We start from the raw sequence: 41415 nt of genomic DNA, 5'->3' as shown, positions 1-41415 counted from the left end.
TGCGCTCGGTGGCGTTCCAATCAATCAGCGTGCGCTGATGCTCCGCAGCGCTCAGCAGAGGCAATTCGGCGATTGGCCGTTGTGGTGTTGCGATCATCCCCTCAAGTAACTGCTCCAGACGCGCCAACATTTGGCGGGCGCTGTCGGCAGAGAACAAATCCAGCGCGAACAACAGATTCAGCTGGATCGGCGCATTGGCCGGGCACAGCACGTGCAGGTCCAGGTCGCATTCGGAGTGCCGCAGCGGGGTGTCCAGCGCTTCGAATGCCAACCCGGGGAAGCGCAACCGCGACTCCATGGCCAGTTGCTGGGCGACCATCACCTGGTACAGCGGCGCATGGCTGAGGCTGCGCGGCAGTTGCAGGCTGTCCACCAGTTGCTCGAACGGCAAGTCCTGATGCAGCAGGCCATCGCGCAGGCGCTCGGCCACTTGCTTGACCAGGGCGCTGAAGCCGGCTTGCGGTTCGAAGTCTGCGCGGATCGCCAGGTTGTTCAACAGAATGCCCAGCAGGCCTTCGGTGCCTGGCTGTTCACGGTGGGTGACCGGGGTGCCGACCAGCACCGTGGAGTCGCCGCTCAAGCGGTGCATCAGCACGGCGAAGCCGGCGAACAGGACGGTGAACGGTGTGGTGCCGAGACGACTGGCAAAGGCTTGTACCCGGGCGCTGAGGTCGGCGCTGAGTTCACGCTGCACGATCCCGGCGCGGTAGCTTTGCACCGAGGGCCGTGGATGGTCGGTGGGCAAGGCCAGCAGCGGACTGGCATCGCTGTCGCGACGGTCCAGGGTGGTGGTCCAGTAGTCGAGTTGGCGCTTGAGTTCGGCGCCTTGCAGGTGTTCGCGCTGCCAGAGGGCGAAGTCGGCGTACTGCAGCGGCAGGGCCGGCAGTTCGGCGGGAACGCCGTTGCAACGGGCTTCATAACCCAGGGCCAGCTCGCGCAGGGCGATGGTGGCCGACCAGGCGTCCGAGACCAGGTGATGCAGAGCGATGCCAAGTACGTGCTCGCCCGGCGCCAGGCGCAGTAAACGCGCGCGCAGCAGCGGTGGACAGGTCAGGTCGAAAGGCTGCTCGAAGGTGTCTTGCAGGGCCGTGAACTGCGCGCCGGCGCGCGCGGTGGTGGTCAACCCCGACAAGTCTTCGAAGGGTAGCGCGATGTCCAGCGCTGGGCTGATGCGCTGGCACGGCGCGCCGTCGGTGCTGTGGATGCCGGTGCGCAGGATTTCGTGGCGTACCAGCAGGTCATTCAGGCTGGCGTGCAGCGCCTCGACATTGAGTTCACCCTTGAGATGCAGGGCGAAGGGGATGTTGAACAGGGTGGTGCCCGGCGTCAGTTGCTCGATGAACCACAGGCGTTGTTGCGAGAACGACAGCGGCAGCAGCGGCGGGCGTGGCTGGGCCTTGGGCACGCTGATCGCGCTGGCTTGCGGTGCCGCGGCCTGGGCCTGGCGGGCGGCGATGGCCACGGCCAGCAAGGCCACGGTCGGCTGTTCGAACAGCACCCGCAACGGCAGGTCGAGCTTGAACTGAGTGCGCAGGCGGGCCACGATCTGGGTCGCCAGCAGCGAGTGTCCGCCGAGGGTGAAAAAGTTGTCTTCCACGCCCACCGTATCGCGTCCCAGGACCTCGGCCCAGATCGACGCCACGGTGGTTTCCAGCGCGTTGCGCGGGGCGATGCTTTGCTGGGTGTCGGCCTGCCAGTCCAGCTCCCGGGCGGCCAGGGCCTTGCGATCGACCTTGCCGTTATTGTTCAGGGGCAGTTTGTCCAGGCAGACGAAGGCCGCCGGCACCATGTACGGCGGCAGTTGCGTGCGCAGGTGTTCGCTCAGGCCGTCGCTGCCCAGGGTTTCGTCATGGGCCGACCAGTACGCCACCAGCCAGGCTTCGCCGACGGTGTTTTCCCGCAGCAGGATGGCGGCTTCGCGTACGTTTGGGTGCTGGGTGAGACGGTGTTCGATTTCCGTCAGTTCGATCCGGTGCCCGCGCAGCTTTACCTGCTGGTCGCGGCGGCCGAGGTATTCGATCACCCCGTCTGCACGCCAGCGTCCCAGGTCACCGGTGCGGTACAGGCGACCTTCAAATTGAGGGTGGTCGATAAACGCGTCTGCGGTGCGCTGCGGGTCGTGCAGGTAGCCGCGACCGACGCCGACGCCACCGACACAGATTTCCCCGGCCACGCCAATGGGCACCGGGCGCAGGGCTTCGTCCAGCACATACAGGCGGTTGTTGGCGGTCGGTTGGCCGATGGGCATGTGGCTGACCTCGGCCCCCGGCGCTGCGAAGATCGGCTGGAAGGCCACGTCGTCGGCGCATTCGGCCGGCCCGTAGGCGTTCATCAGGGCGATGTCGGGGAAGCGTGCGAACCAGTCGCGGGCCACGGTCGGCGGCAGGGCTTCGCCGGTAGGCAACACCCAGCGCAGGTCCGGCAGTTGCAAATCGCACGGGCACAACGCGAGCACGGTGCGCATCAGGCTCGGGACGATTTCCAACACGTTCAGGCGCTCGCTGGCGAGCACCTGCAGCAGACGTTGCGGGTCGTGGGCGACGTCATCGGGAAGAATGTGCACGGTGGCACCGAGCACCGGCGAGGCGAGGAACTGCCACACCGAAATGTCGAACGCCACCGAGGCGGTCTGGGGAATCCGGTCGGTGGCGCCGAGCCCCAGGGCCGGTACTTTGCCGAAGATGTTGTTGAGCATGCCGCGCTGTTCGATCATCACGCCCTTCGGCGTGCCGGTCGAACCCGAGGTGAACAGCACGTAGGCCAGGCTGTCGGGGCGGGCGAGCACCGGCAGTGGCGCGTCGTTGCCGGACGTCCAGCAGGCTTCGGCGAACAGCGCCTCGGGTGCCTGGTCGAGGCCGCTGAGCAGTTGATCGAGCAGGCCGCTGCAGGCTTCGCTGGCGACCAGGAGCGGGGCGCGGGACAGCCCGAGGATTTCCCGCAGGCGCTCGGGCGGGTGATTGACTTCAAGGGGCAGCATCGCCGCGCCGGCCTTGAACACAGCCAGCATCATGCTCAACAGCTCCAGGCCACGGGGGGCCACCAGCGCGACCAGTTGGTCTTCAGCGGCGCCGGCCTCGCGCAGGGCGTGGGCCAGGCGCGTAGAGCGCAGGTCCAGCTCGGCGTAGGTCAGCGACTCACCGGCGCAGGTCGCGGCGATCTGATCACCGCGCAGGGCGACCTGGGCGGCAAACAGCTCGGCGTAGCTTTGATCCAGCGCAAAGTCGTGGGGGTTCAGCGCCCACTCGCCCAGCAACTGCTGGCGTTCCTCGGCGGCCAGCAGTTCAAAGCTTGCCAGCGGCGCCTCGGGTGCGGCGAGCATGCTGCGCACCAGGCTGGCGATGTGGCCCAGCAGGCGTTGCACGGTGGCGGCTTCGAAACGTTCGCGGTCATAGGAGACGCGGATGCCCAGCTGTTCGCCCGGCAGGATCACCACGGTCAAGCCATAGTGGGTGTGTACACTGTGGTCCATGCCTTCGAGGCTGAACTGAAAGCCACCTTCGAGAATCTGTTCGTCGATGGGCGCGTTTTCGAACACCAGGATGCTGTCGAACAGGGTTTCGCCCCGGGGGAAATCGCTCCAGCCCTGGATGTCGGTCAAGGGCGTGTGCTCGAAGTCGCGCATGTCGACGTTGAGCTTTTGCAGGTCGCCCAGCCAACTGCCAAGCGAGGCGTTCGGGTCCACCGAAACCCGTAGCGGCAAGGTGTTGATGAACAGGCCGATCATTTCCGCGACGCCAGTCAGGTCGGCCGGGCGCCCGGCCACGGTGACGCCGAAGACCACGTCCTGTTGCCCGCTGTAGCGTGACAGCAGCAGCGACCAGACACCCTGGAAGAACGTGTTCGGGGTGATCCTGCGACTGCGGCAGAACGCCGCCAGTGCCTGGGTTTCCTGTTCGTCGAGGTGAATCAGTTGGTCGTCCACCAGCACCGCATCGGTGTAGCGGTCGCGGGTCACGCCGTTGTCCACGGTCAGTGGCGTGGGGGCATTGAGACCCTGCAACTGGCCGCGCCAGAACTGCTCGGCCTTGCTCGCATCCTGGCGTTGCAGCCACTGGATGTAATCGCGAAACGGCCGCGGGCTTTTCAGCTCCGGCGTGCGGTCGTTGCACAGTGCTTCGTAGACTTTGAGGAAGTCCACGGTCACCAGGGAAATGCACCAGGCGTCCATCAGGATGTGGTGGAAGCTGCGAATGAACTCGTAGGACTCATCGCCCAGGCGCACCAGCCGGAAGCGAATCAGCGGTGGCTTCGACAGGTTGAAGCCGACTTTCTGTTCGTCTTCCAGCAGCGTACGGATCCGCGTTTCCTGCTCATGGGGGGCGAGCCCGCGCAGGTCGAGGGTGTCCAGCGGTACCTTGACCTGGCGATGGATCACCTGCACCGGTTGCTTCTGGCTTTTCCACTGGAAACTGGCGCGCAGGGAAGGGTGCAGCGCCACCACTTGGCGCCACGATTCGAGGAACGCCCTTTCATCGATGGCCCCGCCGATGCGGTAGCGATCCTGCATCAGGTACACGCCGGAGTCTTCGTGCAGCAGGGAGTGAAACAGCATCCCTTGTTGCAGCGGTGACAGCGGGTAAATGTCTTCGATCGGGTTGCCGGTGGTTTTTTCGGTGTTCATTGAAAGCGTCCTGCGTAAAAAGGGGCAACGGTGATGGCGGGGCGACGGGACGAACCGCTCACAGGTCGGCCTCGTCCAGTTCGGCCATCAGCGCTTGCATTTCGTCATTGGACAGGCCCGAGGCGCTGAACTCGGCACTCTCGGCTTGCGGCTCGGCGGCGCTCGGCGCCAGCGGTTGAGCGACCTCGGCCATGGCCGCGATGGTCTGGCGTTCGAAAACTTGCTTGGCCGACAGCGCGATGCCTTGCTCATGGGCCTGGGCCACCACTTGCAGGCTCAGGATCGAGTCGCCGCCGATGGCGAAAAAGTTGTCGGTGACGCTCACCGTCGAGAGCTTCAAGACCTTGGCGACGATCGCTTGGAGGGCGGTTTCCATGGCGTTGCGTGGCGCCACGTGGGCGTTTTCGTCGAACTGGTCCGGGTCGGGCAACTGGCGGGTGTCGAGCTTGCCGTTGGGCGTGCGCGGAAAGCTCGCCAGGGTCAGCACCAGGGCCGGCACCATGTACGACGGCAGGCGCTCGCCGAGGTAACGCTTGATCGCCTCGGAATCCGGTGCGTAGCCGTGGGCGGCCAGGATGTAGGCGAGCAGGCGCTTGCCGGCGGCGTGTTCCTGGACGATCACCGCGGCTTCGCGCACGTCGCTGTGGCTGCACAACTGGCGTTCGATTTCACCCAGCTCGATGCGGTAGCCGCGCACCTTGACCTGATGGTCCTTGCGCCCCAGGAACGCCAGGCGCCCGTCGGCCAACCAGCACGCCAGGTCGCCGGTGCGGTAGGCGCGGGTGCCGTCGGCCAGGGTGACGAAGGCCTTGGCGGTTTCTTCGGGTTTGTGGCGATAGCCGCGGGCCAGGGTCGGGCCGGCGAGGACGATTTCCCCTGGCTCGCCGATGCCGCAGGCGGTGTCGAACTCATTCAGCAGGCGCAGGTCCATGCCGGCGATGGGGCGGCCAATGCTGACGTTGCGGCTGGGCTCCAGCACCTCATAGGTGGCCCAGACGGTGGCTTCGGTGGGACCGTATTCGTTCACCAGCCGGGCGTGGGGCAAGGTCTTGCTGTGTTGCGCGATCAGCGATGGTGGGCAGGCTTCACCGGCGACGATCCAGCAGGCGAGGCTGTCGGTGCCTGCGCTGCGCTGCAATTGATCGAGCAGGGCCTGGTACAGCGACGGCAGTGACAGGCCGTGACTGACCTGATGCTGGGCAATCAGTTGCCCCAGGCGGGACATTTCCAGCTCTTCCCCCGGGGCGGGCAAGACTAGCCGTCCGCCTTGGGCCAGGGTCCAGAAAATCCCGGCGACCGAGCTGTCGAAGGCGAACGACGACAGCAGCAGATAGGCGCGCACTGGGCTGTCATAGGTGCTCATGCGCACCTGGGTCGAGAAGCTCAGTGCGCCGTGACTGATTTCCACGGCTTTCGGCGCGCCAGTGGAGCCCGAGGTGTAGATCAAGTAGGCGAGGTCGTTCGCGTCCGGCAACGGCAGCGCCGGCCAATCGCCGAGGTCCGGCGCTGCCAGGTCATCCAGCACGAAACGTTGCAGGTTGGCCGGCACGCTGTCGGCCAGTTCGGTGCTGACCACGATGTGGGCAATGGCGCTGTCGGCGAGCATGTAGGCGCGGCGGTCGGCTGGGTAGGTCGGGTCGATCGGCACGTAGGCGCCACCGGCTTTCAACACGGCGAGCATGGCGACAATGGCCGCGTTGCTGCGGGCGAACAGGATGCCGACGGGCACGCCAGGACCGATCCCGGCCGCGACCAGTCGATGGGCCAGTTGCGTGGCGCAGGCGTCGAGGCGGCTGTAGCTCAGGTCGCCATCCTGGTCGCTGAGGGCAATGGCGTCTGGCTGTTGGCGAACCTGACGGGCAATCAATTCCACCAGCGTCACCGGTTCGATGGACGGCACGCTCGTGCTGGTGCCGATCAACTGCGATTGCAGCGTTCCACCCAGGGGCAGTCGGGCCCAGGCCCGTTGCGGTTCAGCCAGGGCGCCTTGCAGCAGTTGCAGCCATTGCTCGGCGAGGCAGCCCGCGGCTTCGGCGCTGAGGGCATGGCGGTCGTAGACCAGTTGCGCATGCAGGCTGTCAGGCAACTGGCGTACGTTCAGGCACGCCTTCAGCGGGTTCATCACCGCGCTGGCATGGCGCTCCCGGGCATCGCCCGAGCGCCAGGCAAAGGCATAGCCGGCGTTGAGGTGGCCGGTGTAATAGTCTTGCCAGCCGACTGCCCGTTCCAGGGTGGCGGCCACTTGCGTGCTTTGTTCCAGCAGGGTCGCCTGGGCATCCAGTTCGATGCTCACGGGCAGGCACTGCTCGAACAGGCCCAGGGTGCTTTCCAGTTCCGCGCCACGACTTTCATGGATCAGGGTGAGCGGCACCTGTTGCTGGCCGGCCAATCGTCCCAGCACCGCTGCCCATGCCGCCAGCAGCAGGTCAGGGGTCAGGGCCGAGTGACCGGCGAGGTCGCTCGGCAGCGTCAGGTCCAGCCGGGTCGGCGCGAACCCGCCATCGAGGGCCACTTCCAGCGGCAGTTGCAAGGTGGCCTGTTCGGTTTCGCCCGAGGGTTTCCAGAAGCTCACGCCCGGATGGTCCGGCGCGTCTTCGACCAGGCTCCAGCGCCATTCGGCGTAGTCGGCGTACTGCAAGGTGTCGGACAGGTCCGTTGCGGTGTCGTGCAGCAGTGCGTCGGCCAGCCATTGCAGGCTGGCGAGGTCGAAGTGGCTGCTGGCCGCCGCCAGGTCCAGGATCGTCTGTTCGTCGGACAGGCGCACCAGGGTCACGTACAGGGGAGACGTCCAGTCACGGGGCTGGCCGGCGAGCCGGGCCAGCGCGGCGTCCTGGTCGGCACGGCTGTGCTGGCGCAGGTCCTGGAGATTCACCGCCAGCGGAGCAGTTTCGTCGATCACCTGCACCGGGTGGCGCAGGCCGGGCACGGGCATCAGGCGCGTGCGCAGGATTTCACTGCCGGCCACCAAGGCTTGCAAGCGGTTGTTCAGTGCATCGACGTCCAGTGGCTGTGACAGCGACCATTGCAAATGGCAGCTGAACGGGTGTTCCGCCGCGCCGTTGATGTGGGGGTAAACCGATGCCTGTTGCGGCGAAATACGAAAACCTTGAAGTCCGCTCATGTTCATCTCGACTGGAAAAGGGCTTGAGCCTGGATCACCGCACAGACGTCGGGGCTTGCTGGACACGTGTCAGGCAAGCCTCCTGCGAACGGCGGGTGGACCCGTTGAATGTCAGACGGCAACGTCGCTCGACAGCAGGGCTTCAGCCATGCCGGTCATGATGGCGCGCTTGCCGGTAAAGGGTTCGCGACCGTGCACAGCGAGCATGTTGTCGATGAACAACACGTCCCCCTGTTGCCAACTGAACCGCACCAGCGAGTCGAGGTAGGCCGCGCGTAGCGACTCCAGGACCTGGGGCTCGATGGGTTCGCCATCGCCATAAAAGGTGTTGGTGGGCAGGTCGAGGTCGTTGAAGTTGCTTTGCAGCGAATCGCGGATTCGCCCAGGCAGGGTGCTGATGTGGAAGAACGTGGCGTGGTTGAACCAGACCTCTTCGCCGGTGCGCGGATGGCGCACCACGGCCGGCCCGCGTTGGCGGGTGCGCAGGCGATTGTGGTCTTTCCATTCCACTTCGATGCCGACGCTGGCGCAGTAGGCTTCCACTTCGCCACGGTCTTCGGACTGGAACACGGTCTGCCACGGCAGGCCGAAACCATCGCCGTAGTTGCGAACGTACAGCACGCCTTTTTCCCGGAATCGCGCTTCGATCTGCGGGCTGATCCTGGCCTTCACGGCGCGGGTCGAGCCGATCGGTGTCTCACCACCGGTTTCTGACGGCAGTTGGCAATAGAAGAACAGTCGCAATGGAAAACGCGGCGAATAGGAGTGCTCGTTGTGGGGGAAAATCATCTGGTCGGCCGGGTAGTCGGTCGAGGTGTAGATGTTGCCGCCCACCCGTGTCCGGGGCGAGGCGCGGAACATATATTCCAGAGCGCCGGGGGAGAGGGCGGCGATCACTTGGTCGAACTGCTCGACGGACGCGACGTTGAAGCCGCGAAACAGCAAGGCACCGTACTCCAGCAGCTTCCTTTCCAGCGACTCGCGTTCCCGGGTGGCCCAGGCGATCAGGTCGACGCCGCTGACCGCCGGCTCGATCACCAGGGGTAGGGCGTGGTCCGGGCTGAGCAGGCGCTCGGTGACCAACTGTTGTTCCGAGACGTTCATGGCTTTGCGACGCACGGCGCCAAGGGCGCGTGGCGATGGGGGCACGATAGACATAACGGCATCCGACTCGGTTAAAGGGACAAGGAGCGACGTTTGGCTTGCATCATCTGGCTGCGACCGGCCAGCGCCTGTGACTGTTGTCGCTCACGGGCAAAGGCCTGGTCCCAGTTGTCGATGCGCTCGGCCAATGCCGGCAGCGGCTCGTCCAACAGGGTGTGTAGTTGTTCCAGCAGGCCCGTCCACAGGTGTTGCAGGCGCAGGGCACGCTGCTGGTCGAAGTATTCGCCGCGATACTTGAGGGTCGCGGCGAGGCCTTCGCTGCCGTGCACGAGGTCGAGCACCAGGTGGAAATCTCCCGGTGCCTGGGCCACGTCCAGCGCGGACAGTTGCGCGCCGGCGATGTCGGTCGGGGTCACCCGTGACGGTTGATAGTTCAGCTTGACCTGGAACAGCGGCGAGTGACCGGGGCGGCGTTGCGGCGCGAGGGCCGAGACCACCAGGTCGAAAGGCAGGGCTTGACGGGCATAAGCCAGGCGCGCTTCATCGCGAACCCGCTCAAGGAAACCGGCCAGGGTCGGTTCGCCACGCAAGTCGCAACGCAGGGGCAACTGGTTGACGAAGAAACCGATGACGTCGCTGTGCTCGGCCAGTGGCCGGCCACTGACGTCGGTGCCCAGCAGGAATTGCTGCTGGCCGCCCAATTGCTTGAGTACCAGTTGGTAGCTGGCCAGCAGCAGCATGAACAAGGTCATGCCCTGCTCGCGGGCCAGTGCTGCCAACCGTTCGCAGCGGGCCTGGGGCACGCTGAAGTCCAGGCTGTGTTCGCCCGGGGCCTGACCGCTGCCACCCAGTTCCAATGTTTGCGGCATGCCGGCCAGGTGTCCGCGCCAGAAGTCCTGCTCGGTGGTGATCCGCTGTTCGCTCCAGTACCGGGCTTCCCATTGGGCGAAATCGAGGTATTGCCCCGGCAGCCCTATGTCCGTCGAACCAGCCAGCTCCGCCAGCAACACTTGCGCCGACCGCCCGTCAAAGGCGATGTGGTGCAGGGTCAGCAGCAGGTCATGCTGTTGGTCATGTCGGCTAAGCAACTGCGCTCGCAGCAGTGGGCCGGCTTGCAAATCGACAGGGGTGGCGTGTTCGTGGGCCAGGTGTTCGTTCAGCGCCTGCTGTTGCTGCGCTTCATTCTGTTCACGCAAATCATGATGGATCAGCGCTACCGCCGTGGCCGGCAACACCTGTTGTTGCGGGCCATCGACACCGTCGCGGTACACCGTGCGCAACACACCATGCCGTTCGACCAGCGTGTTCAAGCGCAGGGCCAACGTCTCGATGTCCAACGGCCCTTGCAGGCGCAGATGCAGCACCAGGTTGTGGCGGGTGTCGTCCGGGTTCAGTTGGCGCAGGAACCACAGGCGACGCTGGGCGAACGATTGCTGGCCCTGGCTGAGATTGGCCTGCTCGGTCGAAGCTTCGGCCATTGGTGCCGGTTCATTCAGGAAATCTTGCAGCGCCAGGGCCCATTGCCCGAGGGTGGTTTCCCCGAACAGACGTTGGGTATCGAGGCTCCAGCCCAGATCCTTGTGCAGGCGCGCGGCGAAGTCGGCTACGCCGATGGAGTCCAGGCCCTGGCCGATCAGGCTGCGTTCGAAGTCGGCGGACAAATACGGGTTGACCGCGTGCAGCGTCTGTTCCAGCCACTGGCGGCAGGCGACTTGGGCCTGTTGCGGCGTTTCGGTCGCCAGGCGCTTGAGCTGGGCAAGGTCAAGGACAGCGCCGCTCGAGGCCTGCACTGCACCGCTCTGGGCGATGATGCTCAACGTGCCCGCAGCGAGCTGTTTGCGTGCGCCTTGACGGGCGATCTTGCCGCTGGTGGTCATCGGGATGGTGCCGGCTTGCACCAGCACAATCTGGTCGATGCCGCAGTCGGCGGCTTCGCGCACGGCGTTTTGCATCGACGCAAACAGCGCCGGATGATGCGCCGGGTCGACGAATTTGCGCTGCGGCTCGGCGACGATCACCAGTTTCTCGCGGCCCAGGGCCGGGTCCATTTCCGAGAAGGCGGCGATGCGTCCAGTACGGATGCCCGGCTCGGCGTCGGTAATGGCGAATTCGATGTCATGGGGATAGAGGTTGCGCCCGTTGAGAATCAGCAGGTCCTTGAGCCGTCCGCAGATCACCACCTGGCCTTCATGCATGAAGCCCAGGTCGCCGGAGCGCAGGTAATGCTCCGATGAGCCGACAATCCGCGCTTCAAAGGCTTCGCGAGTGGCCTCGGGGTTCTTCCAATAGGATTCGGCGTTGCTCGGGCCCTTGAGCCAGACCTCGCCGATGCGGTCGGCGGCGCAACGTTCGAAGGTGTGCGGGTCGACGATGGCGATGCTGTGCAAGGCTTGCGGGTAACCGCAGGCGACGAACTCCACGGCAGCGGCATCGGCCGTCGCCAGGGCCGCGCGACCGCTCTCCAGTACGGTCTTGTCCAGGCGCAGCACCACTGGCAGCGCATCGGCCGGCGTGGCGCTGACGCACAGGGTCGCTTCGGCCTGGCCATACCCGGGGCTGATGGCCAACGGGTTCAAGCCACACGCGGCAAAGCGCTGGGCGAAGGCTTCCAGGGTGCCAGGGTGGATCGGTTCGGCGCCGTTGATCGCATGTTTCCAGGCGCTCAGGTCGAGCTGCGCGATCAGGTTGTCGCTGACCACGCGGTTGCACAGGGCATAGGCGAAGTTGGGGGCGAAACTGGCGGTGGCGCGGTAGCGACTCAACGCCTGTAACCAGGTCGACGGTGCATTGACGAAGGTCTGGGACGCCATCAGGTAGCAGGGCATGCCACTGTAGAGCGGTGCCAGCATGCCACCGATCAGGCCCATGTCGTGGTACAGCGGCAGCCAGTTGACCATGGCGCCGTGCTCGTCGAAAGCGTACGCCCGGCGCATCAGTTCGACGTTGGCGATCAGGTTGCGTTGGCGCACCTCGACGCCTTTTGGCGAGCCGGTAGAGCCCGAGGTGTATTGCAGGAAGGCCACGGTCGAACCGTCGATGGCCGGGCGTTGCCAGTGGCTGGCCGGTGGCGTGCCCAGGTGCTGGACGGTCAGCACATCGACGCGGCCCTCCACCAGCTCCAGCAAGCCTTCGCAATAATCTTCCGGTGCAAGAATCAGCGCCGGTTCGGCATCCACCACCACGTTGCGGACGCGGTCCAGATGGCGCGGCTTGCGCGACGGCGGTGGAAACAACGGCACGGCAATCAGCCCCGCATACAGGCAGGCACAGAAAGCGCGGGCGTAGTCGAGGCTGCTGGGCAGCATCAGCAGCACCCGATCACCCGGTGCATAACGCGCTTGCAGCGCGGCCGCCAGGGATTGGGATTGCTCGTGCAGTTGGGCAAAGGTCAGGGTTTCGCCGATCTCTACGCCGTCCGGCAGAAAATGCAGGGCGGCACGCTGAGGGAAGTGCTGGGCATTGGCTTCCAGCACGTCGATCCAGTGTTCGAATGAAAGCATGTGGAATTTACGCCATGGCCACGATGACTTTGCGGTCACCGGTGAAAGGATTGCGACCGTGTGCAACCAGTCGGTTGTCGAGCATCAGGATATCGCCGGGCTGCCAAGGGAAACTGATGGCAGTCTCGCGGTAGACCTCGCGCACGGTGTCGAGCATGTCGTCGGCAATCGGCGAGCCGTCGCCGAAGTAGACGTGGCGCGGCAGGTTCTCTTCACCCACCGCTGCCAACAGGCTGGCGCGTACGCTCGGTTCGATGGCCGAGACATGGAACAGGTGCGCCTGGTTGAACCAGACCCACTCACCGGTATCGGGATGCTGTTGCACAGCGGCGCAACGCTGGCGGGTGCGCAGGTCGCCATCGGCTTTCCATTCCCACTCGATGTCGTTGTCCTGGCAGTAGCGTTCGACCTGGGCGCGGTCCTGGGTATTGAAGACTTTCTCCCAGGGCAGGTCCAGGGCGCCGCTGTAGTTGCGCACGTAGAGCAACTCACGGCTGGCGAACAGCTCGCGAATCTCGGCAGGCATGCGCTGGTAGATCAGGCGGCTATCGGCAATCGGGGTCTCGCCACCGGTTTCACTGGCCTTGATGCAGTGGAACCAGATGCGCGAAGGCCAGGGGCGGGTGTAGGCCTGTTCGTTGTGCAGCGGGATGAATTGATGGGCCGGGTACTCGGTGGAGCTATAGACCCCGGCGAAGACTTTGCTGCGCGGCGTGGAGCCGAATTCGTAGCTGGCCAGCGGTGCACCGAAGCTGGCAGCGAAGCGCTTGAAATCAATGGGCGTGGCGACGGTGAAGCCGCGAAACAACACGCCGCCAACGGTGCTCAAGACATGGGCCACGCTGTCGCGGATCGAAATGTCCAGATCGTGAATCGACTGCCCCGACGTCCCCTGCACCAGCAAGGGTAGCGATTGGGCGCTTGCATCCGTGGGCGCCATTGAAAAAAGCTCGGAACGCCCGTTCAGGTGCTCGATTGAGGTCATCCTTGTGCATCCTCTTTTGTCTTCTTCGACCAGTCACAAGACCATGAAAGCAGGGCAGCGGTCAGCGATGTAGGACTCGTCTGTAATGTATGTAAGGCGATACAAGACGACATACTAGGTACAAATGAGATGGATTATCAATACTATTTATTTAAATTTTTTTTTGGATTAGACTCCGCTCCGCTGGCGCCAAACAGCCTTCGGCCAGCTCAAAAAACCAAAAATATCTGTCGCATGGGAGCGGGGCGTGAATTTCAAAAAGAACACAATTGCGTTGGCTGTAGGGTCGGCCATCGGTCTGAGCAACGGTGCTTGGGCGGCTGAGGAAGCCGGCAAGATGGAGATCGCTCCAATCACTGTGACCGGTGAAAAGATCGACCGTACCCTCGAAAAGACCCAGTCCAGTGTCGTGGTCGTCACCGACAAGAATCTGCGTGAGCACGGCGACAAGGACCTGGTGGATGTGTTTGCCCGCACGCCCGGCGTCTATAGCCAGGCCGGCAATGAAAACTGGGGTATCCGTGGCGTGCCGGTGTCCGGTTTTGACGACCAGGGGCCGGCGGCCCTCAACGGGGCGGTGTCGGTGTATGTCGACGGGGCCGTGCAGCCGAACCGTGCGCTGACCCTCAGCCCGGTCCCGCTCTGGGATGCCGAGCAGGTCGAGGTTTTCCTTGGCCCGCAATCCACCACCCAGGGCCGTAACTCCCTGGCCGGCGCCGTGGTTATCCGAACCAAGAACCCAACCTTCGAACCGAGCTTCTCGGCGCAGACCAGCGTGGGCAATTACGGTGAGCACGGTGCGGCCGTGGCGGGCGGCGGGGCCATCGTGGATGACAAGATCGCCGGGCGTATCGCCGTGGATTATTCCGACGGTGACGGCTACATCCGCAACACCACGCTCGATAAAGACGCCAACCCGCATCGCACCAGCAACGCCCGCGGTAAATTGCTGATCCTGCCCAATGACGACACTGACGTCTTGCTGACTTATGCCCATAACGAACATCGCCAGGGTGACCGCTCGACGATGCGCGGCGCCGATGGCAAGCCGAGCTATTACGACATCGGGTCCAATACCGAGGCCTTCGACAACCTCAAGCAAGACACCCTCAGCGCCAAGGTGGATTACCGGCTGAACGATGCCTGGTCGCTGACGAGCATGACCGCCAATACCAGTACCGACTACAGCAACCGTCTGGACTTTGACCAGAATGCTGTGGACAACGAGGTTGTTCTGCGTAAGCAGGACGGCAACCTGTTCAGTCAGGAGCTGCGTCTGAATTACGACTCGGACACGGTGAAGAGTTTCGTCGGTGCCTACTATGGCCACAACACCAACAACTTCCACGACCGGTTGTTGTTCGATGACGTGCTGGTTCGTACCGTCAAAGGTGATACCAAGATTGAAAACAAGGCGGTGTTCGGTGAAGTCAACTGGACGTTCGCCCCGCGCTGGACCTTGATCACCGGCCTGCGTTACGACCACGAGACGAACGATACCGACATCGAAGCAGATGGCCGCTTCGTCCCAGAGAAAATCAAAAAGTCGTTTGATGCCGTGCTGCCGAAACTCGGCATCGACTACGAACTGGCAGCGGATCAGTACCTCGGTTTCACGGTGCAGAAGGGCTATCGCGGTGGCGGTGTCAACCTGCGTTCCGGTAGCGGCCACCAGGCCTACGACCCGGAATACACCACCAACTACGAGCTGTCCTATCGCGGTTCGTTCTTCGACAAGACCCTGCGTACCCGCGCCAACCTGTACTACACCGACTGGAAAGACCAGCAGGTCAGCGTGCGGCAGCCCGGTAGCAACGTCATTGATATCTACAACGCTGGTCGCAGTGAGATCAAGGGCCTAGAAGTCTTCGTCGAAAAAGACATCACCGAACAACTGACCTTGAACGTCGGGGGCGCCATTACCGATAGCAAATACAAGGACTTCGTCGCTGACAATGGTCAGGACAGGAGCGGCGAGTCGTTCCTCTACTCGCCTAAATACAAGGCCTCGGTGGGTGGTGTCTATCGCTTCGACGATCGCCTGATATTCGGCACGGATATTGTCTATCAGAGCACCGCGCCGTCGGAGTACGAGTTCGACGCGAACGGCAAAGTCACTGGTGAGCGTAAGAGCGACGCCTATGTGCTGGTGAATTTCAACACCGAGTACAAAGTCACCAAGAATGTCGCTGTGTCCGCCTACGTGAAGAATGCGTTCGACAAGGAATACGTCACCAACAACCGCAACGACGAGATCATCGACGTCGGCGCACCGCGCACGGTGGGGATGATCCTGCGTTACGACATGTAAGTTACGACATGTAAGCAACGACGTGTAAACCCACGGGCGCGGGGAGGCAATCTCCCCGCGTCTGTCCTGAAATGTTTCGGATGTTTGTTTCCAGGCTGTTCGTTCCCTTCCAAACCCAGCCTCCATGGAGGAAATCATGAGTGCTTTTTCGAATGTCACAGCGGGTGGCGCGCAACAGCTACGCCTGTTGCACACCGGTCTGTCGAGCCCTTACTGCCTCGATTCGACACCACTGCTGGAACGTCAGCAACAGCAGGAATCCAACGCCCGCAGTTACCCGCGACGCATTCCCCTGGTGCTTGAAAGGGCCCATGGCATTTATGTGCAGGACAGCCGGGGGCAAGTGTTCGTCGATTGCCTGGCCGGTGCCGGGACCCTGGCGCTGGGGCACAACCACCCGGTGATCGTCGAAGCCATCACCCAGGTCATGGCGGCCGGTGTGCCGATGCACACCCTGGACCTCATGACCCCCGTAAAGGACGCATTTGTCCAAGAGATTTTCTCTTGCCTGCCCAGCGAGTTCGCTCGCCATGCGCGCATCCAGTTCTGCGGCCCGAGTGGGGCCGATGCGGTGGAAGCCGCGCTCAAGCTGACCCGTACCGCGACCGGACGGCATTCGGTCCTGGCGTTCGAAGGGGCCTATCACGGGATGACCCTGGGCACGCTGGCCATCAGCGGCAACCTGTCGCCGAAAAATGCCCTCGGTGCATTGATGCCCGGCGTGCAGCGCCTGCCATTTCCCCACGATTATCGTTGCCCGTTCGGGGTGGCCGGCGATCAGGCGGTCACGTTGAACGTGCGTTACCTCGAGCACCTGCTCAACGACCCGGAAAGCGGCGTGACCGCACCGGCGGCGATGATCCTGGAGCCGATCCAGGGCGAGGGCGGAGTGATTGCCGCGCCGGACCGCTGGCTGCAGGAGTTGCGCCGGTTGACCCAGGCCCATGGCATCCCATTGATCGTCGACGAGATCCAGTGCGGCATTGCCCGCAGCGGGCGGATGTTCGGCTTCGAGCAATCGGGTATCACGCCGGATGTCATCACCCTGTCCAAAGCCATCGGCGGCGGGTTGCCGCTGTCGGTCATGGTCTACCACGAGTCGCTGGACGTCTGGCAGCCGGGTGCCCACGCCGGCACGTTCCGCGGCAATCAACTGGCGATGGCGGCGGGTACCGCGACCTTGCGTTTTATCCGTGATCAAGGCCTGGTCCAGCACGCTGAAACGGTGGGCGCCCACCTGCAAAAACACCTGCAGGCACTGCAAAACGAGTTCGCCTGGATCGGCGATGTTCGCGGACGCGGCCTGATGCTCGGCATGGAAATCGTCGACCCGCAAGGCACCCCAGACGTACAGGGTCATCCGCCGGTGGATACGGTCCGGGCCAAGGCATTCCAGCAGGCTTGCCTGAAGCACGGCTTGATCGTTGAACTGGGCGGACGCCACGGCGCAACCGTACGCTTCCTGCCGCCGTTGATCATCACCGAACAGGAAATCGATTTCGTCGCGAAAATCCTGTTCCAAGCCGCGAGCACAATCAACGAGCGCCCCGCAGGCTGATCATCCAGGTCCGGACCAGCGTCCGGACCCAACACCAAACCCTGCAACAGTTGCTCAGGCACTGGCGTGGGTCAGCCCGGTCAAGGTGTCCGCGATGGCCTTCGTGCGTTGTGCCGTGCCTTCGGTGGTGCGGCTCGAGTCTTCCAGGGCATCGAGCATCTCGCGCAGGGCGCTGACGGCGACGGACTGGTCTTCGATCTGTTGGGCGACGCCTTGGATCTCCGTCGAGAGCAGGTCAATGTCCACGCCAATTTCCGCAGCATTCTTGCGGGTGATTTCCGCGAGCTTGCGGACCTCATCCGCCACCACCGCAAACCCTCTGCCCATTTCACCTGCCCGCGCTGCTTCGATGGCGGCGTTAAGGGCCAGCAGGTTGGTCTGTCCGGCGATTTGCTGGATGACCTGTACGATCGACTGAATACGCAAGCTCGAACTGGCGAGCGCACGGGCGCCGACCACCGCTTCACCCGCTTGCGTGGCAAGCTGTTCGACGGTCGTGCCGGCCTGCTCGGCGACGCTGTTTTGCCGGTCAATCGTGCCCGTCAGGTCATCCATCGACAGGTGTAGCTCACCTGAGTAGTGCTTGATTTGCGTCGCCATCTGCGCTTGCTGCTGGCTGGCCTGGGCCAATACCTGGCCCAGATCGGTCAGGCCGTCGAACACCGGCAGGATGGTGTTGTCCAGGCCGCGAGTGTCCAGGGCGCTGCTGAAGTCGTTCATCTTGAACGCCATGATCTGCTTGACCACGACATGGTTCAGGCCGGCCAGTTTCTTGACCTGGCGGCGCAGGAAAAACGCCTTGAACTCACCATAGTGGGCAATGAAGTTATCGACGTACTCATCGACAAAGCTGGCGCCCTTGGTGACCCTGAAGAAAAAAATCGCCGTGAGTGTCTGGTTAAGGTTCAAACCGAGAATTTCACCAAACGTCGAGAACCCGGCCAAAGGCACATCCCCGAAAATACCGGCCATGCTGCCCAGGTCGCTGCTGTTGTTGAGCCGGCGCAGGATGCAGTCATTGAGAATAGCGGCCACCGGACGGCCGCCCTTGCCCTTGAGGAATTTCTCGTAGTCCAGTCGAGTCGCCTCGCGAAGGGGCGTGCGCTTGACCATCACCAGCTCTTCGCCGGGCGCCACGTCGCAGAACAGCTGGATGATCTGCTGCTGATAGTCGATACGGGCAATGGAGCGCACGAACAGCTCATCGCCCACACGGATGGCGAATGAATAATCGGCGAGCTTCTTTTCCAGCGCCTGGGCACTGCACTCGAATGCATCGCACAGCGCCTGGACCATGCTCTTGATGTTCCCCCGGCTGTCGATGACCTGATCGATGGTGCGGTCTTCGACCGACGCGGTCAGCACGCTGAACGTCAGCCCGGCAGGTTGGAAGTTCTGGCTCTTGAACACCCCGAAGCGCACATCCGCCGCGGTTTTCAGGAAGACAATCTGCGCGTGGTTCTGATAACTGCGTTGCCCATCACTGATCAGGGTCTTTTTGAAATCCGTCTTGCCACCGGCCGAGCCGCCGACGAACAGGCAAGGAAAACGCCCCGACTCATAGAGCGCCTCCATAAAGAACGACTCGGAAGCTGAAAGACCATCGAACACCACGTAGGCCAGCGTATCGCGATGATCAATGGGTGTGCTCACTTGCGCCTGCTTGATGTTATTCACCAGCCTGGCGATGCGCTCACGCATGGCCAAGCGCTTGCCGCCTCCGCGAATGTCCTCGCACTCCAGCGGCACCATCACCACCTCGGCCGACACAATCACGCTGGCGTCAAATAGCTGCAACACCACCCGATCCCAGCTCTCGCCGGTCTGGCAGTACAACGTGTTCGCACCGTTGCACAGCTCACCCGACGTCGTGCACAAGCTGATGGCGCTTTGGGGAAAGCGCTGCTTGACCTTGGCGGCGACCCGGTCGATGTCCAGGTGAGGGGAGACGAACCCGGTGACCAACACAGGGGTGATACGTACGTTGGCCAGCGCCTGGTCCAATTCAGCAGAGGTGCAGGCCACACTTACAGCCCCTTGAGTGCGGGCTCGGGCAGTGTTGAAGAGGTTCAGTAGGTTCATGGCTGGACTCGGTTGAGCGCGACGTGACGCGTACGAGGTATGCGTGCGGAGTCCTTTCCCTGTAGCGGTCACGGCTGGGGACTTGTATGGGCGTGAGCTTGTGCTATTTGCGGGGGCGGTCCATAGGGGCTTTTGGTTGGGGTTTGCTCCGTCTGTTGGATAGCGACTTTCGTATCGGTCCCGGGGGCGGTCTCTGAACAAATCAGCCTTATGAGGCCTGGACGGCAAAGCGACACCCGCTATGCTATCGACGATGGCGTCTTGCCATTTACCACGCCCACCACAACCCCAGGTGTGAGACGAGAACCTGCTCGTCATCGCCCTTTGCAGAGACAATCCATGAATACATACAAAGCCGTGTCCGGAGTGGCCTGGGGTGTTTTGTTGGGTTGCATCGGCCAGGTCAACGCTTTTCAGCTTTCGCCGGATGGCACCTTGGCTGAGCGGGAGATGGCCAAGAAATACGGGGTTTCCTATAAGGCGACGGTGCCTTTCGCCAGTTTTGCGCTGCATAATTTTTCCGATCCTGCCCATGAGGCGCTGACGCAGAAGATCTATGGGTGCGACGGGGATTGGCAGGAGTGCAGCAACCCCAATCTGGAGAATGCCGGTGCCTACATCATTGCCGGGGTTCGCTGGAACGATGATCCGGTGTTCATGCCGGGCGCGGAAGATGCCAAGACCAAGGGTTGCGATGGACGTTACTCGGTGGGTTTTATCTCGCAGACGCGGTGCTGGGTAAATCTTTTCGAGAAAGCCGAAAGCAAAAGCGCTTCTGATCCAATGGCGTTCATGGGCGCAGGGAATTACATCTCTCGTTCGCATTTTGGCGATCTGCAGTTCTTGCATTCCATGGCTTCCCAGGAGGGCGCCGCGCCAGAGCAGACCAAGCGAGAAATCATGATGTGGGCCGAGTTCGCTTGGGGCGTTGCCGATGGAACCTATCCCATCAATACCTATTTGAAAGATATCAAGATCGAAGGCTGGGACCAGCATTTCAATAACGGACAGACCGTGCAGGATCTTTTTGCCGTCGGGCGTCCATGGCTGCGGGCGAATGTGAACCAGGTGGCGCTTGGCAGCTTGCTTCACCTTGTCCAGGACAGCTTTGCTGGTGGGCATGCGCAGCGGCGTGGAAAACGTGGGCTGTCCCCCCTGACTACCCGTTACTCAAAGGCTGGTCTACTAACTGGACGAGTATACTCGGTCGAGATGTGACGCCAGGCGCATTCGTCCCCGGTGCGTTACCTGTTCAGCCATCAATTGTTGTGAAACCAATCGTTCCTGGAGGTTGAATTAGATGCAATATGTAAATCTGCTTGGTATGCACCCTGGCTGCGTGGGGCTTCGACCATTTGCGAAATCGTTCTTTGATGCCCTAGGCGTTAATGATGGGGAAGAGCGCGAGAGCGGTAATTACGTTGAGGGTTATTATTTGAAAGGCTCTCTTGGTAGCATGACTTTCTCCGTCGCTATTTCGGACGAAGATGCGCATGAAGACGTACCGTACTGGATTCACATTTCTGCGGACTTGGTTATATCTGACGCTCTTGAAGATGCGGTGTCTCAGCTGATCCGAAATAAGGTACTTCCAATGGGGTTTCAGTTGGCCCGCATCGTTAACTTCGGTAAGCGCGGTGAGCAGCGAATTGACTACTGATATTTGATCAGCGGATCCTCGGTAACAGACCACGGGAAATGGGGACTGTGGGGAAAAACGGGGATAGACCCTGAGGGATCCCTCCTCAGTGCTGCGTCGAGCGCAACGCAAGTAGCTTTCCAGCGCTTGTTCAAAGCTCAATTGAAGAAAACGCCTGACAGGCCTGAGGGGCATCCGTTTCCTCGAGCCTTGCTTCTCCGGATACTGGGCTCTCACGTAGGAAACTTCTGAAAATCCCACCAAAAGCACTATTCTGGCCCTAAGCCTCTCGCCGGAGGTTTTCTGTCGCGTTACGCTCTGGATGTCGCTGCACATTCAGCGACCGGGCTTGGTAACCCGGTGGAATAAGGCGTAACAGTGCACGGACAGGATTGCAGGCTTTCAGGCCTGCGATTTTGTTTTATGGCAGCTGTGCGTGGGACGTCTTCTGACGTGCCGGTTTCCTTGATTCCCCGGTTTACCAACCTGCGCACAGCTGCCACCCATTCGCTTGGTAACGGATGCGGCAGCTCTTCGAATCAAGGGAGTTGAACAATGCATATCGATAGATCAAGAAAACGGCCTCTTCTGCTCTGCAGCTCTGTATCGCGGTCCCGCTGCATCTCAGTCAGTGGAGATAGCAAATGACCGAACAGGCAGAAGCAAAAACTATCGGCTACACCCCATTCCATTATTGCTCCGACCGTCCGCTGTTCCGCGTTAACGGCGGTGTCCCGTTAAATGAAGCGTTGCAACAAGCGTCAGATCTCTTGCATCTCGCTTACCGGCTCGCAGAGGACGCAACCTTCGAAAGGAAAACGGACCGCCATGCCTGGGCCGCTCATTATTTAATGGAGATGAGCAAAGCGGTGATTGATGATGTAGTGAAAGTCATGACAGTTAGACCCGGGGAATCAAAACACTCCAATAGCTAAAGACGCATCCCACTTAGTCGGGAAGGGGAAAGGCAGGGGCAGGCCACGATTATGGGACGGACCGATTACAGGTGAACTCAAATCATGGCCTGTCCCCGGTTTCTTCGGGTTGGTGATGCAGCACCAGAGCGGTTAAAAATCAGCCCTATGACGCCTGGACGGCAAAGCGACACCCGCTATGCTATCGACGATGGCGTCTTGCCATTTACCACGCCCACCACAACCCCAGGTGTGAGACGAGAACCTGCTCGTCATCGCCCTTTGCAGAGACAATCCATGAATACATACAAAGCCGTGTCCGGAGTGGCCTGGGGTGTTTTGTTGGGTTGCATCGGCCAGGTCAACGCTTTTCAGCTTTCGCCGGATGGCACCTTGGCTGAGCGGGAGATGGCCAAGAAATACGGGGTTTCCTATAAGGCGACGGTGCCTTTCGCCAGTTTTGCGCTGCATAATTTTTCCGATCCTGCCCATGAGGCGCTGACGCAGAAGATCTATGGGTGCGACGGGGATTGGCAGGAGTGCAGCAACCCCAATCTGGAGAATGCCGGTGCCTACATCATTGCCGGGGTTCGCTGGAACGATGATCCGGTGTTCATGCCGGGCGCGGAAGATGCCAAGACCAAGGGTTGCGATGGACGTTATTCGGTGGGTTTTATCTCGCAGACGCGGTGCTGGGTAAATCTTTTCGAGAAAGCCGAAAGCAAAAGCGCTTCTGATCCAATGGCGTTCATGGGCGCAGGGAATTACATCTCTCGTTCGCATTTTGGCGACCTGCAGTTCTTGCATTCCATGGCTTCCCAGGAGGGCGTCGCGCCAGAGCAGACCAAGCGAGAAATCATGATGTGGGCCGAGTTCGCTTGGGGCGTTGCCGATGGAACCTATCCCATCAATACCTATTTGAAAGATATCAAGATCGAAGGCTGGGACCAGCATTTCAATAACGGACAGACCGTGCAGGATCTTTTTGCCGTCGGGCGTCCATGGCTACGGGCGAATGTGAACCAGGTGGCGCTTGGCAGCTTGCTTCACCTTGTCCAGGACAGCTTTGCTGGTGGGCATGCGCAGCGGCGTGAAGAGGTGTTGGGTGACAAGTGCATGGGCGGTGCCGAGGCTGTGCAGGGGCGAATCGAGGAGTTTCACTCTTACGCCCGGCAGGATCATGCCAAGCACAAGGCCGATGACGCCAGTTCAGTCGCCAGGATCATGCTGATGGCCCATGAACCGGACGTCGTGGATGCGGGAAAGAAGTTGAGAGGGTTTATCGCCGATCGCAGGAAATGGGCGGATGTCAGGCCTTATCTGGATGAGTGTGTTTTTGCGCTGGCCAATGAAACGACTCCGGCGTCGGCGGGTGATGGATATAAGCTGGAGGCCAACCGCTGAACACCTGATGACAAGCTGGTGGGAGCTTGCTCGCGATGACGTCGGCATATTCAGCATCGGTGCAGGCTGATCCACCGCTTTCGCGACCAAGCCCGCTCCCACAGTAACCACAGAACCCCAGCAGTCAGCTCGCACGCCGCTCGTTCGTTGACATTCGGCCTTCCTCTACCATCATTAAGTGCCTCCAGAGTCATCACTTCTCCAGAGGCATGAACATGGCGAAAACGGACATTCTCATTGTGGGAGCCGGTCCTACGGGATTGGTCCTGGCTTTGTGGCTCACCCGGCAGGGGCTTGCTGTCAGGATCGTCGACAAGAGCAGCGGGCCGGGGGAAACCTCGCGTGCCATGGCCGTCCAGGCCCGCACACTTGAGCTGTATCGCCAGCTCGGCATGGCCGATGCGGTTATCGGAGCGGGGTACAAGACCCCGGCCATGAACATGTGGGCCCGGGGCAAACGCAAGGCGCGGATTCCTCTGGTGGAGGCTGGCGGGGATGTATCGCCTTATCCTTTTGTCCTCATATACCCCCAGGATCGTCACGAGCGGTTGTTGGTCGAACAGCTTCAGTCCCTGGGCGTCGAAGTCGAGCGGCAGACCGAACTGCTGTCCTTCGAGGACCCTGGCGACTACGTTATCGCACGCTTGAAACACGTCGATGGCCGCGAAGAAACGCTGACGACTGCTTACCTCGCAGGCTGCGATGGCGCGCGTTCGCTCGTGCGTCATCAGGTGGGAAGCGGCTTCGAGGGCGGCACCTATAAGCAGCTGTTCTACGTGGCGGACGTGTCTGCCAGCGGTTTCGAGCCTGCGGATGAGGCCCATATCGCTTTTGATAAATCCGAATTCGTGTTGGCGTTTTTCTATGGCGAAACTGGCCAATATCGCCTGATCGGTACGGTTCGTGACGAGCGCGCGGAACGTCCAGAGACGCTGACGTTCGAGGACGTTGGCCATGACGCGATCAACGGTCTGAACATCAGGATCAATGGCGTGAATTGGTTTTCCACCTACCGGGTCCATCATCGCGTCACGGATCAGTTCCGCTGGGGCAGGGCGTTTTTGCTGGGAGACGCTGCGCACGTCCACAGCCCGGCCGGTGGACAAGGCATGAACACAGGCATCCTCGACGCGATCAATCTGGCTTGGAAACTGGCGGCGGTCGTGAAGGGACAGGCGCCAGACGCGTTACTCGACAGCTATCAGGTCGAACGCCAGGCGTTTGCGCAAAAGCTTGTGGAAACGACGGACCGGCTGTTCACCTTTGCAACCGCCCAAGGCAATTTTGCCGACTTCGTGCGCACGCGCATCGCACCGCTTTTTGCGAGTGTTGCCTACAAAAGCGAGAACGTGCGTGAGTACCTGTTCCGGATGGTGTCCCAAACCACCTTGAATTATCACGAGAGCCCGTTGAGTGTCGGCAAGGCCGGTGACGTACTGGGCGGTGACCGTTTGCCCTGGGTACCGGTGCCGGGCGCCGATAACTACGAACCGCTTGCATCCATCGGCTGGCAGGTGCACGTCTACGGCGAGGCCCGGGCGGACCTGAAAGCCTGGAGCAGCCAGCAGCGGATCCCTCTGCACACGTTCACCTGGCAGGATGAGCATCATAAAGCCGGGCTGTGTCGGGACGCCGCCTATCTGCTGCGTCCCGACACCTACGTCGCCCTGGCGGATCCCCAAGCGTCTGCGGCAACGTTGAGCCGGTATTTCAGCGACCGGGGCCTGACGCTGCCGGCTTGAGCGCGTCAGGTGTGGCGATTGGCCCTTAGCCCAGATCCGCAGCCTCATGCCGCTCCGGCACCTGGCTCGCTTCGTCACCCCACGTGCGGTTGACCCGCTGCCCGCGCAGGACGGCCGGTCGTTTGGCAATCGCCTCTGCCCAGCGCTGCACATGGGTGTATTCGTGAGCACTCAGGAATTCGGCGGCGCCGTACACGTTGTTGCGCACCAGTTGGCCATACCAGGGCCAGACCGCGATGTCGGCAATGGTGTAGTCATCGCCTCCCAGGTATTGGCTTTCGCCGAGGCGGCGATCCAGCACGTCGAGTTGACGCTTGGCCTCCATGGTGAAGCGATTGATCGGGTATTCGAGTTTCTCCGGCGCATAGGCGTAGAAATGCCCGAAGCCGCCACCCAGGTACGGGGCAGAGCCCATCTGCCAGAACAGCCAGTTCAGTGTTTCGGTGCGGCCCGCCGGATCGGTGGGCAGGAAGGCGCCGAATTTTTCCGCCAGGTACAGCAGGATCGAGCCGGATTCGAATACCCGAATGGCGGGTTCCACGCTGCGGTCCAGCAGGGCCGGGATCTTGGAGTTGGGGTTGACCTCGACAAAACCGCTGGAGAACTGGTCACCTTCGCTGATGCTGATCAGCCAGGCGTCGTATTCCGCACCCGTATGACCCAACGCCAGCAGTTCCTCCAGCAGGATGGTCACCTTCACGCCATTGGGCGTGGCCAGGGAATACAGCTGCAACGGGTGTTTACCAATCGGCAAGGTTTTTTCGTGAGTCGGCCCGGCGATAGGGCGGTTGATGCTGGCGAACTGGCCGCCAGACGGGGCGTCGTTTTTCCAGACCTTGGGCGGAACGTAGGACGCTTGGCTCATCGGGACATACCTCATCGTTTGCTTGTGATGTGATCCCCCAGAGTCTACCGCTGTTCGTTCATGATCCGCGCTACTTCACCGGAAGCCTTGAGCTGCTCGAAAGCGCGCTGGGCCCTGGCGACGACTTCGTCAGGTGTGCTCAGGCTGAACGCCAGGTGGACCCTGTGGGGTTGCTCGTCGAGGGTATAGACCTCTTGCAGGGAAGTGAAATCCACTTGGGCATCCTTGCTCATCAGGCGCGCGGTGTTCTCCGGCATTGGCAGCAGTTGGATCTGGTGATTCAGCAGCTTTTGAAAGTTGTCGTGGTTGTTGGCCGAGATGACCAGCCGGGTAAACCCACGCTGTTGCAGGTAAATCTGCTTGGCGTCATTTCGCACCACACCGATGCTGTACTGCTTGGCATCCTCGAGGTTGTTGACGGCGATGCCTTCACTGTCGCGCATCTTGTAGAGCCGGCTCGCCACCCGATGTATTTCACCGACCCATTTGAATAGCTGCTCGCGGGCCGGGGTGCGGTCCAGCGGGAAAATCAATACGTTAGGCTCGTGCAGCGCCTTTTCGTAGGCCCGGGCCCACGGGTACAGCGACAGGCTGTAGTCGGTGAGCTGCGCGTTTTTCAGCGTTTGTTCGGCGATGCGAATGCCCGGTCCGACGACCTTGTCGTCACGCTGGTAGGCATAGAGCGAATCTTCGGTCACGACTTCGATCGCCTCGGCGTGGCTTTGCAGGCTGATCGAGGTGAGTAGCAGGCACGAGCAGAGCATTAGGCGGTGGTGCATATACAGACCTCATGACACGTGATGGTTCACAGGGCGATGCAATCGCGCCCCTTATGTTTGGCCCGGTACAGCGCCTGGTCGGCGCGTTGCAGCAGTTGATCGAAATGGTCCATGGTCTCCGGGTCCAGCTCGGCGACGCCGATGCTTACGGTGACAAACGGCGATACCTTGGAACCGCTGTGGGGCAGTTCACGTTCCGCCAGGCTTGCACGCAAACGTTGGGCGGCCTCGCAGGCCTGGGCGGCGTCGATGTTGGGCAGGACCACGACGAACTCTTCGCCACCCACGCGCGCAGTCAGTTCGCCAGAGCGGCCGAACACGCTGCGCAGGGTCTCGGCGATCTCTTTCAAGCACAAGTCGCCCTGCATGTGGCCGTAGGTGTCGTTGTAGATCTTGAAGAAATCGACATCGCACATGAGCACCGCCAGCGGGGTCTTGTGGCGGATCGCCCGGCGAAACTCGATCTCCTTCAACTCGTCGAAATAGCGACGGTTGGCCAGCCCCGTCAAATCATCGTGACGTGACAGTGCTTCGAGGGCCTGGTTGGCCGCCTTCAATTCTGCGGTGCGGGCCTCGACCAGTTCGGCCATTTGGTCGCGGCTGGCGGCAAGCGCCAGTTCGTCTGAATGTTGGCGCTCCAAATGGGCGCGCAGGTTGTCCTGGAGGGTATTGACCTGGCATTCGAGCAGGCTCAGCTCGTCTTGGCGCCGCACCGCCCGTTGCAGCTTGAGGTGACGCTTGAGGGTTTGCGGCGCCAGTTCGCCCAGGTGCCGGGCGATGTGCACCACATGCACGGTCACCAGGCGGTTGAACACGGTCATGATCAACCCGGCCAGCAGCAAGGACTGGATGAGCTGGGTGATGACGATGCTGCGTGCCTCGCCCCAGAGGCGCTCCCACAGCAGGTTATTGTCGCCTTCGATGGTCAGCTCGCCGACTTTTTCATGGGCCCCGGCGTAGGGCTGTGCGATGAGTTGGCGATGCAGCACCGGCACCACGCCCGATTGAGCGACGGGGTATCGATTGAGTTCGATGACTTCAGGCGCTTGCCCGGGGCGCAGGATGTTCAACACCAGGCGTCCCACGGGCGCCGCCATGGCGACGCTGGCGATTTGCTGGTCGAGGGATTCACGGTCCAGTTCCCAAATGGCATGGGCCAGGGTGTTCTGGAACACTTGGTCGATCAGGGCCAGCTCCGAATTCATTTCCGCCAGGTTGTTTTCCCAGGCCATCCAGGTACGCCAGGTGACCATCACCAGGGTAAAAAGCAGGCAGAACAACAGCGTTGCCAGTACCAGGCGGCGTCCCAGGGAGCTGAACGCCTTGGTCTGTGGTTGTGAGGAGGCCGTACGAAAATTGGCATCCATGTCATAACCATTTGCGCAGGATGGCATCGTAGACGCCATTGCGCCGGATGGTCTCCAGGCCCGCCCGGAATTTCGCCACCGTATCGGCAGGCGTATTGCGGCTGAACGCCATGCTCAAGCCGTCGGCGCTGCTTAGCTCGGGCAGCGCCAGCGAACGGATCAGCAACTTGTCCGGGTCTTCGCCATTCTGGCGCGTCAGGTACAGCGCGTTGAGCTCATTGGAAATCCACAACTCCACGTGATCGACCTTGAGCTTGCGGTAGTTGTGTTCGTACTTGGTGCTCGACTGCAGTTCTTCACCGATGCGAAAACCCTTCGATACCAGGTATTGCTCACCCACGTCCTGATTGACCGTGGCGATCTGGTGCCCATGGGCATCGGCCAGCGAGTCGAGTTTCACCGGCCGGTCCGCCAGCGAGTAGATGTACCACTGCGTCGGGCCGATGCTGCCGACCCACTGGAAAAGCGATTCGCGTGCAGGCGTGCGGACGATCGAGTAGATCAACACGTTGCTTTCATTGAGCGCCAGTTCGTAGGCCCGGGCCCACGGCATGGAATGGATAGGCGCGTCCATGCCGACCTCCTTGAGCACGGCCTGGACCACCTCGGTGCTCATGCCGGTCATTCGGCCGTTCTGCGTCATGTTGTAGGGCGGTAGTTCCTCGGTCACGATGCGCAGCGGCGCCTCTGCCGCACAAACACTTGCAGTGAGGAACATCAGGACGCCCCACACTAGCAGGCGATTCAGCGGCAAACCCATTGATCATTACCCTATGCAACTGGCAGAGCCCGGAGGTCTGGGAGCTATTATTGATAGGGTTATCGGCTGGGCTGGCGCCTGCTTGAATCCGGTCTGTCGAAACCGCCAGCCCAGCCGAAGGATCAACCGTTCAACAACGTCATTGTGTGCGCCTGGTATCGGTCGCCCGCCACGGCACCTTCGCCTGCGAAAATCCCATCCAACCGGGCCAATTCACCAGCGCTCAACACCACCGAAGTCGCTGCCACGTTGCTTTCCAGGTACTTGCGTTGCTTGGTGCCCGGGATCGGGATGACATGGTCACCCTGGGCCAATACCCAGGCCAAGGCCAATTGCGCAGCGCTGATGCCCTTGTCCAAGGCCAATGCCTTGACCTGCTCTACCAGCACCAGGTTGCGATTGAAGTTGTCGGCCTGGAAGCGTGGGTTGAAGCGGCGATAGTCATCGGCGGCGAAGTCCTCCGGTGATTTCAGCTCGCCGGTCAAAAAGCCCCGGCCCAAGGGGCTGTAGGCGACGAATGCAATGCCCAGGCGTCGGCACGTATCGAGCACGCCATTGGGTTCGGGGTCACGGGACCACAGCGAGTATTCGCTTTGGACCGCTGCCAGGGGATGCACGGCGTGGGCTCGCTGGATGGTCTCGACACTGGCTTCGGAGATCCCGATGTGGCGGACCTTGCCGGCCTTGACCAGCTCGGCCATGGCGCCGATGGTTTCTTCGACGGGCACTTCAGGATCGATGCGGTGCTGGTAATAGAGGTCGAGGTAATCGGTATCGAGACGCTTGAGGCTGCCATCGACAGATTGCCGGACGTAGTCGGGGCGACCATTGACGCCGCGGGCATGGGGATCGCTGCTGCGCACCAGGCCGAACTTGCTCGCCAGGTACAGGTTTTCACGCTTGCCACGCAGGGCCCGTCCGAGCAGTTCTTCGTTGGTATGCGGCCCGTACATGTCGGCGGTGTCAAACAGCGTCACGCCCAACTCCACGGCGCGGTGCAGCGTGGCAATCGCTTCGCGCTCGTCCACGCCCGTGGTGTAGAAATCCGACATGCCCATGCAGCCCAGGCCGATGGAGGAAACGTGAGGGCCGTGATGGCCGAGTTGGCGAGTTTTCATGTTGATAGCTCCTGGAAATGAACGACCTGTGCAGTCTCTATCAAGGGGTTTCCTGGATAAATCCACGATTATTGGTTTAACTATTCGTGATATCTAAATAGTGAGGCGTGAGATTGGACCGATTACAGGCCATGCAGGTGTTCCGGCGCATCGTTGAACTGGGCGGTTTCGGCAAGGCGGCCGATGACCTTGGACTGCCCCGGGCCACCGTCAGCCTGCTGATCCAGCAGTTGGAAGCCCATCTGGGCGTGCAACTGTTGCAACGCACCACCCGGCAGGTGCGCGCAACGCTCGACGGGCAAGCGTATTACCAGCGCAGCGGCCAGTTGCTGGACGACCTCGATGACCTGGAAAGTTCGCTGTCGGTGCAACGGAGCCAGCCGCGCGGCACCTTGAAGGTGGACATGCCCATTGCCTTTGGTTGCACCTGGATCGTGCCGCGCCTGGCGGATTTCTACCGGCGCTACCCGGCGTTGCAACTGGACATCGGTTTCCATGACCGCCAGGTCCATCTGCAGCGCGAGGGCGTGGATTGTGCGATCCGCGCCGGCACTATCCTTGATCAAGGGTTGGTCGCGCGCCCCATCGTGCGGCTGCATCAGCTGACCTGCGCCAGCCCCGACTACCTCGCTCGCGCCGGCACGCCTCGCCGGTTGGAGGATTTGCCGGCGCACCAGGTCATCGGCTTTGCCTCTGGCAATGGACGGTTCTTCCCGTTCGAATTCGAAGTGGCGGGGCGGGTGCGCGAAATGCAATTGCCGAGTGAGTTGACCGTCAATAACGCCGACGCTTATGTAACGGCCTGTGAAGCGGGATTCGGCTTGATCCAGGTGCCGCGTTACCACGTGCAACGGCAGTTGGCCGAGGGCGGCCTGGTCGAAGTATTGAGCGAGTACGGCGTGCCGACGTGGCCGATCTCAGCGGTGTACCCGCCGCACCGACAGCTGTCACCCAGGGTTCGGGTGTTTATCGATTGGGTGGTTGAGTTGCTGCAGGGAGAGGCGGATGGGCAACGGGCGTTGATGGAGAGGGCGTAAGGTAATGCCGAACCCTTTGGGGAGGACCGACCCCTTGTGGGGGGGGGGGGAAACCCCCCCCCCCCCCCCACCGCTCGGCATGAAAGAATGATCTGTGGGAGCTTGCTCGCGATGACGGCGACCCAGCCGACATTGATGCTAACTGACCTGACCCTATCGCGAGCAAGCTCCCACAGGGTTACATGCTCAGCCAAACATACTGTCTCTTCTAGTCAGGACTCGCCGCAATCAACGCAAGGTATAGCCGCTGTCCACCACCCAGTCCTGACCATACACGCCTCGTGCACCCTGGCTCAATTGGAACAGGATGACATCTGCCACGGCTCCGGGTTCGAGGAATTGCCCGTTCAGCAGGCGCTGGTTGACGGCGCTGGCCACTGAACCCAGAGCCTCTGCATCGAGGCCCAGGGTGCCCCAGATCGGTGTGGCGGTAGGCCCCGGCGAAACCATGTTGAGACGAACGCCAAGAGGCGCCAGTTCAACGGCCAGGGTGCGCATCTGCGCGCGCAAGGCCGCTTTCGATGCAATGTACGCGGCCAACCCCGGGAAGGTGACCTGTTCGAGGAACGTGCCGATGAACACCACGGACGCCTCGGCTGCCAGGTGCTCGCGCAGGCTGCTCAGGGTATTGAGAGCGCCCGCGCCATTGACGGCCCATTGCCTGTCGAAAGCGGCCAGGTCCAGGCCGTCGGCCAGTTGCGCGATTCCCGCATTGGGTACCAGGCAATCCACCGGGCCGATGGAAGTGGCCAGTTGTGCCAGCCTGGCCTGGTCGGTCGCCTGTGTCACGTCGCCGGGCAGCCAGGACAGCCTGTCGCCAAACCGCTCGACCAGTTCGCCGAGGCCACCGATTTGTCGCGACATCGCGATCACGTTGGAGCCGTGCTCCAGCAAACGTTGGGTGACGGCCAGGCCAATACCCGAACTGGCACCGGTGACTACGCTAAGACCAGGTTTGAATTCATTACTCATGTGGCTTTCTTCCTAGGTTCGCCAAAAGGGGCAGAAGACCTGATCAGGAAGTGTGCCAATTAATAATGCCTTGCCAGTCAATGGGTTGGTGTTTGTTGGGTTATTTTGACTCGGATGCGTCGTGGTCATAAAGACCTGATTCTTGGTCTTTATGACCAATTCCATATTCGTCGTTGTGCACAGCCATCAAGCCTTTACCCAACGCTGGCGACTCCAACCGCTCAACGTATCGACCGCCAGAACCAGCAACAGCATCGCCAGAATCACCGTACTGCCTTGGGCCTCCTGGAACAGGCTGAGGCTGACATAGAGCATTTGCCCAAGCCCTCCGGCACCGACAAAGCCGAGCACGCTGGCCATGCGGATATTGTTTTCCCAGCGGTACAGGACATACGCCAGTAGCTGGGGCAGGAGGTTGGGCAATGTGCCGTAGCAGAACGCCAATACCGCATTGCCACCTTGCAGGCGGATGGCGTCGGCAGGTTCCGAAGGGGTATTTTCCAGGGCTTCGGCGAACAGCCGGCCGAGCACGCCGGTGGTGTGCAGGGCCAAGGCCAGGGTGCCGGCATTGGGGCCGAGCCCGGCGGCCAGGACCATCAGCGCCGCCCACACCAGTTCCGGAACCGCGCGCAAGGCATTGAGCACCAGCCGCGAAGCACTCTGCAGGGGCCAGCCGAAGCGCCCGGCCGCAGGCAGGGCCAATAGCAGGCCGAACACCGCCGCGAGCAGGGTGCCGAGGGCGGACATGGCCAGGGTTTCCAAGGCACCGTGACCGATGGCTTTCAGGTGGCCCAGGCTCAGGTCCGGGCTGAGAAAGCGCTGCGCATAAGCGCCCATCTGGTGCAGGTTGCCGCTGTCGCCGAGTTCGCCCAAGTCGATGCCCAGGTAGACGAACGAGGCAATGACTGCCGCAACGATGCCCAGGACAATGACCGCGTTGATCAGGCGATTCATGCCAACCTCCAGCGCAGCAGGCGGCTGAGTTGATCGGCGAGCAGCACCAGCACCAGGAACGTCAGCAGCAGGCTGGCGACTTCACCGCCGGCGAACATTCGCAGTGACAGGTCCATTTGCTGGCCCAGCCCTCCGGCACCGACGAAGCCCATCACTACCGAGGCGCGGATGGCGCATTCCCAGCGATACACCGTGTACGACAACAGTTCCGCCGCGACATTGGGCAGGATCCCGTAGCTGAAAGCGGCGAGCCGGCTGCTGCCAGATTGCAAGAGCGCGTGGGCCGGACGCTGGTCGACCGACTCGTAGATTTCCGCGTAGACCTTGCCCAGCATGCCGCTGTAGGTAATGGCGATCGCCAGTACGCCGGCCGTTGGGCCGAGGCCGACAGCACGGACGAAGAGCAAGGCCCAGACGATTTCCGGGACGCTGCGCAAGAAGATCAACAAGCCGCGTACCGGCCAGCGCAGCAGTTGGCCCCAATAGCCCGGATGGCCGGCGCGGGAGGCTGCAGACAGCGACAGGGCGCGGCTGGCCAGCAGGCTCGCGGGCACCGCCAACAGCAGCGCCAAGGCCATGCCGGCCGTGGCGATCGCCAGCGTCTGCAAGGTGGCCTGCCACAGCAGTTCAACGAATTCATCGCCATGGGCGGGCGGCCAGAACGCCGCTACGAACCGGCCCATTTCGCTCTGGCTGTCGCTCTTGAGCAGCACGCCGAGGTCCAGTTCGCTGAATTGGATGCCCGGCCACAGCAACACCAGGGCGAGCAGACTGAGCAGCAGGCGCGGGCGGGTGGCGGGGTCTCGGGTATCGCGGGTCAGCATCGGGGAATCTGCACACTCAAGGACGCGTGGGGCGTTGTTGGTGAAGACTGCAGTTGTTCGTTGGCGTAGAGCGTGTCGAGCAACGGACGGTCGACCGCCTCGGTTGGCAGGTCGAACAGGATCTGCCCGTCCCGCAGGCCAATGACCCGGGAAAAGTGCGCCAAGGCCAGTTCCACCGCATGCAGACTGGCGACCAGGGTGACGTTGTGTTCCCGGGCGTGGCGGCACAGCACCGAAAGCGTGTGCTCGGCCAATACCGGGTCCATGGCCGAAACCGGTTCGTCGGCCAGCAACACCTCCGGTGCCTGGTACAACACCCGGGCAATGCCCACGCGTTGCAGTTGGCCGCCGGACAGCTGCTGGCATTGCGCGAACAGTTTGTCGCCCAGGTCCAACTGGGCCAATGCCGCCCTGGCACCTGGAATATCCAGCGGGTGCAACAGGTTCAACAGGCTTTTGCCGATGCTCCACTGACCGAGCTTTCCGGCCAGGACTGCCGTGACCACACGTTGGCGCGGCGGCAGAGGGGGCGATTGGTGGATCAGGCCGATGCGTGCGCGCAGGCGTTGACGCTGGCGGGCAGACAGCTGCCAGGCGCGTTCGCCGAGCAACTGCAGCTCGCCGTTACCCGGGCGCAGGGCGGTGGCCAGCAGGTTGAGCAGGCTCGACTTGCCCGCGCCGGACGGGCCGATGATGGCGACCTGCTCACCGGCGCCGATGTGCAGGTCAATGCCCCGCAGCGCCTGGACGCCGTTGGCATGGGTAACGCTGACCTGGGTCAGTTGCAGGGTCATTTGAGCAGTTCGGCGGCGCGTGCGGCTTCCTCGATGCCCTTGTAGTTCTCAGGCTTGGTTTCGATGAAGCGACTGGCGGCTTGCAGATCGAGGATTTCCTTGTCCTTCGGGTTGGCCGGATCGAGTGCCAGGAAGGCTGCCTTTATCTTGGCCGCCAACGCGGGGTCGAGGGTACCGCGCACCGTCCAGTTGTAGTCGAAGTAGGCAGGGGTGGTGGCGAAGACCTTGACCTTGGTCGTGTCGACCTTGCCGGCAGCAACCAGTTTTTCCCAGACACTGGCGTTCAGTACCCCGGCGTCCACTTTGCCGGCCTGGACCCAGGCGACGGTGGCGTCATGGGCGCCCGAGTAGCCCACGCGACTGAAGTAGCTTTCAGGCTTGATGCCGTCCTTGAGCATGAAATAGCGCGGCATGAGGCTACCGGACGTCGACGACACCGAGCCGAAGGCAAAGGTCTTGCCCTTGAGGTCGGCGAGGGATTTGACGGCCGGATCGGCGGTGATGAATTTACTGGTGAACTGGGCGTCCTGTTCGCGCTGGACCAGGGGAATGGCATTGCCGGTTTTCAGGCGTGCCTGCACGAAGGTGAAGCCGCCCAGCCAGGCCATGTCGATGCGGTCGGTGGCCAGCGCTTCGACCACGGCGGGGTAGTCGCTGACGGGTACGAACTCGACTTTCATGCCGGTTTGCTGTTCCAGATAGGCACCCAGCGGCTTGAACTTGCGCAGCAGCTCGGTCGGGGCCTCATCGGGAATCGCACTGACTTTCAAGGTGTCAGCGGCCTGGGTCAGCAGGCTGCTAAAAGACAGGGCAACGCCGACGGCCAATGCCAGGGAACGCTTGAGCATGGAGGATCTCCGGTACATGAAGGCAAGGAAGGGTGAAGCATCACGCCCACGGGGATGGCGGTACGCCGCTCTGTGAGGGTAGACGAAGGAGAGCGATATTAACCGTTTCTGGCCTTGAACTCACTCATTCCCCCGTGGCGAGGGAGCTTGCTCCCGCTGGCCTGCGCAGCAGGCCCCAGCATGCTGACAGGCAGACCGCATTGTCTGGTTTTGCGACTGCTGCGCAGCCGAGCGGGAGCAAGCTCCCTCGCCACAGGTTCTGGGTTGTCTGGGTTGACGCTATCGCGAGCAAGCTCGCCCCACAGGGGGGAGGCGGGCGGGAGAACCGGGGCCTCGTCGGGTGAGGCCTCGGCGAATGAGAGGTCAGAACAGCTTGGTGAACAACCAGTAGAGGCTGCCGGAAAGGAGGATGGCAGCAGGCAGCGTCAGTACCCAGGCCATCACCAGGTTGCGAATGGTGCGCATCTGCAAGCCCGAGCCGTTGGCGACCATGGTGCCGGCCACGCCGGAGGACAACACATGGGTCGTGGACACTGGCAAACCGAACATGTCGGCGGCGCCGATGGTCAGCATGGCGACGGTTTCGGCCGAGGCACCTTGGGCGTAGGTCAGGTGGGACTTGCCGATTTTCTCACCCACCGTCACCACAATGCGCTTCCAGCCGACCATGGTGCCCAGGCCGAGGGCGATGGCCACGGCGATTTTCACCCACAGTGGAATGAACCGCGTGGAATTGTCGATCTGCTGTTTGAACAATTGCAGCTGGGCGCTGGTGTCGGCGTCGAAGTTGCCGACCTTGTTCTTGTCCATCAGGCGAATGGTTTCGCTGGTCAGGTACATGTCGTTGCGCACGTTGCCCACGGCTTCGGCGGGGACCCTGGCCAGCGAGCCGTAACCCTTGACCTCGGCGCCAATGCTGCCGGTCATCGCAGCCAGGGCCGGAACCAATTGCGGCGTCGCCTCCTTGCTGCCCACGTAGGTGGAAAGGATCGCTCGCGGATTTTCCGGGGCCGGCAGCGGCGAGTGCTTGACCAGGGCTTGCTGGGTGACTTGCGCCACGGCGGCGAATTGCAGTGCCTGGTCGGCCGGCATGGTGCGGTTCAGCGCATACGCCATCGGCAGGGTGCCGACCAGAATCAGCATGATCAGGCCCATGCCTTTCTGACCGTCGTTGGAGCCGTGGGCGAATGACACGCCGGTGCAGGTCAGGATCAGCATGCCGCGTATCCACCAGGGCGGCGGAGTATTGCCTTCCGGGGCCTTGTACAGCGAGCGGTTCTTGACGAAGGCCCGCAGCGCCAGCAGCAGCAAGGCAGCGCAACCGAAACCCACTAGCGGCGACAGCAGCAACGCATAGCCAATCTTGGTCGCTTGGGCCCAGTCCACACCGCTGGTGCCGTCACGCCCGTGCATCAGGGCATTGGCGACGCCCACGCCGATGATCGAGCCGATCAGCGTGTGGGACGACGACGCCGGCAAGCCCAGCCACCAGGTGCCCAGGTTCCACAGGATGGCGGCGATCAGCAGGGCGAAGATCATGGCGAAGCCGGCAGAGGAACCGACTTGCAGGATCAGTTCCACCGGCAGCAGGGCGATGATGCCGAAGGCCACGGCGCCGCTGGAGAGCAGCACCCCGAGGAAGTTGAAGAAGCCCGACCAGGCCACGGCGAAGTTCGGCGCCATGGAGTTGGTATAAATGACGGTGGCCACGGCGTTGGCGGTGTCGTGGAAACCGTTGACGAATTCGAAGCCAAGGGCAATCAGCAGCGCCACGCCCAACAGCAGGAACGGTGTCCAGGTGGTCACCACGGTGCCCAGTTCGTTCATGTCGTGCATCAGGCTGTAGGCGGTAAACAGCAAGCCGCAGCCCAGCACGGCGAAAAACACCACCAGGGTGATTACACTCGGCTTGTGGTTGAGCTGCGGTCTTGAACTGGGGGCGATGGAACTCGATGAGTCCATGACCAGGGTCTGGTTTGTCATGATGAAATCCGATTCGGTGAGCAGTGGGGTTGTAAGGCTCGGTGCCGGGCATCCCTGGCGGGCTGTGAAAGTCCCGGGGCACGATACGCGTCGGTGGCTTCGGACTGCGCAAGCATCTTCTTGTCGTCCCGCTGTGGCAGTTCGATGGCCGGCAATCGCACCGCTTCATCCACGCTAGTTGCAATTTGTTACATGGCGGTGACTGACATCTGTGCTTCACGCTCTTTCCCCTGGCTAAAACGTTTTTCCCAAGGGGATGTCGGCAAGATTGGGGTTATCGATTGCGCTCGACCGCGCAAGGGGCGCCCGGAGTTTCCCCAACAAGCGTCTGCTTGCATGGCAACGTGCAAGGTGTGTCATCCAGGTGTCATCGAAGCTATGGCAGGATCTTCGCAAACCATCGTGGGAAGTCCGGCAGCGCCTGTGCCTGCTGGCTGATGAAGCAAGGAACACCGCTATGAAAGGCGACGCCCCCCTGTTCGCGGCCATTGACTTGGGCTCTAACGCCTTCCGCTTGATGATCGGCCAGTCGGTCAAGCGCAATCGACGCCTGGTGATCCAGGAAGTGAAAACCCTGCGTGAGCCGGTCCGATTGGCCGAGGGCCTGCAGGCCGGGGCGTTGGACGAGCTGGCGCTGGATCGGGGCTGGCAGGCGCTCGCCCGATTTGGCAAGAAACTGCGTGGCTTTGAAGCCGCAAGGGTGCGGGCGGTGGCGACCAGTGCCGTGCGCGAAGCGGCGAATGCCCAGTTGTTCCTGGCCAGTGCCGAGCGGCACCTGGGGTTTCGGATCGACGTGCTGTCCGGGCATGAAGAAGCCCGGCTGGTGTATGCCGGTGTTGCCCATACCGTGCCCGGTGTCGAGCGCACGCGGCTGGTGGTGGACATCGGCGGTGGCTCGACCGAACTGATTCTGGGGCAGGGCGCTCAACCGCTGCTGACGGAAAGCATCGCCATCGGCAGTGGCACCTTTGGTGCGCGTTACTTTCGGGGCGGAAGCATCACCGCCCAGGCGCTGTTGGAGGCTGAGCGGGTGGCGGTCCTGCAGTTTGAACAAGTCGCGGCGGGTTATCGCGCCCAGGGCTGGCAGCAGGCAATCGGTTCTTCCGGTACGGCGCGGATGTTGGCCAAAGTGCTCAAGGCCAATGGTTTCAACGATGTTGGGCAAGGCGGCATTACCTACGGTGGATTGTTGCGTCTGTCGCTGCGGTTGCTGGAAGTCGGCCATGTCGACCAGCTCAGCCTGGCGGGCTTGCAAAGCCATCGCCTGGGCATCCTGCCCGGTGGCCTGGCGATCATGCTGGCGGCATTCAAGGTCTTCGGTATCTCGCAAATGATTGCTTCCGAGCCGGGCCTGAGGTTCGGCGTGCTGCATGGCCTGATGCATCAGCACTGAACACCGACGGTTGTTACCCATTGCCGTCTATCAGCGATGGCTCAATTTCGAGCATCGACGCCTCTTCGGCGACCCCTTCTTTACCAGATCATCCAGCATTTCATCGCCTGGGCAGTCGGTACGTCCGGTGATCGCAAAGCGTGGGCCTGGATCAGGATGATTGCGTGAACGGGGCTTTTCGCTCTTTCGATATGCAGTCAGTGAAGGCACAATGCGCATCCTTTTTTGGCTCGCCTTGCCCGGAGGCCTCGAAAATGATCAAAACGCCGTACTACCTCATCGACAAACAAAAGCTGCTGGCGAACATGCAGAAGATCGCCTATGTGCGTGAGCAGTCCGGGGCTAAGGCCTTGCTGGCGCTCAAGTGTTTCGCCACCTGGTCGGTGTTCGACCTGATGCAGCAGTACATGGACGGCACCACGTCGTCGTCGCTCTATGAGCTCAAGCTCGGCCGGCAGAAGTTCGCTGGCGAGACCCACGCCTACAGCGTCGCCTGGGCCGACGATGAGATCGAGGAGATGCTCGCCAACTGCGACAAGATCATCTTCAACTCCATCGGCCAGTTGCAGCGCTACACCGAGGCGTCGGCCGGCAAGGTCCGCGGCCTGCGGGTCAATCCGCAAGTGAGCAGCTCCGATTACCTGCTGGCCGACCCGGCGCGCCCCTTCAGCCGTTTGGGCGAATGGGATCCGGTGAAAATCGAGCAAGTCATCGAGCATATCTCCGGCTTCATGTTCCACAACAACTGCGAGAACGGCGATTTCGGTTTGTTCGACCAGATGCTGGGCACTATCGAAGAGCGCTTTGGTCACTTGCTGCATAAGGTCGAGTGGGTCAGCCTCGGTGGCGGCATTCACTTCACTGGCGAGGGCTACGCGCTGGACGCCTTCTGCGCACGGCTCAAGGCTTTCTCGCAGAAATATGGCGTGCAGGTCTACCTGGAGCCGGGCGAGGCCGCGATCACTCAGAGCGCGTCGCTGGAAGTTACCGTGCTCGACACGCTCTACAACGGCAAGCACCTGGCCGTGGTGGACAGCTCCATCGAGGCGCACATGCTCGATCTGCTGATCTATCGCCTGGACGCCAAGCTGGCGCCGAGCGAGGGCGAACACACCTACATGGTGTGCGGCAAGTCCTGCCTGGCCGGAGACATTTTCGGCGAGTACCAATTCGATCGTCCGCTGTCCATCGGCGATCGGCTGTCGTTCATCGACGCAGCGGGCTACACCATGGTCAAGAAAAACTGGTTCAACGGCCTGAAAATGCCGTCCATCGTAGTGAAGCAGCTCGACGGCAGCGTCGAGGTGGTTCGTGAGTTTGTTTACGACGACTATCTGTCCAGCCTGTCTTGAGCTGGCGGAAGGAGAAATGAAGAAATTGAAGAAGAACGTACTTATCATTGGTGCAGGAGGTGTCGCCAAGGTGGTGGCCCACAAGTGCGCGCAGCACAACGACGAACTCGGTCGTATTGCTATCGCGTCGCGCAACATCTCCAAATGCCAGGCCATCATCGACAGCGTCAAGGCCAAGGGTAGCCTCAAGCAACCCGCCGACATCAAGGCCTTTGCACTGAACGCTCTGGATGTCGAAGCGACCAAGTCGCTGATTCGCGAAACCGAGTCGCAGATCGTCATCAACGTCGGCTCTGCCTTTCTCAACATGTCGGTGCTGCGTGCCTGCATCGATACCGGCGTGGCCTACCTGGACACCGCCATCCACGAAGAACCGGGCAAGGTCTGCGAGACGCCGCCCTGGTACGGCAACTACGAGTGGAACCACCTCCAGGAGTGCCAGGAAAAGAACATCACCGCCATTCTCGGCGTGGGCTTCGACCCGGGCGTGGTCAATGCCTATGCGGCACTGGCGCAGCAACAGCATTTCGACCGCATTGATTCGATCGATATTCTCGACGTCAATGCCGGCTCCCATGGCAAATATTTCGCCACCAATTTCGACCCGGAAATCAATTTCCGCGAATTTACCGGACAGGTGTGGAGCTGGCAGGACAGCCAGTGGACCAGCAACACCATGTTCGAGGTCAAGCGCACCGACGACCTGCCGGTCGTAGGTTCGCAGAACCTGTACCTGACCGGCCACGACGAAGTGCACTCGCTGTCGAAGAACCTCGACGTGCCCAACGTGCGTTTCTGGATGAGCTTCGGCGAGCACTACATCAACGTGTTCACCGTACTGAGGAACCTCGGCCTGCTCTCCGAGCAACCGGTCAAGACCGCCGAAGGCCTGGAAGTCGTGCCGCTGAAAGTGGTCAAGGCCGTGCTGCCTGACCCGAGTTCGCTGGCGCCGGGCTACACCGGCAAGACCTGCATCGGCGACCTGGTCAAGGGCGTCAAGGATGGCCAGCCGCGCGAGATGTTCATCTACAACGTGGCCGACCACGAGGACGCCTACGCCGAAACCGACAGCCAGGGTATTTCCTATACCGCAGGTGTGCCTCCCGTGGCCGCAGCCTTGCTGGTGGCCCGTGGCGAGTGGGACGTGCAGCGCATGGTCAACGTCGAGGAGCTGCCTGCCGAGGCGTTCCTCGAGGCGTTGGATGTGATGGGCTTGCCGACGCGCATCAAGGACGAGCATGGAGACCGTCCCTGGAACCAAAACGCCTGAAGGACGCCAGGCAGGTTCCGTTCCGACTCTCCCGATAGGAACTCTTGAAGAAATGCTCCGTATCGAAAGGTACGGAGCATTTTTCGTTTATGACATTGATCGTTCCCACGCTCTGGTG

Annotated in this window: 28 protein-coding genes and 1 pseudogene; 11 read left to right on the top strand and 18 right to left on the bottom strand. The window is 61.8% G+C overall.

Annotated elements, in window-relative coordinates:
- From V7773_RS27115 to V7773_RS27095, 5 genes are all read right to left on the bottom strand, one after another.
- Nucleotides 1–4621 (bottom strand): amino acid adenylation domain-containing protein (locus V7773_RS27115; RefSeq protein ID WP_336076174.1); only part of this gene is annotated, 4621 nt, incomplete at its 3' end.
- A gap of 58 nt (nucleotides 4622–4679) precedes the next feature.
- Nucleotides 4680–7742, bottom strand: coding sequence for a non-ribosomal peptide synthetase (locus V7773_RS27110; RefSeq protein ID WP_336076173.1), 3063 nt, complete (start codon nucleotides 7740–7742; stop codon nucleotides 4680–4682).
- A gap of 111 nt (nucleotides 7743–7853) precedes the next feature.
- Nucleotides 7854–8900 (bottom strand): TauD/TfdA family dioxygenase, encoded by a 1047-nt coding sequence (locus tag V7773_RS27105; RefSeq protein WP_336076172.1) that lies wholly within the window; start codon nucleotides 8898–8900, stop codon nucleotides 7854–7856.
- Nucleotides 8901–8917: 17 nt separating this feature from the next.
- Nucleotides 8918–12346, bottom strand: coding sequence for a condensation domain-containing protein (locus V7773_RS27100; RefSeq protein ID WP_336076171.1), 3429 nt, complete (start codon nucleotides 12344–12346; stop codon nucleotides 8918–8920).
- Nucleotides 12347–12353: 7 nt separating this feature from the next.
- A complete protein-coding gene (locus V7773_RS27095) occupies nucleotides 12354–13331 on the bottom strand; it encodes a TauD/TfdA family dioxygenase (protein WP_336076170.1) in 978 nt (325 codons plus the stop codon).
- A gap of 247 nt (nucleotides 13332–13578) precedes the next feature.
- Here V7773_RS27095 and V7773_RS27090 point away from each other — a divergent pair, with 247 nt between their 5' ends.
- Nucleotides 13579–15642, top strand: coding sequence for a TonB-dependent receptor (locus V7773_RS27090; protein ID WP_336076169.1), 2064 nt, complete (start codon nucleotides 13579–13581; stop codon nucleotides 15640–15642).
- A 136-nt stretch (nucleotides 15643–15778) separates the two neighbouring features.
- A complete protein-coding gene (locus V7773_RS27085; protein ID WP_336076168.1) occupies nucleotides 15779–17200 on the top strand; it encodes a diaminobutyrate--2-oxoglutarate transaminase in 1422 nt (473 codons plus the stop codon).
- Between the two features lie 54 nt (nucleotides 17201–17254).
- On the opposite strand, the gene V7773_RS30625 is transcribed toward V7773_RS27085, so the two are convergent.
- Nucleotides 17255–17755: a methyl-accepting chemotaxis protein gene (locus V7773_RS30625; protein WP_223471818.1), complete on the bottom strand. Its 501-nt coding sequence runs from the start codon at nucleotides 17753–17755 to the stop codon at nucleotides 17255–17257.
- Between the two features lie 372 nt (nucleotides 17756–18127).
- A pseudogene (locus V7773_RS30620) lies at nucleotides 18128–19282 on the bottom strand (FIST signal transduction protein); the annotation flags it as partial.
- Between the two features lie 339 nt (nucleotides 19283–19621).
- On the opposite strand from V7773_RS30620, the gene V7773_RS27075 reads away from it, so the two are divergent.
- The 5 genes from V7773_RS27075 to V7773_RS27055 all read left to right on the top strand — a co-directional run bounded on the left by V7773_RS27075 (nucleotide 19622) and on the right by V7773_RS27055 (nucleotide 24981).
- Complete coding sequence (locus V7773_RS27075) at nucleotides 19622–20500, top strand: hypothetical protein (RefSeq protein ID WP_336076167.1); 879 nt, start codon at nucleotides 19622–19624, stop codon at nucleotides 20498–20500.
- 82 nt (nucleotides 20501–20582) lie between these two features.
- The gene (locus tag V7773_RS27070) at nucleotides 20583–20942 is read left to right on the top strand and encodes a hypothetical protein (protein ID WP_336076166.1); all 360 of its coding nucleotides are present in this window, start codon (nucleotides 20583–20585) and stop codon (nucleotides 20940–20942) included.
- 623 nt (nucleotides 20943–21565) lie between these two features.
- On the top strand, nucleotides 21566–21856 hold the full coding sequence (locus V7773_RS27065; protein WP_053179162.1) for a DUF3077 domain-containing protein: 291 nt from the start codon (nucleotides 21566–21568) through the stop codon (nucleotides 21854–21856).
- Between the two features lie 276 nt (nucleotides 21857–22132).
- Nucleotides 22133–23239: a hypothetical protein gene (locus tag V7773_RS27060; RefSeq protein ID WP_092221830.1), complete on the top strand. Its 1107-nt coding sequence runs from the start codon at nucleotides 22133–22135 to the stop codon at nucleotides 23237–23239.
- A gap of 215 nt (nucleotides 23240–23454) precedes the next feature.
- The gene (locus V7773_RS27055; RefSeq protein ID WP_336076165.1) at nucleotides 23455–24981 is read left to right on the top strand and encodes an FAD-dependent monooxygenase; all 1527 of its coding nucleotides are present in this window, start codon (nucleotides 23455–23457) and stop codon (nucleotides 24979–24981) included.
- A gap of 25 nt (nucleotides 24982–25006) precedes the next feature.
- On the opposite strand, the gene yghU is transcribed toward V7773_RS27055, so the two are convergent.
- The 5 genes from yghU to V7773_RS27030 all read right to left on the bottom strand — a co-directional run bounded on the left by yghU (nucleotide 25007) and on the right by V7773_RS27030 (nucleotide 29870).
- Nucleotides 25007–25846: a glutathione-dependent disulfide-bond oxidoreductase gene (gene yghU, locus V7773_RS27050; RefSeq protein WP_092461660.1), complete on the bottom strand. Its 840-nt coding sequence runs from the start codon at nucleotides 25844–25846 to the stop codon at nucleotides 25007–25009.
- A gap of 44 nt (nucleotides 25847–25890) precedes the next feature.
- Nucleotides 25891–26625: a substrate-binding periplasmic protein gene (locus V7773_RS27045; RefSeq protein ID WP_336076164.1), complete on the bottom strand. Its 735-nt coding sequence runs from the start codon at nucleotides 26623–26625 to the stop codon at nucleotides 25891–25893.
- 26 nt (nucleotides 26626–26651) lie between these two features.
- Nucleotides 26652–27992, bottom strand: coding sequence for a diguanylate cyclase (locus V7773_RS27040; RefSeq protein ID WP_092141954.1), 1341 nt, complete (start codon nucleotides 27990–27992; stop codon nucleotides 26652–26654).
- Nucleotide 27993: 1 nt separating this feature from the next.
- Nucleotides 27994–28752 (bottom strand): substrate-binding periplasmic protein, encoded by a 759-nt coding sequence (locus V7773_RS27035; RefSeq protein WP_092141951.1) that lies wholly within the window; start codon nucleotides 28750–28752, stop codon nucleotides 27994–27996.
- Between the two features lie 122 nt (nucleotides 28753–28874).
- Nucleotides 28875–29870 (bottom strand): aldo/keto reductase, encoded by a 996-nt coding sequence (locus V7773_RS27030; RefSeq protein ID WP_336076163.1) that lies wholly within the window; start codon nucleotides 29868–29870, stop codon nucleotides 28875–28877.
- 113 nt (nucleotides 29871–29983) lie between these two features.
- On the opposite strand from V7773_RS27030, the gene V7773_RS27025 reads away from it, so the two are divergent.
- Nucleotides 29984–30907, top strand: a complete 924-nt coding sequence (locus tag V7773_RS27025) for a LysR family transcriptional regulator (RefSeq protein WP_336076162.1) — start codon at nucleotides 29984–29986, stop codon at nucleotides 30905–30907.
- A gap of 228 nt (nucleotides 30908–31135) precedes the next feature.
- Here the strand turns inward: V7773_RS27025 and V7773_RS27020 are convergent, their stop codons facing one another.
- From V7773_RS27020 to V7773_RS26995, 6 genes are all read right to left on the bottom strand, one after another.
- Nucleotides 31136–31879 carry an SDR family NAD(P)-dependent oxidoreductase gene (locus tag V7773_RS27020; RefSeq protein ID WP_063321638.1) on the bottom strand — a complete coding sequence of 248 codons (744 nt, stop codon included), beginning with the start codon at nucleotides 31877–31879 and terminating at the stop codon, nucleotides 31136–31138.
- A gap of 186 nt (nucleotides 31880–32065) precedes the next feature.
- The gene (gene phnE, locus V7773_RS27015) at nucleotides 32066–32833 is read right to left on the bottom strand and encodes a phosphonate ABC transporter, permease protein PhnE (RefSeq protein ID WP_336076161.1); all 768 of its coding nucleotides are present in this window, start codon (nucleotides 32831–32833) and stop codon (nucleotides 32066–32068) included.
- The gene (locus tag V7773_RS27010; RefSeq protein ID WP_063321636.1) at nucleotides 32830–33657 is read right to left on the bottom strand and encodes a PhnE/PtxC family ABC transporter permease; all 828 of its coding nucleotides are present in this window, start codon (nucleotides 33655–33657) and stop codon (nucleotides 32830–32832) included. The genes phnE and V7773_RS27010 overlap by 4 nt, the downstream gene beginning before the upstream one ends.
- Entirely contained in the window at nucleotides 33651–34451 is an 801-nt protein-coding gene (locus V7773_RS27005; protein ID WP_336076160.1) for a phosphonate ABC transporter ATP-binding protein, read from the bottom strand. The genes V7773_RS27010 and V7773_RS27005 overlap by 7 nt, the downstream gene beginning before the upstream one ends.
- Entirely contained in the window at nucleotides 34448–35299 is an 852-nt protein-coding gene (locus tag V7773_RS27000; protein ID WP_014339226.1) for a putative selenate ABC transporter substrate-binding protein, read from the bottom strand. Before V7773_RS27000 ends, V7773_RS27005 begins: the two co-directional genes overlap by 4 nt.
- 363 nt (nucleotides 35300–35662) lie before the next feature.
- A complete protein-coding gene (locus tag V7773_RS26995) occupies nucleotides 35663–37282 on the bottom strand; it encodes an inorganic phosphate transporter (protein ID WP_092412014.1) in 1620 nt (539 codons plus the stop codon).
- Between the two features lie 457 nt (nucleotides 37283–37739).
- On the opposite strand from V7773_RS26995, the gene V7773_RS26990 reads away from it, so the two are divergent.
- The 3 genes from V7773_RS26990 (at nucleotide 37740) to V7773_RS26980 (ending at nucleotide 41297) form a co-directional block, all read left to right on the top strand.
- Nucleotides 37740–38675 carry a Ppx/GppA family phosphatase gene (locus tag V7773_RS26990; protein ID WP_092221848.1) on the top strand — a complete coding sequence of 312 codons (936 nt, stop codon included), beginning with the start codon at nucleotides 37740–37742 and terminating at the stop codon, nucleotides 38673–38675.
- Between the two features lie 254 nt (nucleotides 38676–38929).
- Nucleotides 38930–40027, top strand: coding sequence for a carboxynorspermidine decarboxylase (locus V7773_RS26985; RefSeq protein ID WP_058545429.1), 1098 nt, complete (start codon nucleotides 38930–38932; stop codon nucleotides 40025–40027).
- A gap of 25 nt (nucleotides 40028–40052) precedes the next feature.
- Complete coding sequence (locus V7773_RS26980) at nucleotides 40053–41297, top strand: saccharopine dehydrogenase family protein (protein WP_063325102.1); 1245 nt, start codon at nucleotides 40053–40055, stop codon at nucleotides 41295–41297.
- Nucleotides 41298–41415 lie beyond the last annotated feature (118 nt).

This window comes from Pseudomonas sp. 3JA, assembly GCF_036961705.1.
GTDB classification, from domain to species: Bacteria; Pseudomonadota; Gammaproteobacteria; order Pseudomonadales; family Pseudomonadaceae; genus Aquipseudomonas; species Aquipseudomonas fluorescens_Q.
Note: the sequence above shows the minus strand (reverse complement) of the source record. Positions and strands in the feature narration are given on the sequence as shown.

What these genes read in the sequence shown, in the direction of transcription:
- V7773_RS27110 (WP_336076173.1), bottom strand. Translation starts at nt 7,742, where the DNA reads ATGAGCGGACTTCAAGGTTTTCGTATTTCGCCGCAACAGGCATCGGTT.
- V7773_RS27105 (WP_336076172.1), bottom strand. Translation starts at nt 8,900, where the DNA reads ATGTCTATCGTGCCCCCATCGCCACGCGCCCTTGGCGCCGTGCGTCGC.
- V7773_RS27100 (WP_336076171.1), bottom strand. Translation starts at nt 12,346, where the DNA reads ATGCTTTCATTCGAACACTGGATCGACGTGCTGGAAGCCAATGCCCAG.
- V7773_RS27095 (WP_336076170.1), bottom strand. Translation starts at nt 13,331, where the DNA reads ATGACCTCAATCGAGCACCTGAACGGGCGTTCCGAGCTTTTTTCAATG.
- V7773_RS27085 (WP_336076168.1), top strand. Translation starts at nt 15,779, where the DNA reads ATGAGTGCTTTTTCGAATGTCACAGCGGGTGGCGCGCAACAGCTACGC.
- V7773_RS30625 (WP_223471818.1), bottom strand. Translation starts at nt 17,755, where the DNA reads ATGGATGACCTGACGGGCACGATTGACCGGCAAAACAGCGTCGCCGAG.
- V7773_RS27075 (WP_336076167.1), top strand. Translation starts at nt 19,622, where the DNA reads ATGAATACATACAAAGCCGTGTCCGGAGTGGCCTGGGGTGTTTTGTTG.
- V7773_RS27070 (WP_336076166.1), top strand. Translation starts at nt 20,583, where the DNA reads ATGCAATATGTAAATCTGCTTGGTATGCACCCTGGCTGCGTGGGGCTT.
- V7773_RS27065 (WP_053179162.1), top strand. Translation starts at nt 21,566, where the DNA reads ATGACCGAACAGGCAGAAGCAAAAACTATCGGCTACACCCCATTCCAT.
- V7773_RS27060 (WP_092221830.1), top strand. Translation starts at nt 22,133, where the DNA reads ATGAATACATACAAAGCCGTGTCCGGAGTGGCCTGGGGTGTTTTGTTG.
- V7773_RS27055 (WP_336076165.1), top strand. Translation starts at nt 23,455, where the DNA reads ATGGCGAAAACGGACATTCTCATTGTGGGAGCCGGTCCTACGGGATTG.
- yghU (WP_092461660.1), bottom strand. Translation starts at nt 25,846, where the DNA reads ATGAGCCAAGCGTCCTACGTTCCGCCCAAGGTCTGGAAAAACGACGCC.
- V7773_RS27045 (WP_336076164.1), bottom strand. Translation starts at nt 26,625, where the DNA reads ATGCACCACCGCCTAATGCTCTGCTCGTGCCTGCTACTCACCTCGATC.
- V7773_RS27040 (WP_092141954.1), bottom strand. Translation starts at nt 27,992, where the DNA reads ATGGATGCCAATTTTCGTACGGCCTCCTCACAACCACAGACCAAGGCG.
- V7773_RS27035 (WP_092141951.1), bottom strand. Translation starts at nt 28,752, where the DNA reads ATGGGTTTGCCGCTGAATCGCCTGCTAGTGTGGGGCGTCCTGATGTTC.
- V7773_RS27030 (WP_336076163.1), bottom strand. Translation starts at nt 29,870, where the DNA reads ATGAAAACTCGCCAACTCGGCCATCACGGCCCTCACGTTTCCTCCATC.
- V7773_RS27020 (WP_063321638.1), bottom strand. Translation starts at nt 31,879, where the DNA reads ATGAGTAATGAATTCAAACCTGGTCTTAGCGTAGTCACCGGTGCCAGT.
- phnE (WP_336076161.1), bottom strand. Translation starts at nt 32,833, where the DNA reads ATGAATCGCCTGATCAACGCGGTCATTGTCCTGGGCATCGTTGCGGCA.
- V7773_RS27010 (WP_063321636.1), bottom strand. Translation starts at nt 33,657, where the DNA reads ATGCTGACCCGCGATACCCGAGACCCCGCCACCCGCCCGCGCCTGCTG.
- V7773_RS27005 (WP_336076160.1), bottom strand. Translation starts at nt 34,451, where the DNA reads ATGACCCTGCAACTGACCCAGGTCAGCGTTACCCATGCCAACGGCGTC.
- V7773_RS27000 (WP_014339226.1), bottom strand. Translation starts at nt 35,299, where the DNA reads ATGCTCAAGCGTTCCCTGGCATTGGCCGTCGGCGTTGCCCTGTCTTTT.
- V7773_RS26995 (WP_092412014.1), bottom strand. Translation starts at nt 37,282, where the DNA reads ATGACAAACCAGACCCTGGTCATGGACTCATCGAGTTCCATCGCCCCC.
- V7773_RS26990 (WP_092221848.1), top strand. Translation starts at nt 37,740, where the DNA reads ATGAAAGGCGACGCCCCCCTGTTCGCGGCCATTGACTTGGGCTCTAAC.
- V7773_RS26985 (WP_058545429.1), top strand. Translation starts at nt 38,930, where the DNA reads ATGATCAAAACGCCGTACTACCTCATCGACAAACAAAAGCTGCTGGCG.